This is a genomic window from Maribacter spongiicola (assembly GCF_052119685.1).
Lineage (GTDB): Bacteria > Bacteroidota > Bacteroidia > Flavobacteriales > Flavobacteriaceae > Maribacter > Maribacter spongiicola_A.
Map to the genome: position 1 here is coordinate 692,057 of NZ_JBGQOO010000001.1, position 57,671 is coordinate 749,727.

50 protein-coding genes (2 of these 50 running past the window's edge) are annotated in these 57,671 nt (G+C 36.2%); 21 read left to right on the plus strand and 29 right to left on the minus strand.

Translation table 11 applies throughout. The features are described 5' to 3' along the window. The 13 genes from ACEN2N_RS02915 to ACEN2N_RS02975 form a co-directional block, all read right to left on the minus strand. On the minus strand, positions 1-468 hold the 5' portion of the coding sequence (locus tag ACEN2N_RS02915; RefSeq protein WP_441822902.1) for a GNAT family N-acetyltransferase. It extends 81 nt beyond the left edge of the window; the window shows 468 of its 549 coding nt (coding positions 1-468); its start codon is at positions 466-468; its stop codon lies beyond the left edge, outside the window. An 8-nt stretch (positions 469-476) separates the two neighbouring features. After that, positions 477-872, minus strand: a complete 396-nt coding sequence (locus ACEN2N_RS02920) for a Dabb family protein (RefSeq protein WP_441822903.1) — start codon at positions 870-872, stop codon at positions 477-479. 22 nt (positions 873-894) lie between these two features. Then, on the minus strand, positions 895-1,515 hold the full coding sequence (locus tag ACEN2N_RS02925; protein WP_441822904.1) for a DUF4230 domain-containing protein: 621 nt from the start codon (positions 1,513-1,515) through the stop codon (positions 895-897). Then, entirely contained in the window at positions 1,508-1,867 is a 360-nt protein-coding gene (locus ACEN2N_RS02930; RefSeq protein WP_441822905.1) for a DUF4260 domain-containing protein, read from the minus strand. Before ACEN2N_RS02930 ends, ACEN2N_RS02925 begins: the two co-directional genes overlap by 8 nt. A 2-nt stretch (positions 1,868-1,869) precedes the next feature. Beyond that, positions 1,870-2,613, minus strand: a complete 744-nt coding sequence (locus tag ACEN2N_RS02935) for a cyclase family protein (RefSeq protein WP_441822906.1) — start codon at positions 2,611-2,613, stop codon at positions 1,870-1,872. A gap of 200 nt (positions 2,614-2,813) precedes the next feature. Beyond that, positions 2,814-3,950: a radical SAM family heme chaperone HemW gene (hemW, locus tag ACEN2N_RS02940; protein WP_441822907.1), complete on the minus strand. Its 1,137-nt coding sequence runs from the start codon at positions 3,948-3,950 to the stop codon at positions 2,814-2,816. 36 nt (positions 3,951-3,986) lie between these two features. Then, positions 3,987-4,349, minus strand: coding sequence for a four helix bundle protein (locus tag ACEN2N_RS02945; protein ID WP_441822908.1), 363 nt, complete (start codon positions 4,347-4,349; stop codon positions 3,987-3,989). A gap of 44 nt (positions 4,350-4,393) precedes the next feature. Then, positions 4,394-4,951 carry a crossover junction endodeoxyribonuclease RuvC gene (ruvC, locus tag ACEN2N_RS02950; protein ID WP_441822909.1) on the minus strand — a complete coding sequence of 186 codons (558 nt, stop codon included), beginning with the start codon at positions 4,949-4,951 and terminating at the stop codon, positions 4,394-4,396. Positions 4,952-4,956: 5 nt separating this feature from the next. Beyond that, entirely contained in the window at positions 4,957-5,433 is a 477-nt protein-coding gene (locus ACEN2N_RS02955) for a hypothetical protein (RefSeq protein WP_441822910.1), read from the minus strand. A gap of 42 nt (positions 5,434-5,475) precedes the next feature. Further along, positions 5,476-5,748: a hypothetical protein gene (locus tag ACEN2N_RS02960; protein WP_441822911.1), complete on the minus strand. Its 273-nt coding sequence runs from the start codon at positions 5,746-5,748 to the stop codon at positions 5,476-5,478. Further along, entirely contained in the window at positions 5,720-6,610 is an 891-nt protein-coding gene (locus ACEN2N_RS02965) for a tetratricopeptide repeat protein (RefSeq protein WP_441822912.1), read from the minus strand. The genes ACEN2N_RS02960 and ACEN2N_RS02965 overlap by 29 nt, the downstream gene beginning before the upstream one ends. Further along, positions 6,611-8,668, minus strand: a complete 2,058-nt coding sequence (locus ACEN2N_RS02970) for a TonB family protein (protein ID WP_441822913.1) — start codon at positions 8,666-8,668, stop codon at positions 6,611-6,613. Further along, positions 8,665-9,027, minus strand: coding sequence for a BlaI/MecI/CopY family transcriptional regulator (locus tag ACEN2N_RS02975; RefSeq protein ID WP_441822914.1), 363 nt, complete (start codon positions 9,025-9,027; stop codon positions 8,665-8,667). Before ACEN2N_RS02975 ends, ACEN2N_RS02970 begins: the two co-directional genes overlap by 4 nt. Positions 9,028-9,171: 144 nt before the next feature. Between ACEN2N_RS02975 and ACEN2N_RS02980 the strand changes: the two genes are divergently transcribed. After that, entirely contained in the window at positions 9,172-9,687 is a 516-nt protein-coding gene (locus tag ACEN2N_RS02980; protein WP_282049136.1) for a DUF456 domain-containing protein, read from the plus strand. A 2-nt stretch (positions 9,688-9,689) separates the two neighbouring features. Here the strand turns inward: ACEN2N_RS02980 and ACEN2N_RS02985 are convergent, their stop codons facing one another. The 3 genes from ACEN2N_RS02985 to ACEN2N_RS02995 form a co-directional block, all read right to left on the minus strand. Continuing rightward, positions 9,690-10,019 carry a nitroreductase family protein gene (locus tag ACEN2N_RS02985; protein ID WP_441822915.1) on the minus strand — a complete coding sequence of 110 codons (330 nt, stop codon included), beginning with the start codon at positions 10,017-10,019 and terminating at the stop codon, positions 9,690-9,692. Positions 10,020-10,053: 34 nt separating this feature from the next. After that, positions 10,054-10,248 carry a nitroreductase family protein gene (locus ACEN2N_RS02990; protein ID WP_441822916.1) on the minus strand — a complete coding sequence of 65 codons (195 nt, stop codon included), beginning with the start codon at positions 10,246-10,248 and terminating at the stop codon, positions 10,054-10,056. Positions 10,249-10,327: 79 nt separating this feature from the next. Then, positions 10,328-11,230 (minus strand): LysR family transcriptional regulator, encoded by a 903-nt coding sequence (locus tag ACEN2N_RS02995; RefSeq protein WP_441822917.1) that lies wholly within the window; start codon positions 11,228-11,230, stop codon positions 10,328-10,330. An 84-nt stretch (positions 11,231-11,314) separates the two neighbouring features. Between ACEN2N_RS02995 and hutH the strand changes: the two genes are divergently transcribed. From hutH to hutG, 4 genes are all read left to right on the plus strand, one after another. Further along, positions 11,315-12,889 carry a histidine ammonia-lyase gene (hutH, locus tag ACEN2N_RS03000; protein ID WP_441822918.1) on the plus strand — a complete coding sequence of 525 codons (1,575 nt, stop codon included), beginning with the start codon at positions 11,315-11,317 and terminating at the stop codon, positions 12,887-12,889. Between the two features lie 4 nt (positions 12,890-12,893). Continuing rightward, on the plus strand, positions 12,894-14,141 hold the full coding sequence (gene hutI / locus ACEN2N_RS03005; RefSeq protein WP_441822919.1) for an imidazolonepropionase: 1,248 nt from the start codon (positions 12,894-12,896) through the stop codon (positions 14,139-14,141). Positions 14,142-14,238: 97 nt separating this feature from the next. Beyond that, positions 14,239-16,239, plus strand: coding sequence for a urocanate hydratase (locus tag ACEN2N_RS03010; protein ID WP_441822920.1), 2,001 nt, complete (start codon positions 14,239-14,241; stop codon positions 16,237-16,239). Between the two features lie 79 nt (positions 16,240-16,318). Further along, the gene (hutG, locus tag ACEN2N_RS03015; protein WP_441822921.1) at positions 16,319-17,275 is read left to right on the plus strand and encodes a formimidoylglutamase; all 957 of its coding nucleotides are present in this window, start codon (positions 16,319-16,321) and stop codon (positions 17,273-17,275) included. Between the two features lie 183 nt (positions 17,276-17,458). Here the strand turns inward: hutG and ACEN2N_RS03020 are convergent, their stop codons facing one another. Both ACEN2N_RS03020 and ACEN2N_RS03025 read right to left on the minus strand, forming a co-directional pair. Then, entirely contained in the window at positions 17,459-17,812 is a 354-nt protein-coding gene (locus tag ACEN2N_RS03020; protein ID WP_441822922.1) for a pyruvate kinase, read from the minus strand. A gap of 104 nt (positions 17,813-17,916) precedes the next feature. Further along, positions 17,917-18,375, minus strand: a complete 459-nt coding sequence (locus tag ACEN2N_RS03025; RefSeq protein WP_423997450.1) for a COG2426 family protein — start codon at positions 18,373-18,375, stop codon at positions 17,917-17,919. Between the two features lie 231 nt (positions 18,376-18,606). On the opposite strand from ACEN2N_RS03025, the gene ACEN2N_RS03030 reads away from it, so the two are divergent. Then, complete coding sequence (locus ACEN2N_RS03030) at positions 18,607-19,998, plus strand: Gfo/Idh/MocA family protein (protein ID WP_441822923.1); 1,392 nt, start codon at positions 18,607-18,609, stop codon at positions 19,996-19,998. Here the strand turns inward: ACEN2N_RS03030 and ACEN2N_RS03035 are convergent, their stop codons facing one another. Next, on the minus strand, positions 19,999-20,472 hold the full coding sequence (locus tag ACEN2N_RS03035) for an Lrp/AsnC family transcriptional regulator (protein ID WP_441822924.1): 474 nt from the start codon (positions 20,470-20,472) through the stop codon (positions 19,999-20,001). A gap of 537 nt (positions 20,473-21,009) precedes the next feature. Between ACEN2N_RS03035 and ACEN2N_RS03040 the strand changes: the two genes are divergently transcribed. The 4 genes from ACEN2N_RS03040 to ACEN2N_RS03055 all read left to right on the plus strand — a co-directional run bounded on the left by ACEN2N_RS03040 (position 21,010) and on the right by ACEN2N_RS03055 (position 27,007). Further along, a complete protein-coding gene (locus ACEN2N_RS03040; RefSeq protein WP_441822925.1) occupies positions 21,010-23,952 on the plus strand; it encodes a TonB-dependent receptor in 2,943 nt (980 codons plus the stop codon). Positions 23,953-23,981: 29 nt separating this feature from the next. Then, positions 23,982-24,482: a hypothetical protein gene (locus ACEN2N_RS03045; protein WP_441822926.1), complete on the plus strand. Its 501-nt coding sequence runs from the start codon at positions 23,982-23,984 to the stop codon at positions 24,480-24,482. A gap of 28 nt (positions 24,483-24,510) precedes the next feature. Continuing rightward, entirely contained in the window at positions 24,511-25,701 is a 1,191-nt protein-coding gene (locus ACEN2N_RS03050) for a pyridoxal phosphate-dependent aminotransferase (protein ID WP_441822927.1), read from the plus strand. A 118-nt stretch (positions 25,702-25,819) separates the two neighbouring features. Beyond that, positions 25,820-27,007 carry an AEC family transporter gene (locus ACEN2N_RS03055; RefSeq protein WP_441822928.1) on the plus strand — a complete coding sequence of 396 codons (1,188 nt, stop codon included), beginning with the start codon at positions 25,820-25,822 and terminating at the stop codon, positions 27,005-27,007. A gap of 3 nt (positions 27,008-27,010) precedes the next feature. On the opposite strand, the gene ACEN2N_RS03060 is transcribed toward ACEN2N_RS03055, so the two are convergent. Continuing rightward, positions 27,011-28,363 (minus strand): Gfo/Idh/MocA family protein, encoded by a 1,353-nt coding sequence (locus ACEN2N_RS03060; RefSeq protein WP_441822929.1) that lies wholly within the window; start codon positions 28,361-28,363, stop codon positions 27,011-27,013. Positions 28,364-28,506: 143 nt separating this feature from the next. On the opposite strand from ACEN2N_RS03060, the gene ACEN2N_RS03065 reads away from it, so the two are divergent. The 6 genes from ACEN2N_RS03065 (at position 28,507) to ACEN2N_RS03090 (ending at position 35,873) form a co-directional block, all read left to right on the plus strand. Next, a complete protein-coding gene (locus tag ACEN2N_RS03065) occupies positions 28,507-29,385 on the plus strand; it encodes a nucleotidyltransferase family protein (protein WP_441822930.1) in 879 nt (292 codons plus the stop codon). 266 nt (positions 29,386-29,651) lie between these two features. Further along, a complete protein-coding gene (locus ACEN2N_RS03070) occupies positions 29,652-30,017 on the plus strand; it encodes a DUF7009 family protein (RefSeq protein ID WP_441822931.1) in 366 nt (121 codons plus the stop codon). 83 nt (positions 30,018-30,100) lie between these two features. After that, on the plus strand, positions 30,101-32,398 hold the full coding sequence (locus ACEN2N_RS03075; protein ID WP_441822932.1) for an FdhF/YdeP family oxidoreductase: 2,298 nt from the start codon (positions 30,101-30,103) through the stop codon (positions 32,396-32,398). Between the two features lie 239 nt (positions 32,399-32,637). Then, on the plus strand, positions 32,638-33,501 hold the full coding sequence (locus tag ACEN2N_RS03080) for a UDP-2,3-diacylglucosamine diphosphatase (protein WP_441822933.1): 864 nt from the start codon (positions 32,638-32,640) through the stop codon (positions 33,499-33,501). Further along, on the plus strand, positions 33,498-34,496 hold the full coding sequence (locus ACEN2N_RS03085) for a glycosyltransferase family protein (protein ID WP_441822934.1): 999 nt from the start codon (positions 33,498-33,500) through the stop codon (positions 34,494-34,496). The genes ACEN2N_RS03080 and ACEN2N_RS03085 overlap by 4 nt, the downstream gene beginning before the upstream one ends. A gap of 39 nt (positions 34,497-34,535) precedes the next feature. Next, complete coding sequence (locus ACEN2N_RS03090; protein WP_441822935.1) at positions 34,536-35,873, plus strand: GH1 family beta-glucosidase; 1,338 nt, start codon at positions 34,536-34,538, stop codon at positions 35,871-35,873. A gap of 133 nt (positions 35,874-36,006) precedes the next feature. On the opposite strand, the gene ACEN2N_RS03095 is transcribed toward ACEN2N_RS03090, so the two are convergent. Genes ACEN2N_RS03095 through ACEN2N_RS03110 form a run of 4 tightly spaced genes read right to left on the minus strand, consistent with a single transcriptional unit; the run spans position 36,007 to position 39,760 of the window. Further along, positions 36,007-37,185: an acyl-CoA dehydrogenase family protein gene (locus tag ACEN2N_RS03095; RefSeq protein ID WP_441822936.1), complete on the minus strand. Its 1,179-nt coding sequence runs from the start codon at positions 37,183-37,185 to the stop codon at positions 36,007-36,009. A 55-nt stretch (positions 37,186-37,240) separates the two neighbouring features. Continuing rightward, entirely contained in the window at positions 37,241-37,954 is a 714-nt protein-coding gene (locus ACEN2N_RS03100; RefSeq protein WP_441822937.1) for a tRNA1(Val) (adenine(37)-N6)-methyltransferase, read from the minus strand. Between the two features lie 10 nt (positions 37,955-37,964). Then, positions 37,965-38,678, minus strand: coding sequence for a LytR/AlgR family response regulator transcription factor (locus tag ACEN2N_RS03105; protein ID WP_441822938.1), 714 nt, complete (start codon positions 38,676-38,678; stop codon positions 37,965-37,967). Further along, positions 38,675-39,760 (minus strand): sensor histidine kinase, encoded by a 1,086-nt coding sequence (locus ACEN2N_RS03110; RefSeq protein WP_441822939.1) that lies wholly within the window; start codon positions 39,758-39,760, stop codon positions 38,675-38,677. The genes ACEN2N_RS03105 and ACEN2N_RS03110 overlap by 4 nt, the downstream gene beginning before the upstream one ends. A 310-nt stretch (positions 39,761-40,070) precedes the next feature. On the opposite strand from ACEN2N_RS03110, the gene ACEN2N_RS03115 reads away from it, so the two are divergent. The 5 genes from ACEN2N_RS03115 to ACEN2N_RS03135 all read left to right on the plus strand — a co-directional run bounded on the left by ACEN2N_RS03115 (position 40,071) and on the right by ACEN2N_RS03135 (position 50,511). Further along, positions 40,071-41,207, plus strand: coding sequence for a carbohydrate-binding family 9-like protein (locus tag ACEN2N_RS03115; RefSeq protein ID WP_441822940.1), 1,137 nt, complete (start codon positions 40,071-40,073; stop codon positions 41,205-41,207). After that, positions 41,191-42,312: a family 10 glycosylhydrolase gene (locus ACEN2N_RS03120; protein WP_441822941.1), complete on the plus strand. Its 1,122-nt coding sequence runs from the start codon at positions 41,191-41,193 to the stop codon at positions 42,310-42,312. Before ACEN2N_RS03115 ends, ACEN2N_RS03120 begins: the two co-directional genes overlap by 17 nt. A 146-nt stretch (positions 42,313-42,458) precedes the next feature. After that, entirely contained in the window at positions 42,459-45,563 is a 3,105-nt protein-coding gene (locus tag ACEN2N_RS03125) for a SusC/RagA family TonB-linked outer membrane protein (protein ID WP_441822942.1), read from the plus strand. Between the two features lie 14 nt (positions 45,564-45,577). After that, complete coding sequence (locus ACEN2N_RS03130; RefSeq protein WP_441822943.1) at positions 45,578-47,056, plus strand: SusD/RagB family nutrient-binding outer membrane lipoprotein; 1,479 nt, start codon at positions 45,578-45,580, stop codon at positions 47,054-47,056. Between the two features lie 116 nt (positions 47,057-47,172). Then, the gene (locus tag ACEN2N_RS03135; RefSeq protein WP_441822944.1) at positions 47,173-50,511 is read left to right on the plus strand and encodes a VCBS repeat-containing protein; all 3,339 of its coding nucleotides are present in this window, start codon (positions 47,173-47,175) and stop codon (positions 50,509-50,511) included. Positions 50,512-50,558: 47 nt separating this feature from the next. Here the strand turns inward: ACEN2N_RS03135 and ACEN2N_RS03140 are convergent, their stop codons facing one another. The 5 genes from ACEN2N_RS03140 to ACEN2N_RS03160 all read right to left on the minus strand — a co-directional run. Continuing rightward, complete coding sequence (locus ACEN2N_RS03140) at positions 50,559-52,616, minus strand: chitobiase/beta-hexosaminidase C-terminal domain-containing protein (protein WP_441822945.1); 2,058 nt, start codon at positions 52,614-52,616, stop codon at positions 50,559-50,561. Between the two features lies 1 nt (position 52,617). Further along, complete coding sequence (locus ACEN2N_RS03145; RefSeq protein ID WP_441822946.1) at positions 52,618-53,334, minus strand: FN3 associated domain-containing protein; 717 nt, start codon at positions 53,332-53,334, stop codon at positions 52,618-52,620. 74 nt (positions 53,335-53,408) lie between these two features. Continuing rightward, a complete protein-coding gene (locus tag ACEN2N_RS03150) occupies positions 53,409-54,443 on the minus strand; it encodes a 6-bladed beta-propeller (protein ID WP_441822947.1) in 1,035 nt (344 codons plus the stop codon). Beyond that, entirely contained in the window at positions 54,443-55,936 is a 1,494-nt protein-coding gene (locus ACEN2N_RS03155; RefSeq protein ID WP_441822948.1) for a DUF1501 domain-containing protein, read from the minus strand. Before ACEN2N_RS03155 ends, ACEN2N_RS03150 begins: the two co-directional genes overlap by 1 nt. Before the next feature lie 2 nt (positions 55,937-55,938). Continuing rightward, positions 55,939-57,671: the 3' portion of a PSD1 and planctomycete cytochrome C domain-containing protein gene (locus ACEN2N_RS03160; protein ID WP_441822949.1), read on the minus strand. The gene runs 613 nt beyond the window's last position; only the last 1,733 of its 2,346 coding nucleotides appear in the window; the start codon falls outside the window, past its right edge; the stop codon is at positions 55,939-55,941.

The following is a 57,671-nucleotide window of genomic DNA, read 5'->3' on the forward strand; positions in this document are numbered from 1 at the left end:
TTTATCGCCTATATCGTTAGATTCAAGAGTTTCTATGGCTACACCACCTAGTTTTTCATAATAAATAATTGCGGCAGCGTTGGTATTCAACACCCATAAGTAAAATCCGTCAGCACTTTTGCGCTGAAGAATCTCTTCCGCTAAAGCTGCCATTAACTTCGTGCCGACACCTTTACCTTGTGTATTTAGACTAACATGTAAATTATCTAGCAATGTGCCAAATTGGGCGTTTTCACTAAAATAGGCACAGATAAAACCAAGCATGTTACCATCTTCTTCCGCCAATAAAACATATTGATCATCTCCTGGATGCTGCAATCGATTCGTCCACTCTTTTAACCGATTATCAAATGCCAAATTATCTAAAAAATGGGCACTAAAAGAAGCGCGGTAATTCTGTTGCCAGCTTAACGCGTGTAAATTGGCAATTCGTTCAATATCATTAGAAGTGCCGTTTCTAAAAATCATGGTGTCTCTTAAATACCAGTTGAATCGTAGACGATTACCTTAGACCAAAGGGCACTTGACTCTTCAATAAAAAGTTTATGTGGAGCCTCATCTTGGTATGCTTGTTGAGATTCTGCAGAGTCAAAACTTACAATTAAAGAATACGTAAATGAACCATCAACAACGTCTCTACTTGCCTTTGGTGGTCTGCCGATAAATTGCGTTTTGGCATACGCCGAGTTATCTAGAAACTTACGTAAAGAAGTTTCAAAAGCAGTACGATCTGCTTGATTATCTGGATTCTTCAACCAGAAAAATACGGTATGGGAAAAATTAGAATCGAATTCTGTCATTTCGTTATCATTTTGACCAAAAGTTAGTGTGGTCATTAGTGTTATTACAAGGATACAAATTACGTTTTTCATTATCAATTTTAGTTGTTTGTTGTTATTTTTCAAGTAAGTCAATTTGTTTTTGTGGAATTTTAAGTGCAGAATAGTCAAGTTTCCAGCCAATGGTTTCTACTATTTTTTCCATAATCAAAACAGTTTGTAACGCTTCTTTTCTAGCAGTATCCATCAAGCCACTTTCCGGAATTTTTTCACGTATATGTGCTTTTGCTTCTGAATTTAGTTTAGTAAGGTCATCGGGAGCAAAAAAGTTGAAAAAACCGCTTTTAATATCGTAAAATTCCAATTCAGGTTCAATGCTCAACACTTCTGGCTGCGGAAAATTATCGAGAACTATCTTTTTGTTCTTCTCATCAGCATGCATTAATAACTTGCTTAAATCATAGCCAATATGTGCTTTCGCCTTAATGACCACCAGCGCTTTCTTTTTGCTACTGACCAGACTTAGAAAATCTTTTACATTTTCATATTTGTAGATTTCTGCAAACTCGCCTTCTACAGAAATTAACTTGCAAACACTTTTCATTTTCTCTAATAACACGGTAGATTGGTGTGTGGTAATCTCTTTACTTTTCTTGCCTTTAAAAAAGTTAAAAAGCCAGTACATACCAATTGCACCTAAAACTAAACCAAGAATGGTATCAAAAATATTATCCATTTTTATTTCCTATTTCTCCTAAATGAGTAAACTTGAACCCTTTATCATATTTGAGTCCATAGCCAAAGATACGGTCCATGGCTATATGTATAAAAAGAATTGTACCTATTAATTGAATTATAGGCGACATAAAATAGATACCTATAAAGTATAAAATTATGGCTACACCTCTGTGATGAAACACGTTATAAGAGATTGCGCCTATTTTTGAACCTAGTAAATAACCCGACATAGATATATCTGGGGTCAGAATTAAAACAGGTAGCCACCACCATTGGTAGCTTAATAAGCCGAACATAAAAATGCCAAGAATCATTAAGGCTAACTCCTCTAATTTCAGTAGATTTTTCATAATTATTCTATTTTAAAAAGTACCGGTCTACTTGGGCTAGCATCGTTCTCAAAAGGCGCTACTTGTAAGTTTAAAAAGTACGAACCATCAACGATCGCATCTGGTACAAAAATAAATTCGGTGATAGTTGCAAAAAGTCGAACATCGCCATTAAAGTTCCAAAATGCTTTGTGCGCTAAAAGCTTGCCATCATCTTTTTCTTTGTCTACAGAAGGTAGGTCTATCAATAAATGCTCCACACCCAATTCCCTGATAAACACCATAGCATCTTCTAATATGTATGGCGGATTGGTATGAGAATACTGCCTATTTCGTTTTGAATCCGTATTAGGTATCGTACGTATCACTAATGCTGTCGGAGTATGATTGCCCAATACATTTTGAAGTTGTTTTTTCGTGATAACTAAATCTCCTTTTTCTTTGGATGGAGTAATCGTAATCACCTCCGCCAAAAAGAAAAATTGAAGTAAATTCTGGTTTACAGATTGATGCGCTACAGATATATGCCCAACACATTCAGTATGTGTACCATGAGAATGCGGATTGAAAGAAATATCATAGAAATTAGTACTTGACCCCGCCGCTATACTCCCAGTAAAATTAGCTTCTTTATGAGGCTCTATAGTTGGTGCTTTAACATACCAGGCATTTACATTATCATTATTTGTAATGGGTATAGAGATATCTAATGGTTTAGACAGGTCTATATGATACTCGTTAGATTTGTATGATATGGTAGTCTTCATTTTACAATTTGTAAATCTATGTGTAGACGTATGGTTAGGACTTTTCTTTTAAGAGTTAGAAAATTACGATTTTTTGAAGTAGTTCTTTAAAAAAAATGTCCAACTAAAAAACTCGCGTGTCCCAAACCTGTTCTCGATACAATTTTATATTTCCGTTCCACTTCAATAAAAAATCACTCGAACTTACAAAGTGAAATATGTTATCTCAAATTCAACATAAACAAATCTGCCGCAATACCATCTGCTAAAAACATGCCTTTTTTGGTAGTTTTGAGGATGTCGTCGCCATCAACAAAAAGTAAATGTTCTTCTATATATTTATCTGCTTGTAATAGCGCGTATTCTTGGTATTTAGGTCCGAATTCAGTTGCAATTCTTGTTAACGAAACTCCCCAAATAGTGCGTAAGCCAGTCATAATATACTCGTTGTAGTTATCGGTCTTAGAAAGTACCTCAACCTCCATAGGTACTAAACCTTGTTCTATAGATTTTATGTATTTCGGATTATTATTAATATTCCATCCTCTACGTACACCGTCAAAAGAATGTGCAGACGGACCAATGCCTATATATTTTTTCTGCTGCCAATAGGCAGAATTATTCTTAGAGTAATACCCTGGCTTTCCAAAATTGGATATTTCATAGCAATCGAACCCTGCTGAAATTAAAATCTCGTTCAACAGGTTAAAATGCTCCTGTGTTTCTTCGTCGGTAGCGGGAATGATCAATCCATCCTCCACAAACTTAGCAAGCGCAGTTTTCGGTTCGACAGTAAGCGCGTAACTAGATATATGCGGAATACCGAAACCAAGTGCTTTATCGATATTCCTTTTCCAACGCTCTAAAGTCATGTTTGGCATGCCGTAAATAAGGTCAATTGAAATATTATCGAAATACTCACTAGCCAGTTGAAGACTTTTTTCCGCCTCTAAGGCATTATGGGCCCTGTTCATGAGTTTTAAATCTTCCTCAAAAAATGATTGAATTCCGATACTTAATCTGTTTATTGGGCTAGCTGCCAGTTGTATTATTTTCTCTTCGGATAAATCATCAGGATTGGCTTCTAACGTAATTTCCGGATTCGCCATAACATCATAATGTTCACGAACCGCGGCTATCAGCTGCTCAATTTCTGAAGTCTGTAAAACAGACGGAGTACCACCACCAAAATAGATTGTCTCTACAACGATATTAGAAAACTCATCTTTACGTAGTTCCAATTCTCTGCATAATGCATTCACCATCGCCTCTTTCTTCCCCATAGTGGTAGAGAAATGAAAATCACAATAGTGACATGCTTGTTTGCAAAATGGAATGTGGATGTAGATACCGCTCATGTGTTCAATTATCAATTAGCAATAAACAGTTAACAATTATGCTTGTTTTTTAATCCTTGTAGATTTAAGTATAGCAAACATTATTTTAGAAAGTTCATCAGCGTTTTCAATTAGCCCATTCGCAATTGACAATTCAATATATTCTGAATCCTTTAAAAGGTTTAACCAATATTTAGTCTCTAAACTTTCTTTATAAGCAATTGAAATCTTAGCAGAAAAATCTGCTTTTGATATCGCGCCATTAGCTTCTGCTATATTCGCACCTATAGAAGTTCCTGCTCTTAAAAGTTGTTTAGATAGAACATATTCCCTTTTATTCTTAGTTAGTTCTTGATAAAGAGTAACAATCTGCAAAGCAAAATCATAAGATTTACTCAAAAGAGGATTTTCACTATTCATTGCAAATTAATTATTGTTTACCGTTAATTGATTATTGGTCATTGTTAAGGTTTCTTAACTCTTTTCTCATTCTGCTTTACAAATGCATCCCAGCCAGAATAATTTTTACCAACCTCTATTTTACCTTCATTATAAAAATGACATACAGCGGCGGCTAAACCATCTGTACTATCTAGATTTTTGGGTAGTGTTTTTAGACCTAATAGGCTCTGTAACATTTTTGCAACCTGCTCTTTACTGGCATTTCCGTTTCCGGTGACTGCCATTTTAATTTTTTTGGGTAAATATTCTGTAATAGGTATTTGACGCGATAGTCCCGCAGCCATGGCAACCCCTTGTGCTCTGCCTAGTTTGAGCATCGATTGTACGTTCTTACCGAAGAAAGGCGCTTCAATAGCAATCTCGTCTGGGTGATAGGTATCGATCAGTTCTATGGTACGCTCAAAAATAATTTTTAATTTGGTGTAAGGGTCGCTGTATTTTTGAAGAAGCAATTCGTTCATTTGAAGAAATTCCATCTTTTTACCCACCACTTTTATGAGTCCGAAACCCATAATAGTCGTACCTGGGTCAATACCCAATATTATTTTCTCGTTCGCCAAAATGCTTAGTTTGTATTTAATTGAACCGGAATTCGATATTTGGTATTCACCGGAATTCCTCTTTTTAAAGCGGGTGCAAGTTTAGGAAGATTCTTTAAGCTTTGCGTAATAACGCCATCAAATTCTGGCATTTGATTTAAAACAAATGCGTTCTTTTCAATAGTTGCAACATTGATTCTACCCAAGGTGTCTATCACAAAAATGACATCAACCGTTTCACTTTCCTTATCGGTCAAGGTAAATTCAAAATCATTTAATGTTTCTTGAAAATGGGAGATTAAGGTTTCTTCAAAGCAAATTTTCTGCTGTTCTTTGGTAACAGCTTCATCGCAGGTATAGAAAAACGGATAAGAATCGACACTGTTCCAATCGATATGGCGTAATTCTTCATCAATAAGCTCTTGCGTTCTTTTTTGTTTTGAGTTAAAGAACGAACATGAACTTATCAGCAGCATCAAAAGAAAATAGATAACTCGTTTCATTACACCTGTTCTACCGGTGAAATTACGATTTTTTTAAGGAGTTTATTCTTTGCTAAAATGGATTTCCTCCTTTAATTCTGAGATTCGTTTTCTTACAGTTTCGTAATAGAATGGATGCTCGTTCGGATAACGCTTTAAGAAATTCTCATAATAGTTTAATTTCTTCTGCAGGTCAGTGCTAAATTGATCATAAGTAGTCGCTAAATTATAGTAAACACGCGCATCAGAATTATCTTCTAGGTGCGCCCTTTCGAAGAATTTAAATGCTGTTTTAAAATCTTTTTGCTCACGGGCGATATATGTGGCTATAGCCATTTACGAAAATGGATTTTTGAACGGCCATTGCCTTGTTAATGAAAATTTTCGCGCTATCTAATTTGCTTTCTTTTTGATAAACACTGGCTAGGTCAAAATAGGTTTGTGAATTGGTATCATCTCTTTTCAATAAAATAGTATAAGCTTCTTTAGCTTTTTTGAACTCCCAATTCTTGTTATACGAGATTCCCAATTTTTCATATACGTAATCTTTATCCTCCCCAAGTTCTAAAACTCGTTCGAATAACGGAATCGCCTTCTCGAATTGAGAATCATTAAATAGCACCAATGCATGCAAATTTATGAGGGACACATCATTCTCATAAAAATTCAATCCCATTAAAATATACTTCAAAGCGTTATCGCGTTCTCGTTTTATGGTGTAATATTTAGCGAGCTGAAACAAGCTTCTAAGATGCGTACTGTCTAGGCTAATTGCTTTTTTGTATTGCCCTAAACTTTCTTCTAATAAGTTCAAGTTTCTATTGGCTTCGCCTAAATAAAACTGAAATTCAGGGTTGTCTGTATTGATTTCTGTTAAATTAGTAAACACAGATTTAGCTTCTTCAAATCGGTTCATTTTTAATAATAATTTACCTGATTCTAATTGAGCAAGCTGATTAGTACCATCTTCATCAACCACATATTGGTATTGTTTAATCGCTTTCTCATAATTACCAATAGCGTTGTAACTTCTTGCAATTTGAAGTGCAGAAGAAAGTCCGCCAACTTTAGAATACTCATTTATCGCTTTTGAATAATTACCAATGGTGTATAAACTGTCTGCGACCGAAGAAGCCGAGGTTTGCGCCTCGGCTTTAATCTGTAATAATAGCACTGTTAAAATAAAAAATAGTTTCAATTATTCTTTTTTAATTTTAATTTCGATTACACCGTTTTCACCCTCTTTACCATATTTTTCTATCGCTTTTTTATCTTTAAGAATAAAAATACTTTCAATAGTATTTGGGTCTATAGCTTCCATTTCTAGTTTAGTAATTTTTCTATCATCAACATAATATAATGGATCAATCTCACTTTCATTTGAAATTTCTGAAACCATGTTTGCTGTATTATCATCCTGTAATTTAAACTGAATAGGAATAGAAAAAGGAACATTCACTACTTTGCCCAATTGTTTACCTGGTGTCATTTTTGGTAATTTTTTAATGATACGTTCTACCTCGTCTTCTAACAATTTATCTGGACCGCGCATTTTAATATTTTCAATTGTGCCTTCTTGGGTTATCAAAAACATTGAATTTACCCTACCCTCTATATTAGCATCTTGAGCAGCCTGCGGATAATTAAAATGTTTACTAATATGCTTTTGTATTTTTTCCTTAAAGCAAGCTCGTTTATCCTCAGAATTTTCACAGCCAGGGAAAATCGGCACCTCTTCTACTACAGCGAAAGCAACATTAATATCGTCTAAATTTTTAAATTCTTCCTCGCTTACAATCTTAACACTTCGGGACTCAATGCTTCCTCTTAAATCTTTAATATCTGTCTTTATTAAAAATGAATTTGTTCCATCAGCAAGTATAATATTCGTTAAATGATCAGGTTCATTTTCTAAACTAACTAACAATTCATTAAATTTTTGTAATTCATTTGAACTAAGTGCCGTTGTATTACTTACTTTATATTCTATAAAATCTGGTGGGTAAACCCCTAAACTGTTGTCATAAAAAGTAATATCCTTTCCAAATGTTTTAACCGATGATTTTAAATTATTATCTATTAATTGGTATGCTTTTCTTTGACTTACAAAACTATTAAACCCATCAGTAGAAGGTGGCTGTGTCGTTGCTAATTTTATAGTTTCATCTGGGTTCTCTTTAACATAATCCTTAAATACTTTCTCCAACATTTCATCTTGTAAAACTTTATATAGAAAAAAATCATGTTTGGTAATCTCTTGATTAATATCATTGTATTTTTCCGATAAACCAGAAGTATATAAATAATTCACATCCAAATTATCCTCTTTAATTTTATTCTTTATTTCTGCAATTAAAAGCTCATCATCAATTGTAGATTTATGATTATTAGAAGTACCCTTATACATTTCACAAGAACTATATAACAACATCCCTAACACCATAGGCACTAATAGTAAATACTTCAACTGCCAGACTTTTTTTGATTTTGATTTTTGTAACATGATTATTCGTTTTTTGATTAATGATTGTGTGAAAAATTGATTGATGAATGATATATGTTCTGTTTGAAATACTTGAGCTAATAACTGCTCATAATGATCTGATTTGTGCTCTTTTGATACCTGAGCATCAGCAATAAATTCATGTAATTCTGAAATACGATTTTGATACACGTACACTAACGGATTAAACCAGCCTACAATTCGCATAAACTCAAAGAATAACAAGTCGTACGTATGCCTTTGTTTTATATGTACCAATTCATGGGCGATTATGGTATCATGTTTCATCTTCAATACTTTATCTCCAATGAAAATGGATTTAAAGAATGAAAAAGCAATATTGCTATTTGCTATAACAATCTGGGTAAACAAAGGGTAAGAAATCTTCTCCCCACTTTTTCTCAAAAGATATAATTGTCTAATTTTTAAACCAAATAACAATAATGCCACTAGCATTCCCCCATAAAAAATTCCTTCTTGCCAGGTTAAATTAAATCTCGTTGATTCTTCAACTTGCACCACAGCTGCTTCGTTTTGTAATCCCCATAAATACTCAGGATACCGTGCAAATGTTTGTGGCACTTGCTGCTTAAAAGCTTCTATTTTTACCCATGGTAAAATCAAAGACAAAACATATGTTCCGATCAAATACACTCTGTTCCATTGAAAAAAGGTTTCCTTCTTTAGAAAAAAGTCATAAATAACCAAGAAAAGAAGCTGAAAGGCGATGCACTCCAAAATATATTGTATCATGGTTTTTCCTTTTTAATTTCATTCAATACCGACTCCAATTCAGAAAGGCTCATATCATTTTTCTTCATAAAAAACGACACCATGCTTTTAAATGAACCTTGAAAATAACCATCTACCAGTTTATTTATAGACTGATTACTGTAATCTGATTTCATTACTAAGGGGAAATACAAATACCCTTTCCCTAACTGTTCATGATCCACAAAACCCTTGCTCTCCAAAATCCGAACAATTGTAGAAACGGTATTATATGCTGGTTTCGGTTCAGGTAATTTTTCAATGATCGATGCTACATTACATTTCTGTAATTCCCATAACACAATCATCACTTCTTCCTCTGCTTTTGTCAACTGTATCATTCAACTAATCTTTTAGTTTGATGTTCAAATATAACTAAATATTTAGTTTAAACTAATTTTATAGTTGAAAAAGTTATGTTTGATTGATGTCTATGTAACAAATGCAACCTATATTAGTCTTATAGGCAATAGTTAAATTTTACAATGGATATATTTTTATTAGTTCTAGGATTCATTTTAATGCTCGTAGGCATTTTAGGAAGCTTCTTACCAGTGTTACCCGGACCACCAATTAGTTGGGTAGGTTTACTTTTGTTGTACTCTACCAGTGCAATTACTATGAATTGGACGTTCTTGGGCATTACCCTTGCCATTGCTTTAATAGTCTTTGGATTAGATTACGTAATACCCGCTATAGGAACCAAAAAATTTGGAGGCACAAAAGCAGGAGTTATCGGCACCACTGTAGGATTGTTGGTTGCGCTAATATTCCCAATTCTCGGACCATTCGGAATTATTATATGGCCTTTTGTGGGTGCTTTAGTAGGAGAATTACTGAATAAAGCGGACAAAAAAACCGCTACGAAAGCGGCTTTTGGTTCTTTTTTAGGATTTTTAACGGGTACTTTTTTAAAATTTATGGTAGCCATAGTTTTTCTAGGCTTATTCATTTCAAAAGCTTGGGAGCATAGTAATGCCTTATTTCCTTACTTTAATTAAACTTACTCGGTTATCCATTCTGTTTTAGATGCAATTGGCTCTCGTTTACCTTCGGTTAATTCGCCATCAAAATTGCCCATGTAGAAAAAACCAAGGCATTTTTCGCCTTCGGCTAAACTTAAAAACTCATCCATGTACTTTATAAGTCCCGGTGAAGACCAATAAGATCCAATACCCATTTCGGTGCATTGCAACCACATGTTCTGCACTGCCATGGCTACTGCGGCTACTTCTTCCCATTCTGGTAGAGATTCTTTAGGGTCTCTTTGCATGCAAATTGCAATAATTGCACTTGCCATTTGCGGATTCTCTTGAAGTTTTTTAACCTTCATAGCCTTTGGCTTTGGGTCCAATTCCTCATACTTCTTAGATAGGAAAATGCCCAATCTTTTTTTTAGCATCACCTTGTATTACCTTAAAACGCCATGGTTCTGTACACTTGTGGTTTGGTGCCCAATTACCTGCTGCCAATATTTTTTCAATATCCTCTTTTACAATAGGGCTATCATTGTATTGTACCGGAAACACTGAACGTCTCTTCTTTAAAATATCAAATATCATTTGTTTTCTTTTTCTCTATTCATGTAAAATTAAACCTTAACCATCTAAAATGGTGTTAGATAATTATTAAAATAATCTATTATAAATAACTGTTCTTTTCATCTAAAAGTAGCTCCATGCAGTTCTTTAAAACAGGATTTGTATGTTCTTTTTTCCAAATAACAGATAATTCTGCGCGCTGAGGTATATTCTTAAGCTCAATAAATTTCACCCGCATTTGAAATCCGTTTTGCAAAGATGTAGGTACAATGGCTATTCCCATATGGTTCTCAACCAATTTAAAGATAGTATGGGCATGAACAGATTTGTGTGAGACTTTAGGTGCAAAACCGGCATCTTGACATATACTCAAAATAGTTTCATAGTACAGCGGACTATAAGCCTGACTGAATAAAATAAATTCTTCATTCGCAAATCGCTCCATTCCGTCAAACTCTCTCGTTAACATCGGGTATCTTTCTGGTAACACTAAAGAAAAGGTATCAGTCAAAACAGTTTTCATTTCTAGGGTACTTGGCACTCTAGAAACACGCACAAAACCCATATCTAACTGATCATTTAATACCGCATCTACTTGAGCAAAATTAGATAGCTCCTCTAAAGACGTTTTCACCTTCGGGTATTTTTCTTTTATCCCCAATAATAGTTTAGGTATTACTTGTTGCATAGCCGAGCCTAAAAATCCGATTCGTAATTCTCCACTATTACCATCACCTACCAATTTCAACTGCCGTTCTACCTGCTCCATATGGTTAAAAATAAATTCAACCTCTTTCTTTAGGTAATGCCCGGCAGGGGTTAACGCCACTTTTTTCTTATTACGTTCAAAGAGTTGGGTTTCTAGAATATCTTCCATCTGCTTTATCTGCCTGCTGAGTCCCGGTTGCGAAATAAACAACTTTTCTGCAGCCTTTCTAAAGTGTAATTCTTGCGCTACCGCTAGAAAATAGGTAAGATGACGTAATTCTATTTGATTACTCATAGTTATGAATTGATGATAAAATTGATATTACCAGGTATTAAAAATAGTCATTAATTTTAATTTAAATATTGAAAGCAGAAAGCTATGAATGTACAGTCTTTTAAATTAGGTGAAGATTGGCTAACCGCAGGTAAGGCCATGCAGATTGTTAATGGTAATTTATCTACTGTGCTGTCTGAAACTACAGAACAAAAAATAACCAAAAGCTGGAAAATTGTGCAGAATATAGTAGACAAGGGCCATCCTGTTTACGGCATTAATACTGGCTTTGGACCATTATGTACGACTAAGATTTCAAAATCGGAAACCAATATTCTACAGACCAACATACTTCAAAGTCATAGTGTAGGTGTTGGTGACCCAATAGCAAAAGACATTGCAAAATTGATGCTAATTCTTAAGGCGCAATCATTGGCAAAAGGTTATTCGGGTATAGCATTAAATACATTAAAACGAATAATTTGGCATATAGATAATAATGCTATTCCCATTGTTCCATCACAAGGATCAGTTGGTGCATCGGGAGATTTGGCTCCGCTTTCCCATTTATTCCTACCGCTTATTGGACTGGGAAAAGTGGAATATAACAACGAAACCATTACAACGAAAACACTTTTTGAACGGACAGGACTAGAACCAATAGCACTTGGTCCAAAAGAAGGACTTGCTCTTATTAACGGAACTCAATTTATAGCTGCACATGCTGTAAAAGTAGTTACCCAATTACATTCAATTTTGGCACAAGCAGATGTTATTGGTGCTATGATGATAGAAGGTTTGCAAGGTTCTGTTAAACCATTTTATAATGAACTGCATGCCCTTCGTCCATTTAAAGGTAACGTACATGTAGCCAAACGAGTTAAAAAATTACTGAAAGGCTCTGAAATTATGGAAGCCCATGTAGATTGCGAAAAAGTACAAGACCCCTACTCTATTCGTTGCATTCCGCAAGTTCATGGCGCATCAAGAACTGCCTGGTTACACCTTAAAGAATTATTAGAAGTTGAATTAAACTCAGTGACGGACAATCCAGTAATCATTGATGAAGAACTGACCATTAGCGGTGGTAATTTTCACGGTCAACCATTGGCAATGGCATTAGATTATGCCTGTTTAGCCGCATCAGAAATCGGTAATATATCAGACCGTCGCATATATTTATCTTTAGAAGGTAATAGTCCCGGTGTACCAAAACTACTCATGAACGATACCGGCATAAATTCCGGATACATGATTTTGCAATATACTACCGCAGCATTGGCAAGTGAAAATAAAGGTCTTTGTTTTCCTTCAAGTGCAGATAGCATTCCTACATCCTTAGGTCAAGAAGATCATGTAAGTATGGGGTCTATTGGTGGTAGAAAAGCGTTACAAGTTATTGGAAATGTTGAGAAGATATTGGCAATTGAATTGTTAACGGCTGCACAGGCTTTTGAGTTCAGAAAACCGTTGAAGTCGGGTATCTATTTAGACGAGGTGCATAATGCCGTTCGCGAGCAAGTGCCTTTCGCCAGTAAAGACCGCGTATTTTCTGATGATATTGAAAAGGGTATTGCTATGATTAAAGATCAGACAATACTAAAAGTTATAGCCCGTGTACAAGCAGAACATAATATATCTTTAAAGACAAAACACTCAGAAGAGTTCGAAAACTACTAGTTGTATGAAAAAGAGAACACTAATAGGTCCGTTTAAACAGCTACTACCCATGACCGGAATAAAACTCAAAGGAGCCATTTCTGACCATGAGCTTGAGATTATTGAAGATGGTGGAATTTTAATTGAAGACCAATTAATTATGGCAGTCGGCAATTTTAAAGCATTAGCGGCTGAGTATCCAGAAGTAAGCACTACGGTTTTAAATGGCAATCATGTTTGCTTACCGGGTTTTATTGATGCCCACACACATATTTGTTTTGGCGGGTCTCGTTCTAAAGATTACGCCATGCGAAACGCAGGAAAATCATATTTAGAAATTGCACATGCCGGTGGCGGAATTTGGGATACGGTTACCCAAACCAGAATATCGAGTTTAGAAGAATTAACGAAAAACACTATAAAAAGAGCCAATCGTCATCTTAAAAATGGAACGACTACCATTGAGGTTAAAAGTGGTTACGGACTAACAGTATCTGAAGAGCTGAAAATGCTACGTGCTATTAAAGGAGCCAATGAGCAAGCATTGCCAGAATTGATTTCTACTTGCCTTGCAGCGCATATGCTACCCAAAGATTTTGAAGGAACAGAGAAGGAGTATTTAAAAATGATTTCTAAGGAGTTGTTCCCCATTCTTAAAGAAGAAAATCTAACACACCGTATTGATGCCTTTATTGAACAAAGTGCTTTTTCTGCGGATGATATACAGGCATATTTTTCAAAAGCCAGTGAAATGAATTTTGACATTACCGTGCATGCAGACCAATTTTCTGCAGGTGGCAGTAAAGTGGCTGTTGAGTTTAATGCAATAAGCGCAGATCATTTAGAAGCAAGTACAGAGAAAGAAATTGCATTACTAGCACATAGCGATACTATTTCTGTTGCATTACCTGGAGCCTCCATTGGTTTAGGGTGCGATTTCACTCCCGCACGTGAATTATTAGATGCAGGTGCGGCACTTGCAATCGCGAGTGACCACAACCCAGGGTCTGCCCCAATGGGCGATTTACTAACCCAAGCCAGTATTCTTGGAACATTTCAAAAACTGACAAATGCAGAGGTCTTGGCAGGAATCACTTTTAGAGCTGCCGCCGCTTTGAAATTAGAGGACCGCGGTAAACTGGAAGCGGGACTTTTAGCTGATCTAGCCGTATTCCACTCAGATAATTACCAAGATATTCTATACAATCAAGGAAATCTAAAACCATGTATGGTTTGGAAAAATGGAGCGTTGGTTTTTGATAGGCATAAATAGTTGTTGGTTGTTGGTTGTTGGTTAAAATAATAATATAAATGTCTGGTCGAGCGCAGTCGAGAACCTGCTGAAATATTCTAGACATAAAAATATAAAGATGGATTTTAAAGCACAGATACAGATTGGAATTCCGACTGAGTTACCGCCCAAAAAAGAGCGTTCTTCGGCAGTAAGTCACGCACCAAACCGAAAGCAAATACTTTCTAAAGAAGAGAAACAATTGGCGATTAGAAATGCGTTGCGTTATTTTCCGACGGACTGGCATGCTGTTTTGGCTCCTGAATTTGCTGAAGAATTACAGACGTATGGCAGAATCTACATGTATCGTTTTCAACCATCTTATGATATGCATGCCCGAGCTATTTCAGCATATCCGGCACAGACTAGTCACGCTGCCGCAATCATGCTCATGATTCAGAATAATCTAGATCCAGCGGTAGCACAACATCCACAAGAACTAATTACCTATGGCGGTAACGGTGCCGTTTTTCAAAATTGGGCGCAATATTTGTTAACCATGCAGTATCTGTCAGAAATGACCAATGAGCAGACTTTACATATCTACTCTGGTCACCCCATGGGGTTATTCCCGTCATCAAAAGAAGCTCCAAGAGTTGTGGTAACGAACGGAATGATGATTCCGAATTACTCCAAACAAGACGATTGGGAAAAGTACAATGCACTTGGTGTTACACAATACGGTCAAATGACTGCGGGTTCTTATATGTACATAGGTCCGCAAGGCATTGTTCATGGTACTGCAATTACGGTAATGAACGCTTTTAGAAAGGTGTTAAATACGGATGAAAATCCCAATGGAAAAATATTCTTAACTGCTGGTTTAGGCGGAATGAGCGGTGCACAACCAAAAGCCGGTAACATAGCCGGATGCATCACAATCTGTGCAGAAGTAAATTCGCTTGCAGCAAAGAAAAGACATGAGCAAGGTTGGGTAGATGAGTTAATTGAAGATTTAGACACTTTAGTTAGTAGAACCAAAGTTGCCAAATCTAAAAATGAAATAGTTTCATTAGCATTCATTGGCAATGTAATCGACGTTTGGGAACGTTTCTTTAAGGAGGACATATTCATTCACCTCGGTTCTGATCAAACCTCTTTGCATAACCCATGGGCAGGTGGTTATTACCCAGCAGGATTGACTTTTGAAGAGTCCAATTTAATGATGAATCAAAATCCTGAGGCATTTAAAACGAAAGTTCAAGAATCGTTACGCAGACATGCCGATGCCATAAATCTTCATACCAAAAAAGGTACCTATTTCTTCGATTATGGAAATGCCTTTTTATTAGAAGCATCAAGAGCAGGTGCCGATGTTATGGCAGAAAATAATATTGATTTTAAATATCCGTCTTACGTGCAAGACATTTTAGGTCCTATGTGTTTTGATTATGGCTTTGGACCATTTCGCTGGGTATGTTCTTCAGGAAAAATAGAAGATTTACAAAAGACAGATGCGATTGCATTACGTGTGTTACAGAAAATTAGAGAAGAAGCGCCAATTGAAATTCAGCAACAGCTATCAGATAATATAAAATGGATAGCTGAAGCCGAACAAAATAAATTGGTCGTTGGCTCAAAAGCTAGAATTTTATATGCCGATGCAGAAGGTAGGGCAAAAATAGCGCTGGCATTTAACGATGCCATCGAAAATGGAGCGTTAAGTGATGCCATTATATTAGGTAGAGACCATCATGATGTAAGCGGCACAGATTCACCTTATCGAGAAACAAGCAATATTTACGACGGCAGTAAATTTACCGCAGACATGGCAATACATAATGTGATTGGCGATAGTTTTAGAGGTGCTACTTGGGTATCTATACATAACGGAGGTGGCGTAGGTTGGGGCGAAGTCACCAATGGCGGATTCGGAATGGTTCTCGATGGATCAAAAGATGCTAAACGAAAGCTAAAAAATATGCTCTTTTATGACGTAAACAACGGAATTGCAAGACGTAGCTGGGCGAGAAATAAAGAAGCAATGTTTGCTTTACAACGAGAAATGGACAGAACAAAAACACTAAAAGTTACCATGCCATCTATAGTAGCAGAAAAACATTTAAAAGATTTATTCTAAAAATGTAAGATTAAGACTACTTTATCGTTTTAATAAAACGACGGATTTAAAATCGTAATATTTATCTGAATTAAATGATATGGCAAATTATAAGTTAGCTAATAAAGATAATTGGAAAGGACGTGTTTCTGACCAACAGCTCTATCTGCACGAAAAAATATCATTTTCTAGTATTAAAGACCCTTTACCTGTTACGAACAATAAGACAATAGCTTTATTGGGCTACAGTAGTGACGAAGGTGTTAGACGAAATTCTGGCAGAGTTGGTGCCGAATTAGGACCAGACGAAATTCGTAAGCAATTAGCGAAAATGCCCAATCATTTAAAAGATAATACCCGATTAATAGATTTTGGAAATTTAGAATGTAAAGATCAAGATTTAGAAGAGCAACAAATCGAATTTACTAAAGCCGTAAGCCATTTAATAAAAAATAGGGCAACACCAATACTAATTGGGGGTAGTCATGATTTGGCATATGCTCACTACAACGGTTTACTAGAACATGTAAAAACTAAAGAAAAAATAGGAATTATTAATTTTGATGCTCATTTTGATTTAAGGGCAAATACGAAAGAAAACAATTCTGGCACACCGTTTTACCAAATTGCCATAGATCATCAAGAAAAAGGTCAGGTCATTAAATATATGGCTTTAGGCATACGAAAAGATGCAAATACAAAGGATTTATTAGAATTTGCCGAGGCGCATCAAGTCAACTACCTTTTTCAGAAGTATTTTAATATGAACTACCTTGAACATGTTCAATTAAGGCTCATTCAATTTCTAGAAGATGTAGATTATGTGTATACTACAATAGACTTAGACGGTTTTTCATCCGCTTTTGCACCAGGTGTAAGTGCCCCTTCGCCCATGGGCTTTTCTCCAGATATTGTATTAGAAAGTCTAAAACTAATCATCGATTCTGGAAAATTAGTAGGATTTGATGTAGTTGAATTAAACCCTAATTATGATATTGATGACCAAACTGCAAAACTAGCTGCCTCGTTGGTTCATTACGTAATTCATAAGCTATAGGGCAAAAACAAAAAAAGCCTCCCTTAATGGAAAGCCTTTCATTGGGTTCTATCGATTAAATTCGATAAACACAATTGTCTCAAATCTCTTTGAGACACAACACAACGTTGTAAAGGTAATAAAGGTTTTTTAATAAAAAAACGGTCTGTTCATTTCTTGTAACAAGTAAAGCCTTTTTAAATATTACTGCGCCTCTTGAGCTTTAAACATCTTATAGATATGTTGTTTTTCTTTTAGCGTAAATTGTTTCTCTTCAAACCAGTCATGAATTCTTATTTTTTCATTTTCTATCTGGGCATTTCTAATTGCTTTTAAAGAAACAATATGCCAATGAGCCCCCTTATTTCTAGAAACCGAATACCCAACATCTTCCATAATGTAAGATTGTTTAGGTCTATTAATAAGCCGTACACCGTTTTTCAAAACCGCAAGAGTTTCGGTAAGTCGAACAACTTCAGAGAAAGAATATCTAGCAAAATCGTTAAATCCGTTCTGCTCTACATTATATAATTTATCGCCAATATTTAGGGTATCCATAGCTTAAAAAAGCTACAAATTTAAAAGGCAAACCGTGTTAATTAAATTTTTAGCGGGTATAGTTATTCACAAAATAAAAGGATAAAAATATTTGCTTTGTATTATTACGCCATACCCTTCATAGTCAACAAAGTGGTTGCCCAAACAATTAAAGAAGATAAAAATATACCAATGGTATTTGCCAAAAAGGCTTTCTTTCTTTCTATCTTAAAAAGGTAACTGGCTATACTACCAGCGTAAACACCAGTACCAGGCACAGGTAACATTACGAAAAATATGAGTCCGTAAAATCCGTATTTTTTAATCTGATCTCCAGAACCTGATTTTGCTCTTCTTGCAACGAACAAAGCATTTTTTTTATAAAAATGCCATCTCAACAAGTACCTATTAACCGTATTTAAAAAAAACATCATAATAGGAAACACCATAACATTGGCTAAAAAACAAACCACAAATACTACGTAAATATTTCCCCCTTGTAGAAGACCATAGGGTATACCCACTTTAGCCTCTCCTAGTGGTGAGATACTCCAAAGTGCAGCAATAAGAATATCTTTCAACAATTCTGTTTTTTTTAAGCGAATGCAAAACTACGTTGATCTCGAAAAATTTTATGCCATTTAAATCATAAATGTTGCCAATTGGTCAATTATACCGGTGAATGTCTGTAAAACACAGAGCATTCGCTTTTAGAAAAATAAGATTAGAAGATTATGCAGCATTCGCATACACCCCAGACCATTATTATTTGGTATTTTTAATAGCTTCAACAACAAATTTCAACGCTTACCATCATGACAAAAAATAATTCTAGAAGGTCGTTTATAAAACGAGCTTCACTTTCCTCAGCAGCTTTAAGCACAACACCATTTCTGCTTGCAGCATCAAACCACGAAACTCAATTACTACAAAGAGCTTATTCTTTTCAAGATTTCGGAGTAAATGACCAAATTAACATAGCCCTTATAGGCACGGGTATTCAAGGTATTTATGACACACAGGCTGCTTTACAAGTTGACGGTATAAAAATAGTAGCGGCATGTGATTTGTATATGGGCCGACTTGATAGAGCAAAAGAGCTTTGGGGACAAGATATTTTTGTAACAAGAGATTACCGTGAGATTTTAAATAGAAAAGATATTGATGCCGTATTAATAGCCACACCAGATCATTGGCACCAAACAATAACCGTAGCCGCATTAAAAGCAGGCAAGCATGTGTATTGCGAAAAACCTATGGTTCAAAATTTCAATGAAGGTCAAGAAATCATTAAAGCGCAAAAAGATTCTGGCAAAATTTGTCAAATAGGCAGTCAAGGGATGTCATCATTGGGTAATGAAAAAGCAAAAGAGCTTTATGAAGATGGCGCTATTGGTACTATTGTGATGTTAGATATGTACAATGATCGTTATTCTGCGGAAGGAGCTTGGCAATATCCAATACCTACCGATGCCAGTTCTAAAACCGTTGATTTTGATACCTTTCTGGGTAGTGCACCAAAAGTCCCTTTTGATAATAATCGATTTTTTAGATGGAGAAACTATCAAGATTACGGTACAGGTGTTGCCGGAGATTTATTCGTACATGCATTCTCTACCTTGAATTATGTAATAAGTTCAGACGGACCGAACAGAGCTTTAGCAACTGGTGGACTGCGCTATTGGAAAGATGGTAGAGACGTACCCGATGTTTCCATTACATTATATGACTATCCAAAAACAGATACACATGCACCTTTCAATGCCGCATTTCGTATTAATTTCATTGCAGGTAGTGGCGGTGGTGGCGGATTCAAATTAATTGGTACCGAAGGCGAAATGGAAATAGGTCAGAATTCGGTAACAGTAAATCGCTCTAAATTGGGTATGGAACCTAGTGGATATTCAATGATATCATTTACAGAAGATATGCAAGCTAAAATAAGAGCGGAATATGCTGCTAAAAAATTAGATACTAGAGCAAGTAGCTTAGCCACAGGTACAATTACTTGGGAAGCGCCACGAAATTATAAAGGAGCACATTACGACCATTTTTACAATTTCTTTACAAGTATTAGAACTGATGGAAAGGTAATACAAGACCCAAAATTCGGATTAAGAGCTGCAGGTGCGGCACTATTGGCAAATGAAAGTTATTCAAGAAAACAACCGGTAGACTGGGATCCGACCGAAATGAAATTATTATGATTAATCTTCTTCTACTTCTACGAATTGAATATGGCGTTCCAAATTCTCTTCAATTGATATAAAAGATTCTATACCACGTATACCAGAAATACTCAGAATTTCATCTTGATAGACTTGCTTGTAGTGAAAGCTATCTCTAGCATGCATTTTTATAAAAATGTCGTATTTACCGGTTACGTGGTGTATTTTCACCACCTCTTCAATATCGTTCAACCGCTCCATCACCTTTTTGAACAGACTTATTTCACTTAAGAATATCCCTAGGAAAATGGTCATTTTCCAACCCATTTTAGCATAGTCTAAACTTAAGGTAGCACCAGTAATTAAACCCATCTCTCTCATCTTACGCATTCGCATATGTACAGTACCCGGAGAAACAATTAATTGTTTAGCTACATCTGTATAAGGAGTCTGTGCATTTTCAGCTAAAATATTTAAAATACTAAAATCAACCTGGTCTAATTTATTCCTCATCTGTCCAAATGGTTTTAAATAACTTTTTTCAATAAATTCTAAATTTTCATTAAACTATTATAGTCTTTTAACCCTTTTTAACAAATTTAATTTATAGTTATGTAATTTTTAGTAATAATATGACAATAAAATAGCCAATTAATGAGGTATTGTTTATTTTCTGCTAATCAAATTAAAAATAGCATAAAAAGCATCTTTCTAAGCAATAATATCACTTAGGCACATTTAATATCATGCAGTTTAATAAAATAGAATTATCGACAGCTTTTTCTTTTAAAACTGATTATAATTCAATTTTATACCGTATAACAACTTCATAAACAGACTCCTACCGGCTATGTCTATTTTTGTTTTTCTATAACAAGTTATAATATTGTCTAAGTCAATTAGTCTTCTAATAACATGATTTTTTGACTCGTAAAGTATCCGGAACTTTTCTTTTACGCATAAGGTATTTCCCCCAGTAGTTTTCCTGCTAATCCCAGGATTGCTTATTAGGTAGATACACCATTGAGCAACAACTAAACTCACATGATTATGAAGAAAATTCTAACATTATCCTTCTTGCTACTATGTACACTATTCGTAGCTCAAGCACAGGAAATTACAATTAACGGTAAAGTATCAGATGCACAAGGCCCTTTGCCAGGTGTTAACGTTATGGTGAAAGGAACTACAAAAGGTGTCATTACAGATTTTGACGGTCTGTATTCAATTACCGCCGATAGTGATGCCACTTTAGTGTACTCCTTTATAGGGTATGGCAAACTAGAAATACCGGTAAACAGTAAAACAACAATAAACGCTACACTCGTGGAATCTGCTCAACAATTGACAGAGACAGTGGTAGTGGGATCAAGAAGACAAGGTCGCACAAAACTTGACACTCCTGTACCTGTAGACGTAATTAATATAGCGCAAGATGCTATCAACATGCCACAGCAAGACATTTCACAAATGTTAGCTGCAGCAGCACCATCATTTACCGCATTTACCAGTGGTGGTGGTGATTTATCCTCATTTGTTAGCCAACCAAGTTTAAGAGGTTTGGCTGCAAGTCAAATGTTAGTACTAGTTAATGGAAAACGTAGACACTCGTCTGCAATTTTAGCAGGTAACCAAACAGGAACACCAGGCCCGGGTGTTGACATGCGTTTTATACCATCAGTTGGGGTAGAACGTATTGAAATATTACGAGATGGAGCTTCTGCACAATATGGTTCAGATGCCATTGCAGGGGTTATAAACATGGTAATGAAAAAAGGTACTGGTGAGTTTACTGGTAGTTTAACCGCTGGTGCTTACACGAACAAACCGAATTATGACGAATCTGACCTAACAGATGGTGAGCGCGAACTAACACGATCTTTAGATGGTTGGGATGGTGAGAATTTTCAATTTGATGGTAATTACGGTGTAGGTTTTGAGAACGGAGGCTATTTCAATGCTTCAATAATGGTAGCACAATCTGAACGTACCGTTAGACCAACAGTATTAGGCATCGACAGAGCTCCACTTTATGACGACCTATACCTATCTAATGGTAGAACCACCACACAAGGTTTGCCAATAATAACGAATCCAGAATTAATTGCGGCACAAGCTGCCGGCGATGCTGTATCAATAGCTTCTTTACAGACCGTAAGAGGATTAATGGATGCTAGAGATATTGAACAAATAGATGTAGCTACCTATTCTGGTCTTCCTGCTAAAACAAACATGAGCTTTGCATTTAATTTAGAATCTCCGTTATCAGATACAGCTAGTTTCTATGCATTCGGTGATGTTGGTTACCAGTACTCAGATGCCTATAGTTGTTTTTATAGAAGAGCGGCACAATCTGACAGGGCAAGTTTTGATTTATACCCTAACGGATTTAGACCACAGATATATAATGACCAATATAACATTTCTCTAGCCACTGGGGTTACCGGAATGTTAGGTGATTATGAATTTGATTTAAGCAATACTTTCGGAAACAACTCTGCAAAATTTGGCATGTTCAATACTTGGAACGCAAGTATCGGTCCGGGTTCGCCTACAGATATGAACTTGGGCACACATAGCTTTTTACAAAATACGATCAACTTAGATGCATCACATTTTTATGAAGATATCTTATCTGGATTAAATGTTGCATTTGGTGGAGAACTTAGATTTGAAAACTATGCTATTGAAGCAGGACAAGAAGAAAGCTGGACATCTGGCACGTATGGTGTAGTAACTGCTACTGAAGATAACCAAGCCTTAGTTGGTCCTGACGGATTTCCTTTAGAAGACCTTGGCGGAAACCCATATGTAGATGGCAATGGCGCGCCACAGGTTTTAGAATATGCGGGGGTAAGCCAACAGTTGGTGAAAAATTATGCATTAAACTGTCAATGTTTTAGAGGGTTTGCTCCTGAAAATGAAAGTGACAGCTGGCGATCTGTAATGGCTGCTTATCTAGATATGGAATTAGATGTTAATGAAGATTTATTACTTTCTGGTGCTGTACGTGTAGAGAACTATTCAGATTTTGGAAACGTAATGACCGGAAAAATTGCAGGTCGTTATAAAATTGGTGAGAACTTTGCTTTAAGAGGATCGTTCAGTAGCGGTTTTAGAGCACCTTCGCTACAAGAATTAAACTATTCTCATAGTTACACATTCTTCTTAGGTCTAACTCCTTTTGACGGTACGCTTTATCCTAATAGTAGTTCTGCTGCAAAAGCACTAGGCATTGGTCAATTAACTGAAGAAAGATCTAGAAACGTAAGTCTAGGATTTACTACAAAAATTGGAAAATTAGACATTACTCTAGATGCTTATAAAATTGACATCTTAGACAGAATTTTTGAAACGGGTGAATTTGATTCCACTAGTGCACCGGTACTAGAACCTATTATTGGTAGTGGTTTAGCTAGTTTTAGAATTAATGGTGGCGACGTTAGTACCCAGGGTATTGAGGCAGTTGTTAACTATAACACCAACCTTGGTGCCGGTAAATTAGGAGTAGTACTTGCTGGTACATTCAGAGAAAATAAATTCGAAGGTGCCAATGTACCCGATATAAATACCACACTAACAGATGAAGAGTTAGTCGATCTTTATGTGAGCCGTTCACTAATTGGACAATTTGAAACCGGCACACCTAGCTCAAAAATTATTGGTACCCTAAACTATTCTGTAGGTAAATTTTCTGCCATGCTAAGAGGTACACGTTATGGATCGGTACAAACCAGAGACAGCAGAACAAGAGGACTTTTAGATGGTACGACAGATTATGCCGATCAATATTTTACACCAGAATTTACAACCGATATTGGTCTTACCTATAAATTTTCTGATGCGATTAGTCTAACAGTAGGTGGTAACAACATCTTTAATGAGTATCCAGAAATTATAAGATATGAGTTGCGTACGTTCAACCTGTATTCTGATTATCAGCAAGGTTCAGCAGGTTCATATTATTTTGGCAGACTAACATTTAGCCTATAAACAACAAGTTCATCGTTAAAAATAAAATTATGAGAAATTATATAAAGAACATACTATTATTAACATTGGTTTTTGGCTTGTTGGTCTCTTGTGAACAAGAACGTCTTGACCCTGTACTTACAGCAGCCGAAGGTGGCGGAACCTTAAATAGCTACATAGCATATAGCGTTATGTCTACCGATCCCGATGGGTCTAATGTATACGGAAGAATAGTCTTTTATGAGACGACCTTAAATCAAACCTTGGTCCAATTATCATTGTACAATACAATTGATGGTGAAATGCACCCTGCAGTAATAGTAGATGGCGCAGCCGATATGGGCAGCACTACTATTATAACATTAGACGATGTAAGTGGAAGTACGGGTGAGTTTATGACCAATAAATTCTTTGTCATAACAGATACCGATTTCTATGATTCAATTATGACGCTAGATGCCCATGTAAGCATTAGCCTTAGCCCTACTGATGATACCATAGTTGCTACTGGAGATTTAGGAATCAATGCAGATCCTGTTGAAGCAAATTAGAGATTTTTTAACTTAAATATAGCACAGTATGAAAACAAATGTATACAGAAGAGATTGGCTTAAAAGAGGCGTTCTTACCGCAGCAGGTGTAATGGCAGCACCGTATTTGACCTACGGGGCATTCCCATCGCAACCAATATCGTTAGATGCAAAAGGAAACATCCCTTATACTCCGTTTTTTAAAGAATATTTACCACATGCCCCTCAGGCACCGGTAGAACTTTTGGCTAAACTGAATGCCAACGAAAATCCGATAGGGCCATCGCCTATGGCAATAGCTGCCATGCAAAAGTATGCTGTTGGAGGAAATCGTTACGCTTGGAAAGAGCTTTACGAATTAATGGATAAAATAGCTGCATATGAAGGCGTAAAGGCTGAATCAATTATGATGGGGCCGGGTTCATCTGATCTATTGGAAAAAACGGCTATGGTCTTTTTTAAGGAAGGCGGTAACATTATTTCAGCAGATCCAGCCTACATGTCTCTGATCAAAGTCGCAGAGGCAACTGGGGCAACTTGGAAACCTATCAAACTAAAAGACGATTGGTCTCACGATTTGGCAGGGATGGAAGCAGCTATTGATTCTGACACCAAATTAATTTATATCTGTAATCCTAACAACCCAACCGGAAGCATAACCGAACATAATGAACTTTTAGATTTCTGTTCACGAGTTTCTGAAAAAGTGCCTGTTTTTATTGATGAAGCCTATTTAGGATTTTTAGGAGAAGGTTTAAAGAAAAGTATGGTTTCGTTAATCAACGAAGGTAAAAACGTAATGATCGCACGTACGTTTTCAAAAATACAAGGTATGGCCGGACTACGTGTAGGTTATGTGGTCGCCCAACCTGAAACTTTAGAAATCATACAAAGTGTAACACGAGGTGGTATGGGCATAACACTTCCATCGGTTCACGCAGCAATGGCGAGTATGGACGACACTGCTTTTTCTGAAAAGACTATTGTTTTAAATAAGGAGTGTAGGGAGTACGTATATAAAAACCTGAAAAGAATGGGGTATGATTATGTTCCATCTTCTACCAGTTTCATCATTTTCCCGATTGAAATGGACGGTAAACCTTTCTTAGAAAAAATGACCGCCGAAGGTGTTGGCGTAAGAGCTTTTGAAATCTATGGTAAAAACTGGTGCCGAGTAAGCATGGGTACTATGGATGAGATGAAGTTGTTTACAGCTGCCCTTGAAAAAGTGCTAGTTTAAGTTTGAATTAGTCCAGGAGTTGGAAGATTGGATAATTGCCTTGACACAAAAATCCTGAATTCAACTCCTTCGGACTATTCATAATTCATCTATCTGCTCAAACCAAAACACTCGAAAAATGAATTTTGCACTACAAAAAACCCTCGAATTAATACTTATTATCGGTCTTGGTTTACTGCTACAAAAGAAGGTAGCGAAGCAAGATTTAAAAGGTGTCAAAGTCCTTATTTTAAGTGTGGCGTTACCAGCGACAATATTCGTAGCTCTCTTAAAAATAGAACTTAACGGAACCTTATTAGTTTTTCCATTAGCAGCCTTAACTTTTAATCTTTTGATGTTATTGGCAACCAAATATTTTTTGGCCGCATCTTTACATAAAGAGGAGAAAAGTAAAAAACGGACCCTGATGATGCTTTTACCATCTACTGCACCTGGTCTTTCATGCTTTCCATTTATTGTAGCTTACTTAGGTGATGATACCTTAGCACTAGCTGCACTTGCAGATATTGGAAATAAAATATTTGTTCTGATACTTCTTTATATGCTAGCCATGCATTGGTATCGAAAAAATGCTGTTATAGAAAAACAGGAATCTTCTTCAGCCAAATTAAAAGGGCTTTTTATTTCTTTAATAAACGAGCCTATAAATATCGTTATCGTAGTTGGTTTGTTAATGTTAGGCTTTGGTTTCGACCTTTCATCTTTACCAACATTTTTTCAAAACACCGCTTTAAGCATTAAAGATTTAATGACGCCGTTAGTACTGCTATTTATTGGTATGGCCGTTAGAATAAACAAAGGAGAGTTTAAGTTGATAATTTCTATGTTGTTTCGTAGAATGGGACTTGCATTTTTATTAAGCGGACTTTTTGCATACGCAATACCCGCTTTAACTCCGGCAATGATTTTACTATTGGTGGTGTTTCCTCAAAGTGCCTGTAGCTTTTGGCCATTTGCACACATGAGTGCCATTCAGTCAATGGAAGATAAAGACAAACAACCCTACCCTACTTTTGATGTCAACTTTGGTTTAAACATCTTGGCATGTTCTCTACCATTTTCAACGCTACTAATTATAGGTATTTTCTCTTTTAGCGATTACTTTATTAATCCGTTTGTTTTACTTGGCTTAGGCGCTATTATTCTGGCCATCTCCTTTGCTCCAGATATTTTCAAAACCACCAGTTTTAGAGTAGACAGAGAACGTAAGATTGCAAGTAAATTATTGAAAAGAAAATCTGAAATGACCATTGCTAAAGGCAACTACAAAGAAGAGAAAACCTTAAACGAAGCCAAAGCAAGCTAAACTTTAATAGGTTTCTTTCATCCAGTGATAAGGTGTTCTTTTCATCCAAAGGCCTCGTGTAAAATCGGGGAAATCTTGAGGCTCGCCATTATTGGCAATAGAAAGTTCAGAAAGTGGAGTTACTGCACTCCATGCCGCAGCGTCATAAGCATCTAATGGCGGTGCAATATTCTGTTTTGCAGATTCTACGAAAGAGTTCAATACAAAGAAGTCCATACCGCCATGACCGGCATTTAAGGCATATTCGCCATATTTTTTCCAAAGCGGGTGGTCATATTCATCTAACCAAGGCTGAGCTTCATCCCATTGATGTGGCTCAGATTTTCCTTCCACATAAATTCGACTACCGTCTACCTCCCAGAGTCCGTTGGCGCCCTGCGCACGAAATCCTAAGGAATAAGGTCTTGGCAAATTACAATCATGGGTAATGATAATCGTTTCTCCGTTGGCAGTATCAATAGTAGAGGTAATTACATCGCCCTGCTTAAACTTCACTTTTGCATTAGGGTGCTGTTCACCACCTTCTTTAACAATATAATTATGCAATCCAATACCTTTTGATGCATGAGAGGTCATTGACATAAAACGATTGCCACGGTTAACATCTGCCATCACTGCAATAGGTCCTAATCCATGGGTTGGGTATACATCTGCATTACGTTTTACCGAATGCTCGGTACGCCATTTAGACTCCGATATTCCTTTCTCACCAAACTCCACCCCTTTTCCATAAGCCGTATTACCATCGTTGAATTTTACATGTCGCAAATCATGCTGATAACCACATCTATAATGCACCATTTCACCAAATACATTTTGCTTTACCATATTAAGCACTGCAAGTACATCTCTACGATAATTCACGTTTTCTAAAATCATCATATGTGTACCTGTCCGCTCATGTGTATTTACCAAATCCCAGCATTCTTCTAAAGTATTAGAAGCGGAGACTTCTACACCAGCATATTTACCGGCTTCCATAGCATCAACAGTCATACGCGTATGCCACAACCAAGGTGTTGCAATAATTACGGCATTAACATCTGGCAATGCCAATAGGTTTTTATAATCATAATCATTTGATCCGAAGACTTTTGGGGCTTTACCCTTAGCATCAGCAATGTGCTTTTTAGCAATAGTTATTCTTTCGGCATCAACGTCACAAATAGCGGTAACATTCACATCTTTTCTTAGTAGTAAATTCTGTAAATGGTTTGTACCCCTCAAACCTACACCTATTAAACCGACATTAAGTTTATCGGCAGCACTAAAACTATTATGTGCAAAACCAGTTACAGCAAATAGACCCATACCTGCTAATGATGTATTCTTGATAAAATTTCTTCTTGATGCCATGCGATGTTAATTTTATGAACTCTGAATTTATAAAAAGTTACCGACCCATATTAACTTATCATCAATTATAATGAGGTTACACCCGATAATTTGTACGAATTTTAATCACATTCGTTATTTTTGCCACGTAAATACAGAAAATTATGACATTACTTTTAATGGCTGCCGGTAGCGGTAGTAGATATGGCAAGCTTAAACAATTTGATGATTTAGGTCCCAATGGTGAGTTTTTAATGGAATTTGCCATTTATGACGCCATCGAGAATAATTTTGAGCAAATTGTAGTTATTACCAAAAAAGAGAACGTTTCTTTTTTAGAAGAGCATCTTTCTAAAAGAATACCAAGTACTATAAAATTAAATGTTCTTGCCCAAGAACTTACAGATTTACCTGACGGAGTTACGTTTACTGGTGAGCGCAAGAAACCATGGGGTACTGCACATGCTGTTTGGACAGCAAGAAAAGTTATCGACGGACCATTTGTTGTTATCAATGCCGATGATTTTTATGGACAATCAGCTTACAAAAAAGCTGCTGACTTCATGAAATCTAATGATGAAGCATATGCACTTTTAGGATACACTTTAAAAGATACTTTATCTGAACACGGTTCTGTTTCTAGAGGTGTTTGTGAAGTAAACGGAGATAATTTAGTTTCTGTTCAAGAGCGTTTAAAATTGGTTCAAAAAGAAAACAATATTCTTGATGAAGATACTAACCTAGAGTTTACTGGTGATGAACAAGCTAGTATGAATTTTTGGGTATGTAGACCTTCTATCTTTGATAAAATAGAATCTGAATTTAGAATTTTCTTAAAAGACGATGACCGTATCGCTAACAGCGAATTGTACATTCCTCTAATGATACAAGAAATGCTTCAAGCAAAAGAGATTGAAGTAAAATGTATACCTTCTGGTGGAGACTGGTTTGGGGTTACGTATGCTAGTGATAAAGAAAAAGCAATGAATAGCTTAAAAGAAAAATCAGAATCAGGTAAATACCCTGCTCCTATTTGGAAATAAGAAATTCATTATTATAAAATAAGACCCATTAGATGTACATCTAATGGTTTTTTTTATGCTCAAAAATGACCTAAACTAAAAAGAGTCCGATCTTAACAGACCGGACTCTTTTACGAGAACACTATATGAAAATGAAAAAATTTTAATTCGTTTTTTATTACATCATAAATGTACAAGTAAGGTTAACTTTTAGAAACAAATTGATGTCAACTGCTTATTTTTTGTTGTAAGATGGTCTATTTTTGTTGTGAACTCAATTTATAGCTATGAAAATTAGAATAAAAGGTGATTCTGTTAGGTTTCGACTAACCCAAACAGAAGTGAAATCGCTCTCTACAAACGGCGAGATTTACGACAGTACTAATTTTGGAGGTCAAGTATTCAATTACGGAGTTATTCTAAAGAGTGATGCCAATCAATTACGAATTAGCTTTGAGAACAATCGGGTTACTTTAGAAATGCCAGAAACTACTGGTAAGGTCTGGTTTGAAAATGATATCATCACCTATGACCATACTATAAAAACCACTTCTGGCAACGAACTTTATTTGCTATTAGAAAAAGATTTCACCTGTCTTGATAATACTATTGAAGACCAGTCTGATAATTACCCAAACCCCAAATTGAGTTAATATCTAGTATATTTCATACTTTTTAAGGTAGTTTTAATGAATTTGACTGCTGTGGTTACTCATACATTTACTAAGTTTATTGAATGGATGCAAAAACCGAACGTAACGTTTCATTTAGAGGGTCAGAAGAATTTTTTGATATTGAAATAAAAGATCCGATAACGCATGCCGCAGGCTATCTAGGGGTTCGTGAAGCTTTAAAACATACTTTTAAAGAAATGGGCGTTTTACGATCCATGCGCACATTATTGAGCATGAATCAGAAAGACGGTTTCGATTGCCCAAGTTGTGCATGGCCAGATCCAGAACATCCATCACCAGTAGCCGAATATTGCGAAAATGGGGCTAAAGCCTTAGGCGATGAAGCTACTACTGAAAAAATTGGCGCAAGTTTCTTTCAAAAGAACTCGGTTGAAGAATTGTCTCAATTAACTGATTACGAACTAAACAAATTTGGGCGTTTAGTAGAACCATTAATTTTAAAACCTGATAGTGTACACTACGAACCTATCTCTTGGCAAGCTGCTTTTGATTTAATCGCATCAGAATTAAAAAAACTAAACAATCCAGATGAGGCTATTTTTTACACCTCAGGAAGATCAAGTAACGAAGCCGCTTTCATATATGGTATGTTTGCCCGTGCATTAGGTACCAATAATTTACCCGACTGCTCTAACATGTGCCATGAAAGTAGTGGCATTGCTTTGGGTGAAACTTTAGGTATAGGCAAAGGTTCCACAACTTTAGAAGATCTTTACGAAGCTGAGGTCATTTTAATTGCCGGTCAAAACCCGGGCACCAATCACCCAAGAATGTTGTCTGCCCTAGAAAAGTGCAAGAAAAATGGAGGTAAGGTGATTAGCATAAATCCGCTTGAGGAATCTGGTTTGGTGAATTTTAAAAATCCGCAACATCTAGGCGGATGGATCGGTGGTGGCGAAGACATGGCAGATATTCATTTGCCGGTCAACATCAATCAAGACATCCCTTTGGTGAAATTGATTCTTAAGAAATTAGTTGCATTAGAAGAACAATCAAAGGATGTATTTGACCATGCCTTTATTGAAAAATATACAGATGGTTATGAATCTTTAATTTCAGATCTTAAGAATTATACATCCGAAGAACTTTTAGCGCAAACAGGCGTATCCGAAGAAAAAATTAATGAAACTGTAGCCTTATTAGCTAGCAAATCTAAAATTATTGTGTGTTGGGCAATGGGGCTTACGCAGCATAAAAATGGAGTAGAAAATATAAGAGAATATATAAATATTCTATTACTAAAAGGTGCCATAGGCAAACCACATGCGGGCACTTGCCCAGTACGTGGTCATAGTAATGTACAAGGTGACCGTAGTGTTGGTATTCAACATTTTGTTGATAAAGAGCTGAACGCACGAATTAAAGAACATTTAGGTTTTACCCCGCCAGATCATGAAGGTGTAGATGTGGTAGGCACGCTGAAAGCTATGTATGAAAGCAAAGCAAAAGTATTTATGTGTTTAGGCGGCAATTTTTTAATGGCGGCTTCTGATACTGAATATACTGCCAAGGGTATTCAAAATTGCGACCTTACGGTACAGGTAAGTACCAAATTGAACCGAACACACTTAATTACCGGTAAAACAGCCCTAATTCTCCCCACCATAGGTAGATCAGAGAAAGACATGAAAAATGGCAAACCACGTCATTTTACGGTAGAAAATAGTATGGGGCGCGTAAAACGTTCTAAAGGAATTCTAAAACCTGCCGCAGACACCATAATGAGCGAGCCAGAGATTATTGCGAATATGGGACATTCATATTTCGGGGAAGGACATTCTATGAACTGGAAGGCTCTTGGTAATGATTATGAATTAATTAGAACACTGATAGATCAAGTTGCCAAAGGATTCAGCAATACAGAAGAACGCTCTGTAGGTGCAGGCTACTACTTACCAAATAATGTACGTGATTTAGATTTTAGTATGCTACCAAATGGAAAAGCACAATTTTCGGTCAATAAATTACCTGAGCACAAATTGGCTAAAGATGAGTACATGTTAATGACCATACGCTCGCACGATCAATTCAATACGACCATTTATGGCTTAGATGATCGATATAGAGGAGTATACAATGCAAGACGGGTAATTTTCATGAATATTAATGACATGAAAGCTGTCGGACTCAAAAAATTAGATGTGGTCGATATTACCAGTACTTATGATGAGCAGATTAGAACTGCTCACAACTTTAAAGTAGTACCATACAATATACCCTCAGGTAATTTGGCATCTTATTTTCCTGAGACTAATGTATTGGTCCCTTACAATCATTTTGCTGACCGAAGCAAAACACCTATTAGCAAGTCTGTTAAAGTGAGATTGGTAAAGAAATAGTTAACCAATATCACATTGAAATTCAATTATTTAACAATCTGGTAACTCAAAAATAAGTTAGCAATAACTCATCTATACTCTTATTATTCGAATCTTTACGGTCATATGTTTCAGTGCATGAAATCTATTAAATTGACCATCTTCTCAAACACTCTTCTTGCATATAATGCCAAGTTGGAGGTCAATCTATCCCCATTACGTATTTCAAAATTCACAGGTAAGAAACCTCCAATCATTTTATGAAAAAAAGACCAGTTGACATAGTAGTCATTTCTGATGTTCATTTAGGAACATACGGCTGTCACGCTAAAGAGCTTTTAAAATATATGAAAACTATAAAGCCAAAAAAAGTAATTCTTAATGGTGACATTGTAGACATTTGGCAATTTAGTAAGCGTTATTTTCCAAAATCTCACATGAAAGTAATTAAGCTTTTATTAGAGTGGATTGCGAAAGGCATACCAGTATATTATGTAACAGGTAATCATGATGAACTGTTCCGTAAATTTTCTGGCTATAGTATGGGATCATTAAGCATTGTTAATAAAATGGTGATTCCGCTTGAAGATAAAAAAGCATGGATTTTTCATGGTGATGTCTTTGATGTAACCATGCAACATAGTAAATGGGTTGCCAAACTTGGCGCGAAAGGGTACGACTCCTTAATTCTACTAAACAGAGGCATAAACTTCGTTAGCAAGAAAATAGGTAGAGGTCCGATTTCTATGTCTAAAAAAATAAAGAACGGTGTAAAATCTGCCGTTAAATTTATTAATGACTTTGAAGAAATTGCCGCAGCTATCGCTATTGAAAATGGATATGACTATGTGATATGCGGACATATTCACCAACCAGAAATTCGTAAAATAAAGACGGATAAAGGTGAAGTTACCTATTTAAATTCGGGTGACTGGATCGAAAATTTAACCGCGCTTGAATACCACAAAGGCAAGTGGGAACTATATTCTTACCTAGAAGATCAACTCGTAATTGACCACCAAGAAGATAGTAAAGAGGAAACCTTTGTCTTAGAAAAGGCAGAGCTTTTTGAAAGCCTGTTAGAAGAGTTTAGAATGAGTGGAATGACCCAACAGACCAAATGAAAGTATTATACGCAATACAAGGTACCGGCAACGGTCATTTAAGCAGAGCTCGAGACGTTATACCTGCTCTTTTGAAACACAACATTTCTTTAGACATTTTAGTGAGCGGCATACAAGCAGATATTAAGCTGCCCTACCCTGTTAAATATCGATTAAAAGGGCTTAGTTTCATCTTTGGAAAAAAAGGAGGCGTAGATGTTTGGAAGACCTATTACAGGGCAAACTCCCTTCGATTGCAGAAAGAAATTAAAAGCATACCCGTAGAAGAATATGACCTCATCATAAATGATTTTGAACCCGTAACGGCATGGGCATGTAAGTTAAAAAACAAACCTTGCTATAGTTTTAGTCACCAAGCTGCAGTTCTATCTAATTTGGCTCCGAAGCCTAAGAAGAAAGACAGAATGGGCAAATGGATTTTGAATAACTACGCCCCTACAAGCCATCAATTCGGACTTCATTTTAAACCTTACGAAGCAAATATCTACACACCCATAATAAGAAACGATGTTCGTTCTGCTACAGTTTCAAATGGTGAACATTATACGGTGTATTTACCCTCATATAGCGACGAAAAATTATTGCGCTTTTTAAGCAAGATGAAAAGAGTAAAATGGGAGGTTTTTTCAAAACACAGCACTTATGAATATTTCAGCAATAACATTCATATAAAACCCATTACAAACGAAGCCTTTGTAAAAAGCATGGCTTCTAGTAAAGGTGTATTATGTGGAGCCGGTTTTGAAACCCCTGCAGAAAGTCTTTTCATGCAAAAGAAATTACTGGTCATACCCATGAAAGGGCAATACGAGCAGCAATGCAATGCTGCAGCATTAGAAGAAATGGGAGTTCCTGTAATTAAATCGTTCAAAAAAAAGCACTTAGCTAAACTGAAACATTGGCTCGATAGCGATACTATCATATCGGTAGATTATCCAGATATTACAGATAAAATCGTTTCAAAACTTCTAGAAGAATCCCTAGTAATTCGCTAAAAAAGCCCAATTCAATTGAAAGAACAAAAAGAGCCCTTTATGAACGCATCAGATTTTGGTAAAGATTTTACATGGGGCGTATCGACTGCAGGATATCAAATTGAAGGCGGTTATGATGCAGATGGCAAAGGTCGATCTATTTGGGACAAGTTTACCGACAACCCGAAAATGATTCGTAATGGAGACAATGCAAATGTCTCCTGCGATTTTTATCATAAGTATAAAGAAGATATTCTTTTGATGAAGTCTATGAATATTGACAACTATCGATTTTCAATATCATGGACCAGAATTTTACCGTATGGTGTAGGAACCATAAATGCGGCAGGTGTAGATTTCTATAATAAAGTAATAGACTTTTGCCTAGAAAACGAAATAACACCTTGGGTTACGCTTTATCATTGGGATTTACCTCAAATATTAGAAAATAAAGGAGGATGGACAAATAGACAAATTGTAACCTGGTTTTCAGAATTCACGCAAGTTTGTGCAAATGCTTTTGGTGACCGAGTAAAACATTGGATGGTCTTAAACGAACCCATGGTATTTACAGGAGCCGGATATTTTTTAGGCGTACATGCTCCCGGTAAGAAAGGGCTGAAGAATTTTTTACCTGCCGCACACCACGCAGTTCTTTGTCAGTCGGCAAGTGGAAGAATACTCAGAAAATTAGTGCCTGACGCACAAATAGGCACCACATTTTCATGCTCGCAGATTACCCCTTACAGACAGAATAAGCGAGATAGAAAAACTGTAATAATAGTTGATGCTTTGCTCAATCGTCTATTTATAGAACCAACTCTAGGTTTAGGTTACCCCACAAATGAAGCTCCGATTCTAAAAAAACTAAAACCCTACATTCAGCCGACCGATATAGAAGACTGCAAGTTCGATTTTGATTTTATCGGAATTCAAAACTATACACGCGAAAAAGTAAAGTACAGTCTTTTGGTGCCATACATAAAAGCTAAGATTGTAAAAGCTAGCAAACGAAATGTAGAAACTACGTTGATGGATTGGGAGGTGTACCCACCTAGCATTTACAATATGATCAAAAAATTCGGAGCGTATCCCCAGATAAAAAAAATAATTATCACAGAGAATGGCGCTGCCTTTAAAGACACCATTGAAGCAGAAATTATAACCGATACAGACCGATTAAATTTTCTAAAACGTTATTTGAGGGAAGTTCTAAAAGCGAAACAAGAAGGCTTAAATATTCACGGATATTTCGTGTGGACGTTTACTGACAACTTTGAATGGGCAGAAGGCTACTTTCCCAGATTCGGATTGGTACATATCGATTTTAAAACACTCAAGAGAACGATCAAAGAATCAGGAAAGTGGTTTTCTCAGTTTTTATCTCACAAGAATTAAGCGCAAAAAAAAGCCGATGCTCCCATCGGCTTAAGCTTTTATCCAAAAAACATGCACACATCTTACACGCGCAAGACAAAGGTAGTTGTCGTTTTTTTGTTTCATGTTATGGCTATACTACCAAAATGTTACCTTATTGAAAAGCCGGCATTCCTGTAATATCTGCACCAGTAATTAGCAAATGAATATCATGTGTACCTTCATACGTAATAACACTTTCTAAATTCATCATATGGCGCATAATACTGTATTCACCAGTAATACCCATACCACCTAATACCTGTCTAGCTTCGCGAGCAATGTTTATAGCCATCTCAACATTGTTTCTTTTAGCCATTGAAATTTGAGCAGTAGTGGCTTTACCTTGATTCTTTAATTGTCCCAGTCTAAACGCTAATAATTGCGCCTTGGTAATTTCGGTAATCATTTCTGCCAATTTCTTTTGTTGCAATTGCGTAGCTGCAATAGGTTTACCGAATTGCACACGCTCTTTTGCATATCTTAATGCCGTATCATAGCAATCCATCGCTGCACCAATTGCCCCCCAAGCAATACCGAATCTTGCAGAATCTAAACAACCTAATGGCGCACCTAATCCAGATTTATTTGGTAAAAGATTTTCTTTCGGAACCTTTACGTTATCAAAAATCAATTCTCCCGTTGCAGAAGCTCTTAAAGACCATTTGTTATGCGTTTCTGGTGTCGTAAAACCTTCCATACCACGCTCTACGATTAAACCGTGAATACGACCTTCTTCATTCTTTGCCCATACGACGGCAATATCACAGAAAGGTGAATTTGATATCCAAAGCTTAGCTCCATTTAAAAGATAATGATCACCCATATCTTTATACTTGGTTTCCATACCGCTTGGGTTAGAACCGTGGTTAGGCTCGGTTAACCCGAAAGACCCCATCCATTCACCAGAAGCTAATTTTGGTAAGTATTTTTTTCGTTGCTCTTCTGTACCGTAGGTGAAAATCGGGTACATCACTAAAGAAGATTGTACCGATGCCGTAGAACGCACACCACTATCTCCCCTCTCAATTTCTTGCATGATGAGTCCGTAACTTATCTGATCCAATCCGGCACCACCATACTCCTCTGGGATATATGGACCAAAAGCACCTATCTCAGCAAGACCTTTTATTATCTGCTTTGGGAACTCTGCTTTTTGAGCATATTCTTCAATAATTGGAGATACATCGCGTTTCACCCATTGGCGTGCGGCATCACGAATTAACAGATGTTCTTCAGAAAATAAATCATCTAAATTGTAATAATCTGGTGCTTCAAATAAATCTGGTCTCATAACAATGCTTTTATCAAAGATAAATAAAGAAATATAACATTATGCAAGACTAAAGTTACATTTTTAAATAAAACTCTTTAGTCAAGTCCACATACTCAGCAGTATAGATATGTCTGTCAGTTTCAATGACCAACTCGGTAATCTTACATTCTTGCTCTTTTCTAGAGAACGCCAATAACACACGTTTTATTTCTGCGCTGGGATTTCCTTTTACATGAAGACATTCTTTTGGAAACAAACCTAAATCTGCTGCCATATGCACAAATGCCTCTTTTTCTTTAAAAGGAATAATTGTAGCGAACTGTCCGTTTTCGGTCAGCAATTTCGAAACACCCTCTAAAAGTTCGTTAAAAGGAAGAAACTCATTTTGTCGTGCTTGATCTCGTTGCAGGTTTCCTGAAGTTACCGTCTCAGCATAAAAAGGCGGGTTACACACAATCAATTCATATTGGTCTTCGATTTCATCAACAAACTCATCGAGACCCGCATGGTAGCAATATAATCGATCTCCCCATGGTGATAATTCAAAATTTTCGACACATTGCTCATAGGAATCTGCATCAATTTCAATAGCATCCATTACTTCTGCAAAGCAACGTTGTGCTAACATTAAAGAAATAACACCAGTGCCAGCACCAATATCAAGAATAGATTCAGGATTGTTTTCGACATTTGCCCAAGCACCTAAAAGAACACCGTCAGTACCAATTTTCATGGCGCAGCGATCTTGGTTTACATTGAACTGTTTAAATTTAAAAGGTGCGCTCACAGTATAAATCCTAATCCGTTAAATCATTTAATATTCTACTTTTGGCATCTGCTAAGTAACTTCTACCGATAGTATATCTAATACCGCCAATTTCAACGCTATTACCTTCAACAACATTTACTTTATCAACAGCAATAGTGTACGACCTATGAATTCTAAGAAAATTATCGCCAGGTAGTTCATCTGTAAAACTACTTAGTGTTCTATGGATGATATATTTTGCGGTCGGGGTAATGATTCTGATATAATCTTTAAGGCTTTCTATCACCATAATTTCATCAAGATATATTTTCTGAAGTTTCTTTTTATCGACCTTTACAAAAATAGCAGGCTTCTCGTCTTTATCTGACGAACCATTATCGGAACCTCTCTTTAAACCAATTACACGATCTACAGATTTAAAAAAACGTGGTAAAGAAATAGGCTTCACCAAATAATCTATCGCCTCTAGCTCAAAACTCTTCAACGCATGCTCTTCATGTGCTGTGGTCATGATAACAAATGGTTTTTTATGCAGGGTACTCAAGAATTCCAATCCGTCAAGAAATGGCATATTAATATCTAAGAACATGATATCAACTTGGTTGTCTCTTAAAAAAGTTGATGCATCTAAAGCATTTGAAAAGGTGCCTTCTAACTGTAGTTCTTTAACCCTGAGAATATAGTTTTTAAGCACATTTACTGCTAACGGTTCATCATCGACTACTATCACTTTCAAAATCATATCACCTTAAGCTTTAAAAAAACATTGAACATTTTATTCTCTTCGAAAATCTGCAAATCATAATCATTTTTACCATAGCCCAACTCTAAACGCTTTTTCACATTCGACAGACCGATACCACCTCTTTTTACAGGATAAACATACTCTTTATTGACATTAGGTATAGAGTTTGAGACTTTAAAATTCATAAAGCCGTCTTCAACTTTTACATCAATTTTAATTTTCATTTCCCCAATATTCTTACTGGCTCCATGTTTAAAGCAATTTTCTATAAGAGGGATAAGTAACATCGGCGGTATTTTACAATTACCAAGGTCACCAGATATATTCATATCAATCTTTAAAGAATCATCGAACCGAATGCGCTCCAAATCTATGTAATTTCTAATACAATTAATTTCACTAGTTAAATCTTGCCGTTGCTTTTTTGTTGCATACAATAAATAACGCATAAGCTCAGATAATTTTAAAATAACTTCAGGCGCCTGATCAGATTTTTCTAGCGTTAAAGAATATATATTATTTAAGGTATTGAAAAAGAAATGCGGAGAAACTTGAGAACGCAAAAAACGGAGTTCAGTTTTTAATTGTCGCTTTTCTAAATCGTGAAGTTTACTGCTTTCTCTAAGCCAATCGACCGTAAGTTTGATCGCCGTAAAAAATGATATTACATATACCTCACCAATCATGGTTTGCACTGCGTAGCCAACTGTAAGTGTATCTATAACCTCGTTCGCTTCGGGCATAACATCTGTGCTAACCAAATAATAGGTAAGGTTATATTTGAATAAGAGCATTACCACTAAAGCCAACAATATATACACTGTATACTGAAAGTATTTTTTGGTGTAGATGAACTTCGGCATTAAATAGTAGGCATTCAAATACGCCAAAAACATGTGTATAGGAAAACCTATTAAATTAGTACGTAAAGAAAGTAGAAAATCATCGTGAATGAAGGTCCAACGAAAAGTATTAAACCCGAAGTAGACCAACCAAAATAAAATATGGTGCCAAGGTTTAATTTCGCTAGTTCCGAAGAATTTAGGCATACTTAAGAACTTCCGCAATCTAATATCCATAGGCTAAATACACTTATGTTTTATTTACTTAATTTGACGTTGAGCATCGATCTTTAGTTGTTAGGCTAAAAATATTCAGATTAACCAATATTTTGAAAATATTCAACGTAACTGTTTAGACTAGGCAAATAATAATCGTTACTAAATGTACTCAAAAACAACAACAGCAGAGCTTCATTTTGAAATGAGATTATTAGCCAATTCGTATCAAATTGTAATATTAAAAACACCCAAAGGGTAGAACAAATTAAAGTAAAAGGATTGACTTACCTAATATCATTCAACTCTAAGTTTTGTATTAACTGAAGAAATGGATATTAGCAAAAAAATAATTACCACATTAAAAATTAAGGTTATGGCAATCATCAATAAAAATTCATTAAGGTCAAAAAAAGCAGTTGCCCTACTTTTATTTTTTTTATATCTAGGTGCCATATCAATTGCTGCACAAGAAATACCTCGTACTTACGTAGCACAAAATACTACAGAGAACATTACAGTAGATGGCAAAATGGACGAACCTTCATGGCAAAAAACATCTTTGTCTAGCAACTTTATAGATATTGAAGGTATCAAAAAGCCAACTTATGAAACAAAGTTTAAAATGCTTTGGGACGATGCCAATATATATTTCTTTGTAAAAATAAAAGAACCTCATATTTGGGCTACCTTAAAACAGAAAGACACCATTATTTTTTACAATAATGATTTTGAAATCTTTCTTGACCCAGATGGTGACACTCATAATTACTACGAATTTGAAATGAACGCCTTAAATACCATATGGGATCTTTACCTATCTAAACCTTACAGAAACAACGGTCATATAACTGATGGATGGGATTTTAAAGGAATAAAAACAGCAGTACAGGTAAATGGCACTTTGAACAATGCTTCTGATATTGATGAAGGTTGGTCAATAGAAATAGCAATACCATGGTCGTTCAACACTGCACCTGGCGGAAAACCTCACGTACCAGAAAATGAATCTTGGAGAATAAATTTTTCTAGGGTGAATTGGGATTTCGATTTACAAAATGGCAAGTATTCTCGAAAAAAGGACAGTGCAGGTAAATTTCTGCCAGAATACAACTGGGTATGGTCGCCACAAGAAGTAATAAATATGCACGAACCAGAACGATGGGGTTATGTTTATTTTAATAAAGACTCAAATATCACCGATTATATAATACCTGAAGATGAACATATTAAGTGGTACATGTATGAGCTTTACAGAGATATTAAAAGCGGAAACGAAAAAGCATGGACTACCAAAAATGAAGTACTACTAACAGCACCCAAACTAATAAAAGGTAAACCGGTTATCGCTCAATTGGAAAAGAATAATTTCGGCTTTGACCTTTGGGTAAAAAGTCCCTTCACAAATAACAAACTAATCATACATACCGACGGAAAATTTGAAACCTACCATGATAAAACTAACTAAATTTTTACCTTTTCTAGCCCTATTTATCTTCACTCTGAATATTTCATGTGAAACAAAAAAAGAAACTGCTACTACCACTATCAGTAAAAACTCTGAAGTCAAAAAAGACACTTTCAAATTTTGGACGTGGATAACTGCTGAAAAAACCAGAACCGACGCCTCGTTTGACGAGGAATTTAAGAAGTATGGCGATAACGGTTTAGATGCTATTCTAATTAACACATACGGCGACCCAGAACTATTAGCCAGGCTAGTGCCAATAGCTAAAAAACACAATCTAGAAGTTCACGCTTGGATGTTTACCATGAACCGCCCTGGTGATAAAGTCGCAGAACAGCACCCCGAGTGGTACGCGGTAAGTAGAGATGGTAAATCTTGCTTTGATGAACCACCTTATGTTGGTTATTACAAGTGGCTTTGCCCAACTAGAAAAGAATCTCGTGAACACATACTAGGCTTAATAGAAAGATTAGCAAAAGTTGAAGGTATAGCTAGTTTTCATTTAGATTATATACGATACTCAGACATCTTCCTCCCTATTGGTCTATTACCAAAATATGACCTAAAACAAGAAACTGAACTACCAGAATATGACTTCTGCTATTGTGATGTTTGCACAGCTGAATTCGAAAAAGAACATCATAAAAATCCGAATGACTTTAGTAATCCTGCTATTGATTTGGAATGGAAAAATTTCAGGCTCAATAAGGTTAAAGAAATTGTAGACCAAGCTTATAAAATTACTCATGAAAATGGCAAACTATTGACAGCAGCTGTATTTCCTTATCCAGAAATGGCAGATCATATGGTACGCCAACGATGGGATAAATGGCAGGTAGATGCTGTATTACCTATGATATATAATGTCTTCTACAACGAAGAAATTGATTGGATCGGGTACGCCACTAAACAAGGGGTTGAAGATTTAAAAGGAAGAAACACAGAATTACATACAGGTATTTATGTGCCAGAAATGACCGCTGAGCAATTAAAAGAAGCTATTTATCAAGCAAAAAATAATGGTGCCAACGGAGTGTCGTTTTTTGACGGACCCGCAATTACAGAGCAACAATGGCAAGTAATTAAGGCATCACAAAAACCATGATTTCTGTTTTATTCTTTAAATTTTACTTTTTGTTAACACGTTGTTAAGCTTTTCACAATAGTTATTTGTCGAAATTTTTCATCATTCAACAGATTATAACTCACCTTAATACCTTATTAAATACAACTAACTTAACTCAATCATTTATGAACAAAAAATTCTTAAGTTTTTTGACCATTATTTTACTGCTTTTTTTTCAAGGAATAACAGGTCAAGATAAAAGCGTATCAGGTGTTGTCACAGACGATACAGGATCACCTTTGCCAGGTGTAAACGTTGTTGAAAAAGGCACATCTAACGGTACTTCTACCGATTTTGATGGAAATTATGTTATTAGCGTTGATGCAAATGCAACATTAGTATTCTCTTCGTTAGGGTATAAATCTAAAGAAGTTGGTGTAAATGGTAGATCTACTGTAAACACCTCAATTGTAGAAGATGCAAGCGAATTAGATGAAGTAGTAGTAACTGCTTTAGGTATTCGTAAAGAAACTAAAGCGTTAGGCTATTCTTTAACCGAAGTAGGTGGAGAAGAAATTGCAACTATCAAAACACCAAACGCCATTAACTCTTTACAGGGTAAGATTGCCGGTGTAAATATTTCACAGAATTCAACGGGAGCTGCAGGTTCTAGTAGAGTTATTATACGTGGGTCCAGTTCACTTTCTGGAGAAAACCAACCATTATATGTTGTAGACGGTATACCTATTAACAATGCCAATAATGGTGCCGCTAGCATGTGGGGTGGTTCTGATGGTGGAGATGGTATTTCTAGTTTAAACCCAGACGACATCGAATCTATTTCTGTTCTTAAAGGTGGAGCTGCATCTGCTCTTTACGGTTCCCGTGCTGCAGGTGGTGTTATTATTGTTACTACCAAATCTGGTAAAGACCAACAAGGTTTTGGTATAGAAGTAAGTAGCCAAGTAACTTTTGATCAAGTAAACACTTCACTACAAGATTACCAAACTGATTACGGGCAAGGTATTAGAGGAGAAAAACCTGCAAACCAAGCAGGAGCTTTAGAAGCGGGTTTCAGCTCTTGGGGACCAAAATTTGACGGCAGCCTTGTACCTCAATTTGACGGAGTTTCAAGACCATATTCATATGCAGGTAATAATATCGATAAGTTCTACAGAACAGGATCAACCTTTATAAATACTGTTGCTTTAACGAATGCTTCAGAAAATCTTACGTACAGACTTTCTGCTTCAGACCTTAACAACGAAGATATTTTACCAAACGCCGGTTTAAATAGAAAATCTTTTTCTTTAAACGCAAGCTCTGTAATGTCTGAAAAATTAACTAGTAGTGTTAATGTGAAATACATTATTGAAAAAGTACAGAATAGAGCTAGATTATCTGATAGTCCAGGTAACGCTAACTTCTCCGCAGGTCTATTACCTGGCAACTTAGATGTTACCAACCTTTTACCGGCAACAGATGAGAACGGTCTAGAACGTCAGTTTACTGATAATACCTTTGTTACCAACCCATACTTTTCTGCTTATAATTTTAGAAGAAAAGATCAAAGAAATAGAATCATAGCTTCTACATCTTTACGTTATGAATTTACCGATTGGTTATCTTTAACAGGTAGAATAGGTATTGATAATGATATTATTAGAAGAACTGAAGTTGAACCTTTTGGAACTGGTTTTAAGCCAAGAGGTGGTATCAGTGATTCTGAAAGAAGAACAAACCAAGTAGATGCTGATATTATGTTAGCTGCTGACAAAGATATTACAGATAAATTTGCAATATCTGCATTGGTAGGTGCAAACACCAATCATCTAAAAAGTGAAAATTTATTTCTTGGAGGTAATGATTTTATTGTACCAGGGTTAGAAGATATTGGCAATACAGTGTCTCAATCAAGAAGCAGAGAATATTCTGAAAGAAAAATTGGTTCATTATACGGATCTATAGAATTATCTTACGACCGCTGGGCCTATGTAACGTTTACAGGAAGAAATGACTGGTTCTCAACGTTATCTTTCCCAGGCAAAACAACTCCAAATGATGATTTTTATCCTTCAATTAATGGAAGTTTAATCATTTCAGACGCATTAGAACTACCTAATTTCATTAGCTTTCTTAAATTAAGAGGTGGTTACTCTGAAGTTGCCGGTGGAGCTCAAAATCCATATGCATTAGGATTGACTTACGGAATTTTCGGAGTTCCTCTACAAGGTCAGCCTACAGGTGCTATAAACGGCGGTACTGTACCAAATGCGAACTTAGTTGCATTCAGTAAAAATGAAACAGAAATAGGTTTAGACCTACGTATGTTCAATAACAGACTATCGTTTGACCTTGCTTACTACAAAAACAACACTACCAATGATATTGTAGATGTTGCTACATCTCCATATTCAGGTTATGGTGGGGCAAGTGCAAACCTTGGTGAAGTATCTAATAAAGGTTTTGAATTTTTAGTAAGTGGTACTCCAATCAGAACAAACGATTTCAGCTGGAATGTTTCGATCAACGGGGCATACAATGAAAGTTTAGTTGTAGCGACCGATGAAGTTGATTCAGACGTAAACTTAGATGAGCCACGTACACAGAATGTTAGAATTACACACAGAGTAGGTGAAAGATACGGTACGATAATAGGTGTATCTTACGAAAGAGATGCCAATGGTGTTATAAAATATGACATAGATGCAGATGGTGTACCAAGAGCGATAGAAGGTGAACGTAAAATATTAGGTGAAGGTGTTGCTCCTTTAACAATGGGTTTCACAAATACATTTACCTATAAAAACCTTAGTCTTAATATTTTAATCGACGGTAAGTTCGGTGGACAAATATTCTCAGGTACCAATAGTATTCTTTATGGTAACGGTCTTCATAAAATCACCACAGAAGGTAGAGAAACAGGCTTAACTGTATCAGGTATTGATAATGCTACAGACCAGCCATTTACAACAACTGTTGCACCAGAAAACCTATCTACCTATTGGGGAGAGGTTAATGATATCGCCGAAGAATTCGTGGAAGATTCTGATTATATCAAATTCAGACAAATGAGTATTGGGTATACCTTACCTAAAAGAGCTTTAGAAGATGTATTCTTAACTAACGTAAATGTATCCTTCATTGCTTCTAACTTATTTTACATTTCTAGAAGCATAGATAATATTGATCCTGAAAGTGCATACACTGTAGGAAACTCTCAAGGATTGGAATATTTTGGTGTTCCAGCTTCAAGAAATTATGGTATGAGCATCAACCTAAAATTTTAAAAAAAAAAAGCAAAATGAAAAAAGTATTTCTTTTATTAATAATGGCGCTGGTAGTCGGCGCTTGCGATGATGGGTTTGAAGAACTAAACGTAAACCCAACAAAATCGGCACAAATAGCTTCAGCTAATAAACTTACTGCATTAGAAAAATATATTTCTAGTGAACGTTATGATAACTGGCGTGCAGGTATGATCTACCAATCTACAATGATGCAACACATTGCAACAACAGCAGGGTATTGGTCTGGAGATAAGTATACTTGGAACAGAGGTTACGCATCATCTCTTTTAGATAGATATTATGGTAATGCCATAAAAACTGCTCAAGATTTAATTGTACAATTAGATGAAGAAGAATCTCCTGAAGAGATGAAAGCTATTGCTCGTATTTTAAGAGTATTCGCTTTTTCTAGAATAACTGACTTGCATGGCGATGTTCCTTATTCTGAGGCAGGTAAAGCTGTAATCGAAGGTATTTTTCTTCCTAAATATGACAAGCAAAGTGATATTTATGCAGATATGCTAAAAGAATTGGAAGAATCTGCTGCTGCATTATCTAGTGGCACTTCAGAATTTGGTGCTGCAGATGTTATTTATGGTGGCGATCAGGCTAAATGGAAAAGACTAGCAAATTCTTTAATGTTGCGTTTAGGCTTACGTTTAATAAAAGTAGATGCCGCGGCATCTCAGGCTTGGGCAACTAAGGCTATCGCTGGTGGTGTAATGACTTCTAACGAAGATATTTTCTACCTAAAGCATGACCAAGATAATAGAAATGGTATATCTGAAGTCTTTGATGCTGACGGCAATCCAAGAATGAGTGATACTTTTATCAATTTTCTACAAGATGGCAATGATCCAAGACTTCCAATTCTTGCGGCAAGAAGATCAGATGGCAGTACAGAAGTTGAAGATTTAATCGGTTTTCCAAATGGATTAGATAGTGCTTTATTATTAGAACTAACTGGTGAAGAAAACACAGATAATTATGCAGAACCTAACAGGGCGATTCTTGCCGGTTTTGATGCACCAATGATTTTTCAAACGTATGCTGAAGTAGAATTCATGCTAGCTGAAGCCAATGTGCGTTGGGGCTTAGCCGGCGATGCAGAAACACATTATGGTAATGGTGTTACTGCAGCAATGAAACAACTAGCTCTTTTTAGTGATGCTGCTATAATAGAAGATGGCGCAATTGCAACATACTTAACCAATAATCCGTACGATGCAGCAAATGCTATTGAGCAGATCAACACCCAATATTGGGCAGCTACTTTTTTAAATGAATATGAAACTTTTTCTAACTGGAGAAGAACTGGCTTTCCTGTACTAACACCTGTTAATTACCCAGGTAATGAAACTGGCGGCACAATACCAAGAAGACTTACCTATTCTGAAAGCGAAGCAAGTGTAAATGCAGAAAATTATGCAGCTGCAGTAGCCGCACAAGGTCCAGATGTACTTACCACAAGAGTTTGGTGGGATGTACAATAACAGTAATTAAGTTTGGTTTTTGAGTGAAACCTCACATAATCGTTGAGTTAATTTTTATTGAGTTTGTAAAGGAGAGGAAACTCTCCTTTTTTTGTATAAAATAGTATCTTGTAGTCATGAAAATTAGGCATCTATTCTACTGCTGTTCTTTATTGCTTTTATGCTGTAAATCTGACCCAAAGGTGGCAGAAGTAAACAGCACTTTATTTACGTTATTAAAATCAGAAGAAACTGGTATTGATTTTAATAATATTGTCAAAGATGATACCGATAAAAACATCTTCGCTTACGCTAATTTCTATGGCGGTGCCGGTGTTGGTGTTGGTGATTTTAATAATGACGGACTAGAAGATGTTTTTTTTGCAGGAAATATGGTTCCCGATAAATTATACTTTAACAAAGGTAATTTAAGCTTCATTGACAAGACTGAAGAAGCGGGTATCATAAGTTTCGATGGATGGTCAACCGGCGTTACTGTTGCGGACATTAATAATGACGGACATTTAGACATTTATGTCAGTAGAGAGCTTTATGATGAAAATCCTGAATGGCGAAGAAACCTATTATACGTCAACAAAGGTGATGGAACATTTGAAGAAAAGGCAGAAGCATATCAGATAGCAAATACTGAAAGAACAAGACATGCTACTTTCTTAGATTATGATAAAGACGGATTATTAGATTTATTCCTACTTACACAACCACCAAACCCTGGTAGTTTATCTAAATATCACGATGCTAATAATCTTCTTATTCCTGAATATTCTCTAAAGCTATACAAAAATAACGGAGATACTTTTCAAGATGTCTCAGAAGAGTCAGGCATTAACAAAACCGGATTCCCTAATGCAGTTTCAGCTAGTGATATAAATAATGATGGGTGGACAGACCTTTATGTTGCAAATGATTTTTACGCTCCGGATTTCCTATTTCTAAACAATCAAGATGGCACATTTTCGAGCATTGAAAAGAGTGCATTAAAACAGACCTCATATTATAGTATGGGTGTTGATGTTGCTGATATAAACAATGACCAAAACTTAGACATATTTGTGTTGGATATGGTTTCTGAAGACAACTTTAGACTAAAATCGAACATGAGTGGAATGAACATCGACTCTTTCTGGAAAGTAGTCGAAGACGGTGGTGGTTATCAATACATGTACAACACCTTACAATTGAATAATGGCAATGAAACTTTTAGCAACATAGCTCAATTTACAGGTATGGCAGCAACCGATTGGAGCTGGTCTAACCTTATAGCCGATTTTGATAATGACGGCCTTAAAGACACCTATATCACAAACGGACTTTTAAGAGATATAAGAAATACTGATGCCGATAAAAATGTAGCTAATTATATAAATACCACAAGAGCAAAATGGCTTCAAAAAAACCCGAGAGCACAGAACATTAAAAGTATTTGGGATGTGGTCGATCTTGAAAAAGCAGTTAACATGGTTCCTTCCCAACCTTTAAAAAATTATGCCTATAAAAACAAAGGAGATTTAGAATTTGAGAATAGTTCTAAAGAATGGGGCTTAGATGACGAGTCTTTTTCTAACGGTTCTGCTTATGCTGATTTTGATAATGATGGTGATCTAGACTTAGTTACCAATAACATAAATAACGAGGCTTTCTTATACCGTAACAATTCAGAAACGCAATCAGATAAGAACTTTCTAAGAATAACACTAAAAGATGAAGCTAACAAACCAACTTTTGGCGCTAGAGTAAACATTTACACTGAACAAGCTGTTCAAACTTTAGAATCTACGAACGTACGTGGCATTTATTCCACGAGTGAGTCTACCCTACATTTTGGTTTAAACTCATTGACAAAGGTAGATAGTCTTATCATTACGTGGCCAAACGGAAATACCACTATTAAAAGAAACATTAAAGCAAATCAGTTTTTAGAAATTTCTTCTAATGATTCGGAATCTACCACGCTGAAAACTGAAAAACCCGATATATATCTTTTTGCAGATAGAACAACGACTTTCTCTGCTCAATTTCAACATAAAGAAAACAAATTTGATGACTTTAAAAAGCAAGTACTACTACCTCACAAACTCTCACAATTCGGACCCGCATTAACTGCAGGAGATATAAATAACGATGGTCTAGATGATTTTTTTATTGGTGGCGCAGCGGATCAAGCCCCTATCCTATTTGTTCAACAAAAAAATGGTGGCTTTAAAGAAAGCCAGAATGCATTCTGGCAAAAAGAAGCAGGCTATGAGGATGTTGATGCGCTATTTGCTGACATCAATAATGACGGATTAAAAGATTTATATGTAGTAAGTGGTGGTAACGAATACCCTAAAAACGATTTCCATTATACCGACAGAATCTATTTAAACGAAGGAAATGGCACCTTTAAAAAAGGAGCCATACTCAATGCCAATAGAATTAGTGGATCAGTAATAAAATCTGCCGATTATGATGGTGACGGTGATATAGATTTATTTGTTGGCGGAAGACATACGCCACAGCAATATCCTAATCCGTCTTCAAGTATGTTACTCATCAATGATAACGGTCAACTATCAAATAATACTGAGCAATTATCTCCAGAATTATTGAATATTGGCATGATTACAGATGCTATTTGGAGCGACTATGATAATGATCAAGATTTAGATTTAATCGTTGTTGGCGAATGGATGCTGATTACCATTTTTGAAAACACGAACGGCAATTTAAACAAAGTGGAAACTGAAGATTTTTATTCTAGTTACGGCTGGTGGTTTAGTATTGAACAAGGCGATTTTGACAATGATGGTGATATGGATTATATCGCAGGCAATTTAGGCTTGAACTACAAGTACAAAACAAGCACAGACAAACCTTTTGATGTCTACTATAATGATTTTGATGCAAACGGTAATAGCGATATCGTTCTAGGCTATTACAATAAAGAAAAACATTACCCATTACGAGGTTTCTCCTGTTCTTCAGAACAAGTACCAGACTTAAAGAAAAAAATTGTCAAGTATGATGCTTTTGCATCTATGGAGTTGAAAGATGTATACGGGGAAGAGAAATTAAAGAACTCCTTACATTACAGCGCAGACACCTTTGCTTCGGTTTATATAGAGAATTTAGGGAACGGTCAATTCGAAATGACCGACTTACCGAACATGGCACAGCTATCTAACCTTAATGACATGCTTGTAAGGGATTTTAATGGCGATGGAGCATTAGATGTGCTTGCTGTTGGTAATTTATACGTATCAGAAATAGAAACGCCTAGAAACGATGCTGGAACAGGTGTTCTTTTGCTCGGAAATGCAAAAGGTACTTTTACCGCCAAGCGAGGCACGGAAATAGGATTCTTTGCTGATAAAGATGCCAAAAAGCTAGTATCAATAAACAATGGTCAAAAAGAGTACTTTTTAGTAGGCAACAACGATGATACGCTACAGTTTTTTGAAGTACAGAAAAATTGATTAGTCAACAGACCATTAAAACGGATTCCCCTTGTTCAGTTCTGAATTTAATTTAGCACTACTTCATCAATAAAAATCCAGCTTTTACCCCCTGGATCTGTATGCCAAGCAGGGTTTTTCAACGGGCTTTGTATTTGCAATTTTACATATTTAGCATCGGTAGGCGTAACTTCTAAATCGAAAAAAGTAAGTTTAACTTCTGCATTCGGTTCTTCTTCACCCATTTCTTTTCTTCCAATTTCTTGAAAATTAACTCCGTCTTTAGAAGCCGAAACTACAAATGCCTTGGGATAGAATATCCAACTTGCGGGTGCCGATAAAGCACCAATAGATACTTTTGATATTTTATTCTGTTCTTTTAACTCAACAATTGCATTTAAGTGTTTGCCTTCGAAACCTAGCCAATTGCCGTCAACAAAATTTATAGACCCGCGTTTCTGGTCCATTAAAGTTTTGCCCTTTTGACCAGCATACTTCTCATTTGGTGCGGTCAATAAATCTACATTATTGTAAGCGATGTTATTCTTAATGAATGTACGCTCGGCTATCACACTTGGCTTCCACTCTTTTTTTACGGCAATTGCTTTTACATTAGCAGTGGTTTGCAAAGTAATTTTAGAATCGTATTTCAAAGAAGCTTCTGTTGGTATAGAGCCATCAATAGTGTAATAGATTTCGGTATCATCAAAAAGGCTTTCAATTGAAATAGTGAGATTATCACTAAAAAAACTAACATCACTTATTATCGTAGGTGGGTCTAAAATAGTTGCTTCAAACACATCTGCCCCAATTTGCTGTATGGTTAACCTAGGGTGATCTGTTTGAAGTTGTGCTAAACCATCTGTAGAAACATCTGTATTCCATAAGTAAATACTTTGAAGTTTTTTGTTCTTTTTAAGTTCAACCAACAACTTATCCGTTACGGCAGTGCCGTAAAGATTCAGTGATTCTAATAGTTCAAACTCAGTCAAATCATCGGCAATAGCATCAGTTACGGTTGTATTTTGCAACTTTAACTTCAGTAAATTTTTAAACGGTTTTAATTGCGACATTAGCTCATCGTTAAAATTGCTAAAACCGAAATTCATTTCTACAATGTTAGGAGCATAATCTTCAAGAGCCTCTAACATATCTTCCGTAATAGAATCCATACTCGACATATTCACCGCCAATAAATGATTTTTTCCAGATAGGGTCTGTACTGGTATACCAGCACCCCTAATATTTTGTAACCAATCTTTAGGTATCTCTACAGCGTCTTTGGCTAGAACAGCCAATGCAGAAGTATCTTGCTCAAGAGAAGTTAGTATTGCAGCTAATTTTCGTTCTCTTGGTAACTCGTTCACCTTGCACTCAAAACAATTTTTATTATCTAACCACCATTCCAACAGTATCTTCTCGTTATCTGTTAATTGAACCTTTCCTTTCGGTGGCATGTGGTCTTCATTTTCTAAAGGCAAATGCACACGCTCTATAAACATAGATCGTTCTTGACCAGCGATTGTATCTAAAAATCCGCCATTATCGCCACCTTTCAAAAGTTCACTGGGTGAATTCATCACCAAGCCACCTTTTGCTTTGTTTGCGTTGTGACAGCTCACACATTTATCATCAAAAATCGGCTGTATAATTTGTGCATATACCTTCGCTTCTTGAACATTTGTAATTACTAGTTCTTCCTTTTCTTCCATGAACAAATAATCTTCGCCATGGGTCATATTCCCTCCAAAATGTCCCGTTAAACTTATTAAACCTAAAACAACAAGAAACAACGGAATATAAGACTTACTCAACCAGATAGTTTTACTCCGTTTTACGAAATAGAGTAAAACTGTAGTTACTGTAAAGGATACTGCCATCCACCGATGTAGAAAAAGAGAATCTTCATCATAGCCACTTTCTTCACCTAATAGCCAACCCGTGCCTAATGATAATATCGCTGTAGCACCTGCTACCAATAATGTAAATTCAATGATTTCGTCGAACGACTTTTTTGCAATAAATCGACTATATACTTCAAGCAAAAATGCCATCATAATAATACCGATAGGTAAATGAACAAAAAGCGGATGTAGATGGCCTATTTGTATTCCTAATTGAATCATGCTATTGAATTATAAGTTCGTCTATAAACAACCATGGTGTCGTGCCTTTACCTTGATGCCATTCTGGTATTTCGCTTAGTGGATATATTACCACATCAAGGCTTTTATACACACCTTTTGTTATGGGTACAGTTAAAAAAGTAGCACTATTTGAAGCTTCAATTTTACTATTAGAATATGTTTCGATTCCAATTAATTTTCCAGCATTAAACACTTCAATTTTACCCGGAGCGAAAATCCAGTTCGACTGATTGGTCAAAGCGCTAAGCACCACTTTAGATACCTCACTATTTTTTTCTAATTGAACCGTTGCCAAAACACTATCGGTTTGATATCCCAACCATTGCTTATCTCCGCCAAATTGCGCACTTCCTTTCTTTAAATCCATTAATCCTGATGCTCCTAATCCGGAATATTTCTCACTAGGTTGCGGATTCAATACAAGTGATTTAATCGCACTTTTCTTGGCAATTTTAACTACTTCAAATTGCACCTCATCGCTTTCCAAATAATCGGGATGGTACATAATTGCCTTTATTTCAGAACTCTCGACAATCTTTAATGACTCATTATAAATTTTAGAATCTTGATTTATTTCGCTTCCATCCAACGAATATTTTATAACTGAATTAGGCAGATCGTTGGCAAATTCGAGTGTTGTAAACGAATCGAAAAAAACAGCGGAAACATTCATCTTCGGTGAAGCTAGTTGAAACATTTCTGTTGCTGCATTTTGTGATATCCCAACTTGACAAAACAACATTGTAAAAAAAGAAAAAATAGTTCGCATCATCATATTCTATTTAATTTTATAGGATATGTCTTTCCCGAATTCCACTGCGCTACATATAAATTCTTATCATCATCTACACATACATCATGCGGATGCGTAAATATTTTGATAGATTGATACATTGGCTTCAACACATTATTCTCATAAACAGGAGTGCATCCACCTGGTGCAGAAATTAGTTTATTGTCTTTATCTAAAATAGATATAAAGCCGGTACCATCAGATCCATCACCAGACCAAATGGTTGCCAAATACACGTTATCACCCTTAATTACAGGTCTACAAATAAATGCTCCCGGCAAATTTATACTTTCAATAAACTCCCCATCCAAAGTAAAGCGTTTCAACTTATTCTGTTGTCTGGCAGTAATTAAAAGCTCAGGAGATTTTCCTCCTCTATTATCAATACAAATTCCATGGGCATTATTAAAAAGGTGGTCTGCATTTCCCCTACCACCAAAAGTTTGTAACAACTCGCCTTTTGCATTGTAGCGCATAATGTATTGTTCGCCATAACCATCTGCGATATACACATCTCCGTTTTCGGCAATGGTAGTCTCGGTAGGTATATATTGGTCTTTAGATGTATATTTTCCAGATTCCTTCGGATAGGTAAAAATTTGTACTACCTGACCATCTAAAGTTGTTTTGATAACTTCATGACGCGTATTATCTGAGATATAGAGGAAATCTTCACCATTTTCAACATTCAACGTCAAACCATGAGCACCCGGATAATCGGTACCCCAAGTTTCTAATAACTTGCCCGAACGATCATAGACGATGATGTTATTTTTGGTGTGGTTCGTTAATAATAAAATTCGCCCTTTAGAATCTTGTACCATTTCATGGCAATCGTTAACCGGGTAGTAATTCGGATTCAGCGCACCCCAATTTAAATCTATCTTATACTGATGACTACCGTGACCGATAATGGCATCTTTATATGCTAACAGATTTGCACCCACAGAGGAACACATCAATAACCCTACTGTCGTTGCTGCAGTACTTTTTATAAAAGTTCTTCTCTCCATTAAGATAAAATATCTTTGATTACTTTGCCTTCCACATCGGTTAGTCTAAAACGCCTACCTTGATATTTATAGGTGAATTTCTCATGATCAATACCTAATTGATGCAGCATCGTAGCTTGAAAATCATGCACGTGCACTGGGTTTTCAGTGATGTTATATCCAAATTCATCAGTTTCACCGTAAACAATACCAGGTTTTATACCACCACCGGCCATCCACATTGTAAAACATCTTGGGTGGTGATCTCTACCATAAGTAGTATCCGTTAGCAAACCTTGAGAATAGTTTGTTCTACCGAACTCTCCGCCCCAAACAACTAAAGTATCTTCTAACATACCACGTTGTTTTAAATCGGCAATTAAGGCTGCAGAAGCTTGATCCACATCTTTTGCTTGTTTTTGAATAGCACCAGGCAAATTATCATGCTGATCCCAACCCATATGGTACAATTGAATAAAGCGGACATCCTTTTCTGCTAAACGTCTTGCTAACAAACAATTTGCCGCAAACGTACCCGGAATCTTGGCATCTGATCCGTACATTTTATAAATATAATCAGGCTCACCTTCGGTATTCATCACATCTGGTACCGAAGTCTGCATTCTATATGCCATTTCATATTGAGCAATTCTACTTTGTATTTCAGGGTCATTAGATTCTTGATAATGCTGATCGTTCAGTTCAGCCAATTTATCAAGCATAGATCTTTTTACATCTGCTGTAGTCCCCTTTGGATCATTTAAATATAAAACAGGATCTTTTGCAGCTCTAAACTGCACACCTTGGTGAAGTGAATGTAAAAATCCGTTACCCCAAAGTCTGGTGTATAATGGCTGCCCGTTTGGTCTACCTGAACCTCTTGATAGCAATACAGTAAATGCCGGCAAGTTTTCATTCTCACTACCAAGCCCATAACTTAACCATGAACCAATACTGGGTCTACCCGGTTGTTGAGATCCTGTTTGAAAGAAAGTAACCGCAGGGTCATGATTAATTGCCTCGGTATACATCGATTTTACAATACAAATGTCATCTACAACTTTAGCTGTATAAGGTAAAAGGTCACTTATATACGTGCCGTTTTTACCATGCCTTTGAAATGCGAAATTAGAACCCACTAGTGGAAATCTATCTTGACCAGAAGTCATACCTGTTAATCGTTGTCCGTTTCGAATAGATTCAGGCAAATCTTCACCTCTGCGCTGATTCAATAGCGGTTTATAATCGAACAATTCTAGTTGCGATGGTCCGCCACTTTGAAAAAGGTAAATAACTCTTTTTATTTTCGATGGATGATGCAAAGAATCTAATACTCCCTTTACACCTGCTGGTCCGCTATCTGCAGTATATAATCCGTTTTCTCCTTTTCTGAATAAGTTAGTACCTAATAAAGATGCTAATCCTATTCCCCCAACACCCATTGCCGCCTTTCCTAAAAAAGATCGTCTGTTTAAAATTAGAGACCGCTCTTCAACTATTTTCTTTTCGCTCATAATTAGCCTCTATTAATGGTTTCGTCTAAATTCAAAATCGTGTGTGCCGTTAAAGTCATTGCCGCCAGTTTCTCTTTATTGATTTCTGCGGGCACTTCACTTCTACCGATACTTAAATATTCACTTACCGAAATTTCGCCGCTCTGTACTTTACTCAACATTTCATTATAGTAATCTGCCAAAGCTTGCACCTCAACTTCATTTGGCAATCGCGAAGTAGCTTTAAAGAATAAGGTCTTTATCTGTTCATTTTCAGAATTAGGATGCGCTGTCATTTCACCAACGGCAGCCACTCTTGCTGCTTCCACTATTTGAGGATCGTTAAGTAATACTAAAGCCTGTAGCGGAGTATTGGTTTCTTGGCGTTTTACAGAGCAATAATCTCTAGAACTGCTGTCAAAAGTCATCATATTCGGCGGTGGTACCGTTCTTTTCCAGAAAGTGTATAAACTTTTTCTATACACATCTTTTCCCTCACTTAGGGTATACGATGCAGTACTACCACCACCGCCACCGGTGGTTTCTTCCCAAATACCTTCAGGTTGATATGGCTTTACACTTGGTCCGCCAACTTCTTTATTCAATAATCCGCTAAAAGCTAAAGCTTGATCACGAATCGCTTCAGATGATAAACGTAATCTAGATGCACGTGCTAAATACTTATTTTCTGGATCTTGCTCTAGTTTCTCTTTTGTTGATTTTGTTTCTTGTTGATATGCTTCAGACATGGCGATGTATTTTAGCATCTCTCTTATGTTCCAACCTTCATTTTTGTATTTAATGGCAAGAAAATCTAATAACTCAGGGTGTGTAGGTAATGATCCTTGGTTACCAAAATCAAAAGAAGAGGCGACAATACCACTACCGAACATTCGCTGCCACAATCTATTTACTGCAACCCTTGCCGTAAGTGGATGTTTATCTTCAAAAAGCCATTGTGCCAATCCTAATCTATTCTTAGGATAATCATCGAAGGGAAGAATAGACGTAGGAGTATCAGGAAAAACTTCATCACCATATTGGTCATAAATACCTCTTTTTAATATAAAGGTAGACCTCGGCTGATCCATTTCTTTCATCACCATAACTGGCACCTCTTTCATGTCACTTTTTTCAAGATTAATGAATCCGAGAATATCATCAACTTCTTTCGAAGTAACCTTAATATATGGTTCTGGTAGTTCAGCGGCATTCGCTAACAAGCCTTTCTCAGGAATATTATTAAAGAAACTATAGAATTGAAAATGTTCTTTTTGACTGATAGGGTCATATTTATGATCATGACAACGGGCGCATTCTAGGGTAAGCCCTAAAAAAGCTGTACCTAATGTAGTATTTCTATCTTCCACATATTCGACCCGGTACTCTTCAGGAATCACTCCGCCTTCGGCTGTAATTTTATGATTCCTGTTAAAACCCGTAGCTAATATTTGTTCTAAATTGGCATTTGGCAATAAATCTCCGGCTAACTGATAGGTGACAAATTGATCATAAGGCATATTTTCTTTGAACGCATGAATTACCCAATCTCGCCAGGGCCACATGGTACGCTCAAAATCATCTTGATACCCGTGCGTATCGGCATACCGCGCAATATCCATCCATTCTGCAGCCATATTTTCAGCATAGTCGACCGATACAAGTAATGAATCTATAATTTCCTCATACTTCTTTTGAGAAGGATCTGCAGCAAATTTCTCTAATTGATTTAATGTTGGAGGAAGTCCGGTTAAAT

Coding starts and splice junctions, on each gene's coding strand:
- ACEN2N_RS02935 (WP_441822906.1), bottom strand. CDS start 2,613: ATGAAGACTACCATATCATACAAATCTAACGAGTATCATATAGACCTG.
- ACEN2N_RS02930 (WP_441822905.1), bottom strand. CDS start 1,867: ATGAAAAATCTACTGAAATTAGAGGAGTTAGCCTTAATGATTCTTGGC.
- ACEN2N_RS02995 (WP_441822917.1), bottom strand. CDS start 11,230: ATGAGTAATCAAATAGAATTACGTCATCTTACCTATTTTCTAGCGGTA.
- ACEN2N_RS02960 (WP_441822911.1), bottom strand. CDS start 5,748: ATGGCTATAGCCACATATATCGCCCGTGAGCAAAAAGATTTTAAAACA.
- ACEN2N_RS03075 (WP_441822932.1), top strand. CDS start 30,101: ATGGATGCAAAAACCGAACGTAACGTTTCATTTAGAGGGTCAGAAGAA.
- hemW (WP_441822907.1), bottom strand. CDS start 3,950: ATGAGCGGTATCTACATCCACATTCCATTTTGCAAACAAGCATGTCAC.
- ACEN2N_RS03070 (WP_441822931.1), top strand. CDS start 29,652: ATGAAAATTAGAATAAAAGGTGATTCTGTTAGGTTTCGACTAACCCAA.
- ACEN2N_RS03105 (WP_441822938.1), bottom strand. CDS start 38,678: ATGATTTTGAAAGTGATAGTAGTCGATGATGAACCGTTAGCAGTAAAT.
- ACEN2N_RS03060 (WP_441822929.1), bottom strand. CDS start 28,363: ATGGCATCAAGAAGAAATTTTATCAAGAATACATCATTAGCAGGTATG.
- ACEN2N_RS02975 (WP_441822914.1), bottom strand. CDS start 9,027: ATGATACAGTTGACAAAAGCAGAGGAAGAAGTGATGATTGTGTTATGG.
- ACEN2N_RS03065 (WP_441822930.1), top strand. CDS start 28,507: ATGACATTACTTTTAATGGCTGCCGGTAGCGGTAGTAGATATGGCAAG.
- ACEN2N_RS02970 (WP_441822913.1), bottom strand. CDS start 8,668: ATGATACAATATATTTTGGAGTGCATCGCCTTTCAGCTTCTTTTCTTG.
- ACEN2N_RS02945 (WP_441822908.1), bottom strand. CDS start 4,349: ATGAATAGTGAAAATCCTCTTTTGAGTAAATCTTATGATTTTGCTTTG.
- ACEN2N_RS02925 (WP_441822904.1), bottom strand. CDS start 1,515: ATGGATAATATTTTTGATACCATTCTTGGTTTAGTTTTAGGTGCAATT.
- ACEN2N_RS03090 (WP_441822935.1), top strand. CDS start 34,536: ATGAACGCATCAGATTTTGGTAAAGATTTTACATGGGGCGTATCGACT.
- ACEN2N_RS02980 (WP_282049136.1), top strand. CDS start 9,172: ATGGATATATTTTTATTAGTTCTAGGATTCATTTTAATGCTCGTAGGC.
- ACEN2N_RS02955 (WP_441822910.1), bottom strand. CDS start 5,433: ATGAAACGAGTTATCTATTTTCTTTTGATGCTGCTGATAAGTTCATGT.
- ACEN2N_RS03130 (WP_441822943.1), top strand. CDS start 45,578: ATGAAAAAAGTATTTCTTTTATTAATAATGGCGCTGGTAGTCGGCGCT.
- ACEN2N_RS03095 (WP_441822936.1), bottom strand. CDS start 37,185: ATGAGACCAGATTTATTTGAAGCACCAGATTATTACAATTTAGATGAT.
- ACEN2N_RS03050 (WP_441822927.1), top strand. CDS start 24,511: ATGAAAACAAATGTATACAGAAGAGATTGGCTTAAAAGAGGCGTTCTT.
- ACEN2N_RS03115 (WP_441822940.1), top strand. CDS start 40,071: ATGGATATTAGCAAAAAAATAATTACCACATTAAAAATTAAGGTTATG.
- hutI (WP_441822919.1), top strand. CDS start 12,894: ATGAAAAAGAGAACACTAATAGGTCCGTTTAAACAGCTACTACCCATG.
- ACEN2N_RS03040 (WP_441822925.1), top strand. CDS start 21,010: ATGAAGAAAATTCTAACATTATCCTTCTTGCTACTATGTACACTATTC.
- ACEN2N_RS03135 (WP_441822944.1), top strand. CDS start 47,173: ATGAAAATTAGGCATCTATTCTACTGCTGTTCTTTATTGCTTTTATGC.
- ACEN2N_RS03020 (WP_441822922.1), bottom strand. CDS start 17,812: ATGGATACCCTAAATATTGGCGATAAATTATATAATGTAGAGCAGAAC.
- ACEN2N_RS03080 (WP_441822933.1), top strand. CDS start 32,638: ATGAAAAAAAGACCAGTTGACATAGTAGTCATTTCTGATGTTCATTTA.
- ACEN2N_RS03140 (WP_441822945.1), bottom strand. CDS start 52,616: ATGATTCAATTAGGAATACAAATAGGCCATCTACATCCGCTTTTTGTT.
- ACEN2N_RS03155 (WP_441822948.1), bottom strand. CDS start 55,936: ATGAGCGAAAAGAAAATAGTTGAAGAGCGGTCTCTAATTTTAAACAGA.
- ACEN2N_RS02985 (WP_441822915.1), bottom strand. CDS start 10,019: ATGAAGGTTAAAAAACTTCAAGAGAATCCGCAAATGGCAAGTGCAATT.
- ACEN2N_RS03045 (WP_441822926.1), top strand. CDS start 23,982: ATGAGAAATTATATAAAGAACATACTATTATTAACATTGGTTTTTGGC.
- ACEN2N_RS03035 (WP_441822924.1), bottom strand. CDS start 20,472: ATGAGGAATAAATTAGACCAGGTTGATTTTAGTATTTTAAATATTTTA.
- ACEN2N_RS03085 (WP_441822934.1), top strand. CDS start 33,498: ATGAAAGTATTATACGCAATACAAGGTACCGGCAACGGTCATTTAAGC.
- ACEN2N_RS03120 (WP_441822941.1), top strand. CDS start 41,191: ATGATAAAACTAACTAAATTTTTACCTTTTCTAGCCCTATTTATCTTC.
- ACEN2N_RS03010 (WP_441822920.1), top strand. CDS start 14,239: ATGGATTTTAAAGCACAGATACAGATTGGAATTCCGACTGAGTTACCG.
- hutG (WP_441822921.1), top strand. CDS start 16,319: ATGGCAAATTATAAGTTAGCTAATAAAGATAATTGGAAAGGACGTGTT.
- ACEN2N_RS03125 (WP_441822942.1), top strand. CDS start 42,459: ATGAACAAAAAATTCTTAAGTTTTTTGACCATTATTTTACTGCTTTTT.
- ACEN2N_RS03145 (WP_441822946.1), bottom strand. CDS start 53,334: ATGTTTCAACTAGCTTCACCGAAGATGAATGTTTCCGCTGTTTTTTTC.
- ACEN2N_RS02990 (WP_441822916.1), bottom strand. CDS start 10,248: ATGATATTTGATATTTTAAAGAAGAGACGTTCAGTGTTTCCGGTACAA.
- ACEN2N_RS02920 (WP_441822903.1), bottom strand. CDS start 872: ATGAAAAACGTAATTTGTATCCTTGTAATAACACTAATGACCACACTA.
- ACEN2N_RS03030 (WP_441822923.1), top strand. CDS start 18,607: ATGACAAAAAATAATTCTAGAAGGTCGTTTATAAAACGAGCTTCACTT.
- ACEN2N_RS03150 (WP_441822947.1), bottom strand. CDS start 54,443: ATGGAGAGAAGAACTTTTATAAAAAGTACTGCAGCAACGACAGTAGGG.
- hutH (WP_441822918.1), top strand. CDS start 11,315: ATGAATGTACAGTCTTTTAAATTAGGTGAAGATTGGCTAACCGCAGGT.
- ACEN2N_RS03110 (WP_441822939.1), bottom strand. CDS start 39,760: ATGGATATTAGATTGCGGAAGTTCTTAAGTATGCCTAAATTCTTCGGA.
- ACEN2N_RS03055 (WP_441822928.1), top strand. CDS start 25,820: ATGAATTTTGCACTACAAAAAACCCTCGAATTAATACTTATTATCGGT.